This is a genomic window from Thiomicrorhabdus sp. (genome assembly GCF_041583835.1).
Taxonomy (GTDB): Bacteria; Pseudomonadota; Gammaproteobacteria; order Thiomicrospirales; family Thiomicrospiraceae; genus Thiomicrorhabdus.
Window position 1 is genome coordinate 1 of sequence record NZ_JBFHFC010000020.1, and the last position, 45,543, is coordinate 45,543.

Genomic DNA, 45,543 nt, shown 5'->3' on the forward strand with positions numbered 1-45,543 from the left:
ATTGATCGTGATTGACGTAATGATTCGCTGTAACCGCTTAAAAAATATCTAAGTGGGTAGCTTGGATCTGCTTTTCGAATCACGGCATTCAAAGTTCCCTGAAACGGGGGTGTTTAGGCATTTCAGGTTTATAGTTAATTGAAATGTAAGCACTTTTTATGTATGCATGGTTGCTGGTTTGAACTGTGCGAGTCGTGGTTAATCTGACTTTAGTGTTAAAAAAGGGTATAATAACCATTCTACGCGTAGCGATTTAAATGCTTGAACTTGTTGCGTTTTATTTTTAACGCAATCCAAGGTTTAATTTATGGCATTACCGCGTGTTCGCTACCAGACAATCGAATTCGATGAATTTGATATCCATCTCCGAAGTTTAAAAGACAAACAACAATTCCATGATCCATTTGGCGAAGCCGAACGCTTGGGTATCTCATCAGCGCAATGGTCGTTGTTTGGTGTGCTTTGGCAGTCCAGCCGCGTTCTTGCTGAAAAAATGCAGGATTTCAATATCGAGGGAAAACGCATTTTGGAAATCGGGTGCGGTTTAGGTCTTTCCAGTCTGTTGTTGAATGCGCGCCATGCGGATATTACGGCCACCGATTATCATCCGGAAGCGGGAAAGTTCTTGGCTGAAAATGTTCGTCTTAATCAGGGGGACGTGATTCCTTTTTTAAGAACCGACTGGAAAGACGAACACTCGGGGATCGGGCATTTCGATTTGATTATCGGTTCGGATCTGCTTTATGAAAGTAATCATATTGAATTGTTGTCGCAATTCATCGAGCGTCACGCCAACCCCGGTGCAGAGGTGATCCTAGTTGATCCCGGCCGTGGTAATCATGCTAAATTCAGCAAGGAAATGGTCAAGATGGATTTTGATCATAACCAGTACAAACCCGAACTGGAAATCGAAGAAGGGGAAGCGCCCTTTAAAGGGGTTGTTTTATGCTACAAGCGCGAAGACGAGTCAGTCGACTGAAGCGCGGGCAGTTCGCTGCGCGCCCAAAACCCCGGATACAAAAAAAGCCTCTTACGAGGCTTTTTTATTGGGTAAGTTTTGTGGGTGGGGCCGGGTTTAGTCGTCCAGATCGCCACACTTAAGGTTACCCGGAACCGAAATGTCCAGACGTTTCGGATTCGGCAGGTTCAGGTTGTCCATGATCGTGCTGAAATCTTCATAGGATTTGCCCGATCCCACGCGCGTATTGAACTGTTTTTCTTCACCGATGGTGGATTGAGTCAAACCTTTGTAGTCGTGTGCAGGGAAGACCATAGTATCTTCCGGCAGTTTGAATAGCTTCTCTGTCAACGAGTGATACATCTGCTCGTTGCTGCCCAGTTGGAAGTCGGTACGACCGCAATCACGGACAAATAACGTGTCTCCGGTGAAGGCCGCACCGTCGATCAGGTAAGTGATGTCATTGTTGGTGTGACCCGGTGTGTGCATAACGCGGATTTCCTGTTCACCTAATTTGAATACATCGCCTTCATCGGCCAAAATGTCCGCACATTCCGAACCGGAGTTTTTGTGAACGACGATTTTTCCGTTAGTGCGTTTGCGGATCGGTCCGGCACCGGTGATGTGGTCGGCGTGAATGTGAGTTTCCAGCAGGTATTTAACTTTAAGTCCTAACTCGTCGATGTGTTGCATGTCGCGATCCACTTGTTCCAGTACCGAATCGATAACCGCGGCTTCCTTGGTGGCTTCATCCCACAGCAAGTAAGTGTATGTCCAGGTGTCGTAATCGAATAGCTGGCGGATTTTCATATGCAAAGACCTTTCGCGTAGTTTGTTATAATAGGTTTGTCTTATATCAGTTATAGATAAAATTTATATCAATATAAGTGTTTTCTAATTAAAGACCATTATGCAGATTTGAGTTGCCCCGTCAATATGAACTTCCCTATAAATAAGAATCAGTTAACTTCACTAATTGAACAATGTTTGATCAAAGATCGACACCGTTTGAGACGTGAATTGCAGTCTATAAATCTTGACGAAGTTAGTGGGTTATTACTCGAAAATTCGGCATCTGAGAGTGAAAAGTCACAAAAAGAAGAGAACTCGAAAAGTCAGAAGGCTTGGTTAAAGTGGTCTGAGAAGCTACAAATTTCGATGGAAATGGCACAAAAAAACCGTCTTGCCGTACCTAAGCAGATTTATTTTGATCCGGCGTTACCGGTTGCGTCCAAAAAAGACGATCTAATCGAGCTGGTTAAAAACAATCAGGTCGTGGTGATTGCGGGGGAAACCGGTTCCGGTAAGACCACTCAGATTCCGAAAATCTGTCTGGAAGCGGGGCAAGGCGTGTTCGGGCGCATAGGCTGTACTCAGCCGCGTCGTATTGCCGCCAGAAGTGTGGCTGAACGTATCGCCGAAGAGCTGGGTTCGACTATTGGCGAGCTGGTCGGTTATCAGGTTCGATTTCAGGATCAGGTTCATCAACAGAGCCTAATCAAAGTGATGACCGACGGAATTCTGCTGGCGGAAATCCAGAATGACCGTTTTCTAAGCCAATACGACACCATCATCATCGACGAGGCGCACGAGCGCAGCATCAACATCGACTTCCTGTTGGGGATTCTGAAGCAGCTGCTACCGAAACGTCCCGATCTGAAAGTCATTATTACCTCAGCCACCATCGACACTCAGCGTTTTGCCGAACACTTCGCCATGAACGGCGTCAAACCGCCTGTGGTGGAAGTGTCCGGCCGTACCTATCCGGTAGAGGTGCGTTACAACCCATTGGTCAGTTATGAAGATGACGCAGGTAACGAGATCGAACAGGATATGCCGACGGCTATTCTGGATGCGTTGGAGGAGTTGTCGCATGAAGACCCGTTTGGCGATGTGTTGGTGTTTCAGGTTGGGGAACGCGACATTAAAGAGACCGCCGAGGCGATCCGCAAGCGTAATCTAAAGAATACCGAAGTGGTGCCTCTGTATGCGCGTCTGTCAATGGCCGAGCAGAACAAGGTATTCCAGCTTTCACAGAAGCGCCGCATCATTCTCAGTACCAACGTGGCCGAAACCTCCTTGACCGTTCCGGGTATCAAATATGTAATCGATCCCGGTCAGGTTCGTATGAGCCGTTACAGCGTGCGCAACAAGGTTCAACGCCTTCCGGTGGAGAAGATTTCCCAGGCCTCGGCCAACCAGCGTAAAGGGCGTTGCGGACGTGTCAGCGAAGGGATCTGTATCCGTCTCTATTCGGAAGACGATTTCAAGGCACGTCCGGAGTTCACTGACCCGGAAATCCACCGTACTTCGTTGGCGTCGATCATCCTGACCATGGCGCAGTTGAAACTCGGTGAGGTCAAGCACTTCCCGTTCATCGAAGCGCCGAGCGACAAATCGGTAAACGACGGTTTCCGTCAGTTGCACGAACTTGGCGCTTTGGACGACAAACGCCGTTTGACCGAAGAAGGTCGCCAGATCGCCAAGCTTCCGGTTGATCCGAGTATCGCCAAGATGGTGATACAGGCGGACAAGAACGGCGTTTTGGGTGAAGTGCTGGTGATTGCCGCGGCCCTGAGTATTCAAGACCCGCGTGACATCAACGAAGCCAATATGCAGGCGGCGCGAACCGCGCACAAACCGTTTGAGGACGAACGTTCGGATTTTCTGTTTTTCCTCAACCTGTGGCATTTCTACGAGCATCAACGCCGTCATCTGACACAGAACAAACTGCGCAAGCTGTGCAAGACCAATTTCCTGTCTTATATGCGCATGAAAGAGTGGCACGAACTTTACGTTCAGTTGGAGCAAAGTCTGAAGCGTACCGGCATCAAGGTGTCGCCGTTGCATCTGTTCGAAGAGGTCAAACAGGGTAAGGAAGTCAAAGAGCGTTTGAGCGATATGCACAGTATTGCGGTTCATCAGTCGTTACTGGCAGGCCTGCTCGGAAATGTGTCGATGCGAGAAGACGACAAATCTTATCTGGGCGCACGCAATACCAAATTGTATATCCATCCGAGTTCTAGCCTGTTCAAGCAAAAGCCGAAGTGGATGCTGTCCGGCGAACTGGTCGAGACCAGTAAGCTGTATGCGCGCAACAACGCGACGATTGATATTCGCTGGGTTGAACCGCTTGCCAAGCACCTGATCAAACACAGCTACAACGACCCGCACTGGCAGAAGAAGTCGGGGCAGGTCGGTGCTTATGAATCGGTAACTTTGTACGGTCTGCCGATCGTCAATAACCGCCGTTGTAACTACGGGCCGATCAATCCTAAGGAATCGCACAAGATTTTCATCCGTCATGCTCTGGTTCAGGGCGAGATGAATACCCGCGCTAAATTCTTCCGTCACAACCAGAAGCTGATCGGCGATATCGAGAAGCTGGAGAGCAAACTGCGTCGCCCGGACTATCTGGTGGACGACGAGGTGTTGTATCGTTTCTACGACGAGCGGATTCCGTCGCATATCTATAATCAGCCGGCGTTCGAGACCTGGTTGAAGAAAGTTGATCCGGAAACCGAGAAATCGCTTTATCTGACCGAAGCTCAATTGTTGAAGCAGTCGGTGGACGAGGATTTGAGCAAGGCGTTCCCTGACAAAATCCAGCTCAAGAACCAGTTGCCGCTTAAGGTCGATTACAAGTTTGAACCCGGCAAGGCGCAGGACGGTGTGGTGTTCAAGATTCCGTTGCACGGCTTGAATCTGTTGGAATCGAAACAGTTCGAATGGCTGACGCCCGGATTCTTGAAAGAAAAGATTGCTTTCTATATCAAATCGTTACCGAAACAACTTAGAAAACAGTTTGTTCCGGTTCCTCCGGTTGCCGATGCGGTGATCGATTGGATGGAACAGAATAACAGCCGGGAAAAGGGACGCTTTGAATCGCAGTTGGTCTTGGGGCTGAACCGCCGCGCCAACCAGAAAGTCAGTGAAGCCGATTTCGGCGAAGTGGATTTGCCGTCTTATCTGAAACCGTATTTCATCCTGCTGGACGAGAAGGGCCACAAGATTGCAGAGAGCGACGAGCTCGACAGTCTGAAAGCGAAATACCAGCATCTGGTGGACGAGAAAATCCAACAGCAGAGCCGTGAACAGACAAGCGGTTTCGAGAAGCGTCGCGTGACCGATTGGGATTTTGGCGACTTGCCGGATCAGCAGTCACTTAAAGCCAACGGCAACCAGTTGGTGGCCTATCCGTGTCTGGAATTGCAGAAAGGGAGCGAACTGTTCCTGACGTTGATGTCCGATCCGGAACAGGCGGACGAAAGTCACAGTCATGCGGTGGTCTACTTGCTCAAGCAGATCTTGAACGACAAGGTCAAATACTTGAAGAAGCAGTTGCCATTGCAAAAGGCCTGTTTGATTTACGCCCCATACGGCACCTGCGAGCATTTGAAAGAGCAGATCATCGACCGGGCGTTGAACCAACTGTTGCCGGAGCCGCAGAAGATTAGAACCCAACAGAGCTTCGAGGAGGCTTCGGCTTTGCTGAAATCGGAATGGGTGGCCGAAGCACAGAAGCTTTCCAAACTCGTGAACGAGATTCTGACCGCGCATCAAAAGATCGCCAAACAGGTGAACGGCAAGGTCAATCCACGCTGGCTGGCGTCGATCAGCGACATCAAAACCCAGTTGTCCGGTTTGATTACTCCCGATTTTGTGGCCGATACGCCGCCGCAGTGGTTGGCGCAGCTACCGCGTTATCTAACCGCGTTGGAGAAGCGGCTTGAAAAGATTGATCAGGATCCGAGCAAGGATCAGGTGGCGATCCGTCAGATCCAACCGTTGTTGGACCGTTATGCGGAGTTTGCAGACAACGAAGCCTATCATAACCATCCGGGCTTGATTGAGGTCCGTTGGTTGATCGAAGAGCTGCGGATATCGATGTTCGCCCAGCCGCTTAAAACCCTGAAGCCGGTTTCGATTCAGCGCCTTGAAAAGCAGTTGAAAGCTTTGTAGCGTTATAAAAATGTGATCTAAGACTTTGTCACCCATGAACAATCTACCCATTTCACCACTTCTGTCCGAAATCGTCTCCACCGTGGCGTCGTCGTCCAACGTGGTGTTGCAGGCCGATCCCGGTGCCGGGAAATCGACCGCCGTTCCGTTGGCGGTTTTGCTGTCGGACTGGTTCCAGTCCGAACAGAATGCCGACAAGAAAATCATCATGCTTGAACCGCGTCGTCTGGCTGTGCGTTCGATCGCCCGTTATTTAGCCAAGCAGTTGGGCGAAAAAGTCGGTGAGCGTGTCGGTTATCAAGTGCGTAACGAAAAAGTGGTTTCCGAAAAGACCCGATTGGAAATCGTCACCGAAGGAATTCTGACCCGTCGCCTTCAATCCGATCCGGAACTTGGTGACGTCGCTCTGGTCATCTTCGACGAGTTTCATGAACGTTCGATCCACGCCGATCTAGCATTGACTTTATGTCTGGACAGTCAGTCCGCCTTGAATGAAGAACTGAAAATGCTGGTGATGTCGGCCACCATCGACACCGAAGCGGTCAGCAAATTTCTGGACGGTGCGCCGGTCATCCGTTCCGAAGGGCGGGCGTATCCGGTGGCGACGCATTACCTGCCGCAAACCTTACCAAGCAATGCGAAATTCAAATGGGATGTACTGCCTCTATTGAAGGGTTCGGTGATGCAGGCGCTTCAACAGTCCGAAAAAGATATGCTGGTGTTTCTGGCAGGCCAGGGGGAAATCAAACAAACCCAGCAGGCCTTGCAAGAATCTCTAAACGAAAACGAATTTTCGGTTCTGCCGTTGTACGGCGGCTTGAAACCCGAACAGCAGGATCAGGCGATTCAACCCGATCCGCAAGGGCGTCGTAAAATCGTACTCACCACCAATATAGCCGAAACCAGTTTGACCATCGAAGGCATCGACTGCGTGGTCGATTCCGGATTCGCCCGCAAGTTGTTCTATGACGTCAACAGCGGCATGAGCCGTTTGCAGATACAGCGTATTTCGGCGGCTTCGGCCGAACAGCGAAAAGGCCGTGCCGGCCGTCTTTATGCCGGTGTTTGTTACCGTCTTTGGAGCGAATCCCAGCAAGCTCAACTGTCACCTTTCGAAGTCGAAGAGATATTGGTCACGGACCTGTCCGACTTGTGCCTGGAGCTGGCTCAATGGGGCGTGCAAGATGTTAAGTCGTTGCGTTGGCTGACGGAACCGCCTGCGGCACACTTCCAGCAGGCGCAACAGTTGTTGGCACAGTTGGATCTGTTGAACGATAAAGGCCAAATCACTCGTCTGGGTGAACAGGCAATGACGTTTGCCTGTTCACCGCGATTGGCGAAACTTTTGTTGGCTGACAAGAAGACGCAATCCGAACAGATAACACGTTTGGCGTGCGATGTCGCCGCATTGCTTTCGGAGCGGGACGTATTGCAAGACCGGGATTCCGGAGCCGACCTGACCATCCGAGTTTTGGCGTTGCAGGCTTACAGACAGGATCGTAACCGCGCCAAACGCGACTATCCGATACTGATATCCGCCATGGAGCAGGCCTTGTTGAACAGCCGTAACTGGCAAAGACAGTTGGGCTTGAATGGCAAGACAGAAGAATACGATTCGGCGTTCCTGCAAAACGAAGTTGGAAAATTGGTGGCGCAAGCGTTTCCGGATCGCGTGGCGTTGCAGCGTAAGGGCGGGCATCGTTATCTGCTCGCTAACGGACGAGGCGCTACTCTGGAAGAGTCCGATCCGTTGAGTCGCGAATCGTGTTTGGCGGTCGCCAATATCGACGGTCAGGCACGTGAAGGGCGGGTGTTTCTGGCGGCACCACTTGATAAGAATGAGATTGAAACGCTGTTCGCAGGGCACATCGACGAGGGAGCGGTGTACCAGTATGACGAAGCACGTAATGAGGTCATCGGTTCCGTGCAGCGTCGTTATCAGGCGTTGGTGCTGGCGGAAGAGCGGTTACAGGAAAAAGACGAAGCGGCTCTTCAGCAATGTTTGTTGGAAACGGTTAAAGCCAAAAAGCTTTCACTTTTGCCGTGGAACGAAACCAACCAGGCCTGGTTGAACCGTGTGCGTTGGCTGGCTTCACAGGACGGAGCGAGTGAGAAAGGGTTGCCGGATTTCTCGGATGTATGGTTGCTCGACAACCTTGAGGAATGGTTGGGACCTTATCTGGCGGGTGTGGGCAGTGTCAAGGCGTTGAAGAAGATCGATCTGCTACCGATTCTGCAAGCGCAGTTGCCTTATGAAATGCAGCAGGCGTTGGAACAGGAGGCACCAAAATATTATGTCGCACCTTCGGGCAAGAAGGTGGCGGTTCGTTATGCAGTCGGCCAGAATCCGACGGTGTCGGTGCAGTTGCAGGAACTCTTCGGTGAATTGGCGTCGCCGAGACTGGCTTGGGGTTCTGTACCACTGACGTTTGAATTGTTGTCTCCGGCTAGAAGACCGATTCAAGTGACTTCCGATTTGGAGAATTTCTGGAAAAGTTCCTATTTCGAGGTCGCCAAGGAGATGCGCGGCCGGTACCCGAAACATCGTTGGCCGGAAGAGCCTTTGCTGGAAAAAGCGGGGCGTTCAATCAAACCGAGAAACTAAAAACCCGGCAGGTTAGCCGGGTTTTCTGGTTAAACCCGCCCGGCTATTCGGAAGCCGGCGGTTGTTGGATAGGGCGTTCCCGGTAAGGGTAGTTCTTCAATGGAATGTCGCCTCTCTTATGAGGTGAAACGATCACTTTCTTGGGATCTATCCAGTCTTCCCATTTGAAGTTTTTGATGACTTTGGCCTGGTAGCTGTCTTCTAGAGGATGGCTCAATACGTCGTTGACGTGAGCCCACTGGTAATACCGCAACTGGTCGACCTGATAAGGGTCGGGTTTACCGCCGGCTTTTTTGACCGATTTTTTCAGATCGATCACCTTTTGCATGTCTATTTTAGGCTTCCAATTAATTTTTCCCGGCAGCACGACGGGTTCGTCCGGAATGTTATTGATGCCTTCCTTCCAGGTAGCCAGAACTGCCATATCGGTATCTTCCCGATAGAGCAGGATGGCATGACCGTAATCCTTGTTCTTGAAATACCCCAGATTGCCGTATTGAAGTCGCGCACCGGTCAAAAACGCCACCGCATCTGACCAGCAGGGCGAAGTGCCGCTGATTCCCCAGAGTACGCTACGGTCGATGATACCGTCGGGAAACAGGATTCCGAACGCGACCTTAGCGGCTGCTGCGGCATGGGAAGTGCCTTCGCAGTCGTGACCGTGCCATTTGACCATGTCTTTGATCGTGACGGCGTAGGTATAAGAATTATATCGGCCGCGAGTTCCCCGAGTGGCCAGCATTTCAAATACCGGAGCGTAGGGTTGTGCGACCATCGGGGCGTACCAGGTCGGTGTGCGGTCTGGCTGGGTGACGCCGGTTTCAATGAAGATCGATTCGCCTTGGATGTAGGTCGGTTCTCCTGCATTCGCGTTTTGAAAGCCGAGAGGTAAAAATAGAATAAAAGTAAAAGCCAAAAACAATGGGGTGAACTTTTTCATGATAAGCCTCCTGGGCTCAAGTCAATTCCATTAATCAAGTGGTTGCTTAGTTGAAACGGGGAAGAGAATAAGCATTTTGTTCAGTTACCAATCCCATGCTAGTTCAGTGGAATTTTGGTGTCAATTTTCTAGAGATGAAGTTTTTTATGGGTCGCATTATTTAATTCAAAAATTCTATTTTTCTATTTTGAATTAAATATGCCGTGCTTAATTTTTTGTTTCACCTGTTTAGTTTGTTGTTTTTGTAGTGTTTATTAATTTTTTTCTTCATGTGACTTTTTCAATTTTGTAATGCCTCGATAAATTTTAAAGATATACACAGGTAAAGAATGTGGTAATATTGCGTACGTTTATACTAAATAGTCGTAGTGTTTGATGTTTGATCTGTTAAGAATTTTTATTATTTTGTCAGTTTTATTCGGAGTAAGCGCCGAAGCATCCGGTGTGGCTATCGATATTTCAAAGCCGCAATATAAAATTGGTAAATCAATCGATTGCCTGGAAGACGCCGATAACGAATGGAATTTAGATGAGGTGTCTAGATTGCCTAAGGAATTTTTTAGGCCTATAGGTAGCGACGTTTTTGAACACAGCTTTACCTCGTCTACTTTTTATTTTCGTTTTGAGGTGGTCAATAAAGAGCTGACGGAAGTCAATCGGCTTTTGGTATTTGGCGTGCCTTGGCTGGATAAGATCAAGGTGCGAATTGAATCGCCCTCTAAAAAAGTGGATGACTATTTAACCGGCGACGAGTTCCCTTTTGATATGCGCGAAATTGAATATCGCTATCCGAACGTTGAACACCGGTTTGAACATGGTGTATCAACCGTTTATGTCGAGGTTAAAACCCGTGATCCTTTTATTGTGCCGGTTTCGATTATGGATCGCGAAACTTTATTTAATGAGCAGATTTTTGACTTAGCTTTTACCGCATTCATTTACGGTATGGTATTGGTCATGGCACTTTATCATTTAGTCCTGTTTATTAGTATTAGATTTCGCTATTACGGATACTATGTACTGTATTTGCTCACGTTTTTATTGATGAACGCATCTTATAACGGTTATACGTTTCATCTTTTTACGGGGAATTACCCGGAAACTCAGAATTGGTTGGTTTCTTCAACGATATATCTTTTCTCGATAGCCGGTCTGCTATTTTATAAAGCGTTTCTGAATCTTAAAAAGACGATACCGTGGGCGCATCACGGTATTAATATTCTGCTTATTTTGTTTATAGCGATTGCCATTATTTCGGCCTTTTTCGGCTACCGTTATCATATGTTTATTGCGATTATGCTGACAATGGTCTTTGGAACTTACGGATTTATTATCTCTTTGTTGTCCTATCTGAAAGGGAATTATTTTGCCCGTTTTTTTATGTTTGGAAAGGTATGGGCATTGATTGGCGGGATTATCACCGTACTGTCGGTTATGGCGGTTATTCCTTATACGGATCTTGGTCTGCGTGCGCTTGAGTTCGGTATGGTCCTGGATTCGACGCTTTTGGCATTTGCGATGATCGACCGGGTTAAAGAAAATGAAAGAGAGCGCGAAGCAGCGGAAATATTGGCGAGAACCGATTTGTTGACGGGTTTGGCGAACCGTCGTGCTTATGAGGAAATTGGACTTGAATTGGTCGAGACAATGAAACGCCAGCCTAATGCGGCTATGACCGCTATGATGATCGATATCGATTTTTTCAAAAAAGTAAACGATACTTATGGTCATAGTGCAGGAGATATCGTTTTGAAACGAGTGGCTAGAGCGCTTCAAAATTCGCTCAAGGAGAGCGATTATATTTTTCGTCTTGGGGGCGAAGAGTTTCTTGTTTTGTTGCCTAAAACCGCAAAAAAACAAGCGGAATTACTCGCCGAACGCATTCGGACTACAGTGGAAGAAATGCAGATTGAACTTGAGGATAGTTTGATACAAGTCAGTATCAGTATTGGTGTTTGTGAATATCATCCAGATCACGATACCATTAGCCAGACCGAGAAAATTGCTGATAAGGCGCTGTATGTCGCCAAGCAATTGGGCAGAAACCGAGTGATTGTCGCTCCGTAAATCTTTTTCAATATATTCCCACAATCAAGTTACGGTAGAAAGCAGATGGTAGAATTAATCACTGTCTGCTTAAAATCGATGCCTCGTTTTTAAGAAGAAAACGAAATGCTTGTAAAAATTAGATCGGGATTCAATGTAATGTTACAGAAGAGAAGTGGGTTGGCGTTAGTACTTGCCTGGTTGATGGGATTGATCGGTTTTGTGTTTGGTTTGGTTTTTGATCCGATTTGGTTTGCTCGGTTCGGTAGTGTGGTCGTGTTGTTTGCAGTCATGAGCGAATATGCGCTGCTGCATGGAGAGTTGAATATCCTGTATCAGAGACTTGAAAAGGTTCAGGCCGAGGATGATATGCCGGATTTGACGCCTTCCAAATGGCACCGCAAAAAAGTATGGCTTTCACATCTTACGGTTGTGTTGGGAACCTTGATATGGGGCTTCGGTGATCTGTTGCTATAGGGTGCAGAGATTTTGATATAGGCGCAACCATATGAAATAAAACTGGATTTTGAGTGGCAGAATCGATTAATATATTCGCTTAAACAAATATTATAACGAAGAGATCATGATTTCTTCTCAAACGGCCTCTTGTGGTGAAGGGTTTGACGATGTTTGAAATGTTCGGAAATTGGCTTGCCTATCAAGTAATAGGATTGGACTCTGCCTCTCAATTGGGGCAGGCGGTGCAGTTCTTTATTATGGACGTGTTTAAGATTTTTGTGCTGCTGGTGGCGATCATTTATGTGATGGGGTTGTTGCGCGCCATGGTGTCGCCTGAAAAGGTGCGCGACATCGTCAAAGGTAAGCCGAAGTGGATGTCAAAAAGTTTGGCGATTGCATTGGGTGGGGTGACGCCGTTCTGTTCCTGTTCATCGGTTCCTTTATTTATCGGTTTTGTGGAGGCGGGTATTCCGCTGAGTACGACGTTTGCCTTTTTAATTGCCAGCCCGATGATTAACGAAGTCGCCGTGGTCATTCTGGCGAGCATTCTCGGTTGGGAAGTTGCGTTGATGTATGTATTGGCCGGAGTGATTGTGGCATTTGTCGGTTCATGGATAATGGATTGGTTCAAACTTGAGCGTTATGTGGAGTCCTATGTCTGGAATATTCAAAGTCGTAATGCCGTAGATAATGGACAGGCCGTTACGAAAATGACGTTGGTACAGCGGCATCAATTTGCGTTTTCGGAAGTGAAAGTGATCGTTAAACGCATTTGGAAATGGGTGTTGCTTGGGATTGCGGTCGGTGCCTGGTTTCATGGTTATGTACCGGAGGAATGGATTGTTGCGACTTTATCGTCGGCGGAGAGTTGGTGGACGGTACCGGCTGCCGTCGTGATCGGGGTTCCTTTGTATTCAAACGCCACCGGGGTCATTCCGGTGATCGAGGCGATGTTGAACAAAGGTGTACCGATTGGAACCAGTTTGGCTTTGATGATGAGTATCGCCGCTTTATCTTTACCGGAATTATTGATCCTTCGTAAAGTGATTCGTTGGCCGGCACTGGCTATTTTTGTGGGTATTTTGGCCGTGGCGTTTACGCTGGTCGGTTGGTTGTTTAATTTTTATTTAGCTTGATCGTTTAAATTGGAGTAGAAAATGAAAGGTAATGTAATGATGCGTTTGATTGCGCTGATGATCTTGGTACCAATGGCATTGGCGCATTTTACCGGGCAGGTGGATCTGACCCAACCGAGTTGGTTGTGGTTAACTTTATTGGCGGGAGCAAATGCGTTGCAGTCGACGTTTACCGGCTGGTGTCCTCCTGCTAAATTCTTTGGAAATTCATCGTCAACAGGATCGTGTTGTACGCCTAAGAGTGATTGTTGCGCTGACGAAAAGCAGAGTTCCTGCTGTTCTACAGAAACCAAAAACAGCTGTTGTGAATGGGAAAGTAAAAGCAAGGAGAGTTGCTGTTCGGATAAAAGTGACGAGAGCTGTTGTAACGGCGAAAGTAAAAAAGAGGCTTGTTGTTCTTCTGAGGCGGAGAATAGCGGTTCTTCATGCTGCAGTGGAGATAACGCCACGGGTATTTCAGGAAGCGGTTGTTGCGGTTCGGATAAGACCAACGTGGATTCGTCATCTTTAACGTCTATCGTTGTGAAAGTGTTGGGCAGCGGGTGTGCAAACTGTGATGCCACCGCTAAGTTGATCACGCAAGTAGCTGACGAGTTGGGAATTGATATTGAAGTAGTGAAGGTTGAAGACTTTGCGGAAATTGCCGCTTATGGGGTAATGTCGACGCCTGCGGTGGTGATTGGCGAGCAAGTCGTGCATTTTGGTTCGGTTCCGAGTAAAGAAGCCATTGTGAAGTGGTTTCAGTAAGACTGGAATGGACTTTTTGACGGGATACGACGTTTCCTGTTGATTAAGAAACCGATAAACGAATGTATTAACGAGCGTATTAACGAACGGATTCATTCGTTATCTGCATTAATGAATGCAGTGACATAAGAATTATTCGTTTCATATTATGAATGTTTTCTGCATAATGTTTTAAAGTTAGTGTTTTATACTTAGTCTTAAACTTAGCTTGTTAAACGTGCTTACATAAAGAAACAGAGAAGGAAAAAGAACATGAAACAATTAAATTCGTTATTCACGCGTTCGTCATATCCGGCAATCAAACCTGTTTGTTTGGCTCTGGGGTTGGTTTCCGCGTTGGCGTTGGCGGGATGCTCAAGTGATGAAGATACCAATTATTCATCCGAAAGCAGCGAAGGCGTGAGCGCTCCAACTCCGAGTCAGCCAAACGCTGCGGACGTCAAGCAACCGGCTCCGGCTGCAATGCCTGAACCGGAAGCGGTTCCGGAACCTGCGGCTCCGGTAGTCGATCAGGTTGAAGAAAAAGTTGAGGAAGTGAAGCAGGAAGCACAGGCAGCGGCTACCGAAGCGGTCAGTGCAGCGAAAAGCGGTTCAAGCATCTACGGAACTTGTGTCGGCTGCCACGGTCCTAATGGTGAAGGCGGAGTCGGACCTAAGTTGGCGGGTCAAAGCCAAGCGGATATTGCGGCAAAACTGGCTAGATATAAAGCCGGTGAGCAAGTCGGTGCGATGACTGCGATGATGGCGCCAATGGCCTCCGGTCTAAGCGACGCTGATATTCAAGCGGTTGCAGAGTATATCTCGACGCTGTAAATTGAGTGTTTGACACTGAACCGTTGTTGATAAGACGGTGAAGGTGTTACGGATGTAAAAAAAAGGGAGTCGGTTTGTTAGCCGACTCCCTTTTTTATTGTTTATTTTTATTGTTTGTTTATTCGGTTTTACCGATATGACTTGTCAGCGGATCTAGCGTTAGCGAATTTTTTAATGGTTATTTTTTATTGTATTTCCCCCAGTTTTGACTGGCTTGGAGGTAGAGTTCTTCAACCTTTTCGCGTGCCCATGGGGTTTTGCGTAAAAACGTCAGGCTGGATTTGATGCTGGGGTTGTTTTGAAAACAACGAACCGGAATGCGCTCGGCCAGTTCTTCCCAACCGTAATGTTCGTATAGTTGAGTGACAATCTCTTTTAGGGTGATACCGTGCAGCGGATTGTTAGGCTGAGGTCTCGTCTCGGCATTATTTTCGTTTTTGGCATTTTCTGTCATATGTTTATTCTGGTCGTCTATTTTTGGCTTCAATCCATTGTGCCATATATTGCGTGCTTTTATGTTGGTGATGACGAAGCATTGCACCGATAAAGTTTTGTCTGCGTCGGCTTTGCAGGTTTGTCGTTAAGTGTTCGATTTCGGTGATTAAATCTTCTCCCAGTTGCTGATTGCAATATTGCTTTTCGCCGACGGCATCGCCTTTTGCTTGAGATTCATGCCACAGGACTTGGTTTTGATAGAGTTCGATTGCCGCTTGAATGATTTCGTTTTCGTTGTTTCCAATACGGCCGGGCCACTCTTGTTGTCCGGAATTGTTCGGCAACATCGCTTCAAAACCGATCGGAGTGGTCACACTTGGCGTGCCGCACAGCATCGCTTCGGCCAGTTTTCCTTTGATTCCGGCTCCGAATCTGAGGGGGGCGAGACATACTTTGGCTTGGCTGATGACTTCTAAAGCGTCATCGGCCCAACCTTTGACGATGAATCCTTGTTGGAGGTTGTGTAAGTCGGTTACCTTTTTGGCCGGGTAAGCTCCGTAAACATGCAGTTCCGCTTGCGGCAGGGCTTGACGGATTTTCGGCCAGATGGTGGTTTTCAGCCAGAGTACGGCATCCCAATTGGGAGCGTGGCGGAAATTACCAATGAAAACGAAATGGTCGCGCTGTGTATAATCCGGGCATTTTGGGAATTGGCTTTTCGAATACAAAAACGGCAGTGTGTATAACAGCGAAGACGAAACTTGAAATGCCTGTTGCAGCAGTCGGGTTTCGAATTCGGAAATCATCAGGGTCAGATCGCTACGGAAAATAGAAGCGACTTCGCGCTGCGCCAGATCACTGTCCGCCATGAGTTCAAATAAGGTCTCCGGCTGGTTGTTCCATAAAGGATCAAGATTTTGATCGTGGTTTTTGGTTAACGATTTCAATAATTGTTGGCGGGCGTCTCGAAGGCTGTGAAGGTCTTCGGTATTCAGGATTCTCAGTGCATCGGGGCAATGTTTTTCGACACGCCAGCCGAATTGTTCTTCCATCATGAAACGGTCGAAAATGACCGCATCCGGTCGGTATTCCAAAATAAAATCGTCAAAACAGCTGCTGTTAAGTTCGATTGGCTGTTCGGCAATGTCCAAAGCGCTTAAGTCTTGGCGGTGATCGCCCAGTGCTGCCGGGCTGGAAAAGGTGATCTGCCAGTCGTGCATTTGAAACAATTGAATCAATTGCATCATTCGAGTGCCGGCGGCTGAAGATTTAGGTTCAGGCCAGACATAGCCGATAATCAATAATTTCTTTTTCATCAGTTTTGGGTGTGGGGATTTTGCATAGTATAGCGTTTTTGGTTTTAGGTCGGCGTGTTAAACTGTGCCGTAATTTGTTGAACCGGCGAGAGCCTTTTAAAACGGGTAGAAAACGATGGCTGTTATGGTTACGGACGAAAAGCATAATAAAATCATGAAACGCCGCAAAGCCTACATGGATAGCCGAATATCGGCATCCAATCAGGATTGCGGCGTATTGGTGGTCAATACCGGCGACGGCAAGGGTAAGAGCAGCTCGGCATTCGGCATGGTGGCCCGTGCTTTAGGTCATGGCATGAAAGTCGCGGTTATCCAGTTTATTAAAGGGGCGATGACGACCGGAGAAGAGCAGTTTTTCAAGCGTTTTCCCGACGAGGTGGTGTTTAAGGCCATGGGGGAAGGCTTTACCTGGGATACTCAGGATCGCAGTCGGGATATCGAGATATGCGGAATCGCCTGGGAGGAAGCTCGCAAGTATTTGCAGGACGAAACTTTTGAACTGGTGGTGTTGGATGAATTGAATATCGCTCTCAGTTACGGTTATTTGCATTGGGACGATATCGAAGAGGATGTCTTGAATCGACCGGCTCGTCAGCATGTGGTGATCACCGGAAGGGGGGCGCCGGCCGAATTGATTGAGGTGGCGGATACCGTCACTGAAATGAAGTTGGTCAAACATGCTTTTGAAAAGGGAATCAAAGCCCAGAACGGCATAGAGATGTGATGCCGCCTTGCAGCCTGTAGAAGGGGTGTAGGCTTGATATTTTAGATTTTGACCATATTTAACAGTAAACATAAAACAATCAAAATCAACAATCCGTGAGGATGGGAGAAAAATATGCAGATTAAGTTGATCGGTTTGGTTTTAAGCGGATTGGTTTTGGCTCAAACGGCGACGGTCGCTCAAGCCGGTGTTTGGGAAAATATCAAGGCAGATGCGGCTGAGGCGTGGCAGTCGACTAAAGAAACGGCATCCAGCATGGCGGGTGATATCTCCGAAAGCAGCAAAGAAGGTTATGAGAACGCTAAAAAACTGGGCGATAAGGAAACTTACAGCAATGCATGGGCGGATATTAAGAATTCAGTAAAGAACCCGTCAAGTGAGACCGTCGACGAAGCCGGTATTCCGGAAAAATAAGCTTAAAAGCAGGAAAACAGATGAAATTAATGACCACCATCAAAATCGCCGGACTGGTTGCTGCCGTATCTGCATTGACACTGGGAACCACCGGTTGCGAAAGAGTGACCAACAGCGCCAAGAATATTCAATCGGATTGGATCGGCCTGAACCGTACCGTCGAAGTGTATAGCTGTATGAGCGGCAAGCTGCTAAAAGTTTATAAGGGTGATATTCGTTTGAACCCGGAAGATAATTACGGTGCATCTTTGTTGGTGAACGGTAAAAAGTTACATACTAATATGTGTTATATTATTGCCGAAAAAGGCATTAAGGAAGAACCTTTGCCAACGACTTTGCCGTCAGCCGGAATGCAATGATCTTGGTTGGTTTTGCGGCCTTTAACGAAAACACCCTAATAAAACGGTAGATTGTCTTGATGATGAAACCATTTTTTAAAATGACGGGTCTGGTTGCCGCTGCTGCAACCGTTTTGACTTTGTCGGCCTGTTCTACGGTAAAAACCCAAGAGATTGATAAAGAGACTTATTACCTTACCGAGTTTTACCACGAGCCTTTTACTACCTTCGAAAGTTGGTCGTTAAGACGTAAAGCCAAAGAGTTTTGTCCGATCGGATATAAATACCTTTTGCGTAAAGCGGGTAAATCTTCCGAGTTTGCCAAGCAGCATTTTGAATGTTTCGGCGGTAAGGATTGCGAATATGCGTTGGAGTGGCGTATTCAATGCACGGATCAGCCGGAAGAGAAGTTTTCGTTCTTCGGTAAAAGCTGATTCTTGATTGTATTTGCATCAATGCCGCAGTTATTTATCGGTGATGCTTACTTAAAATTTATCGCAAAACTTGGAACGTAAATGCATTGCGTTTTGAATCCGACAGGCCCGGTAGGAACCATTTCTACCGGGCCTGTCGGCTATTAACGGATCGTATTTTGATCTCCTTTTTCTAATTGCGGAATTTTTGCCGTCAAACCTTAGCGAAACCCCTTCAGAAATGTTAAAGTTCGGCTTTAATTATTAATTCAAAAAAGGTGTTTGGTTTGGTTCGACACTACATTTGGTTGTTCCTATTAAGCGGCTTTGCAGTTTGGCAAGCTTTTAATATTCAATCCTGGCCTTTGGGCTGGCAGTCGTTACTCTTTTACGCACCTTATGTCATCGCCGGTATCGGTGCCTTTATCAGCCTGTTTCTCAATCGTATGCAGGCGGTGCTGTTATTGGTCAGTTTAAGTATTACCGTTGTGGTTTTAAGTTATTGGGTTCCCACGGAACTGGCCGATCCATCTGTTCAAGTTATTTATCCCTTATTGTGTGTCTTGCTGCCGTTAAACCTGTTGCTTTGGGTGTTAGTGCCGGAGAAAGGGGTTAAACACAGCGTTTACAACCTGGTTTTATTCGGTTTATTTGCCCTACAGGCCGCAGGTGTTTATTGGGTGATGCAGACGATGCCGTTGGAATTCGTTACGCATCTATCAACGCCGGTCAGTACCGATCCGACTTTCCCGATAAAAATTCCGATGGTGGGGAGTGTTGTGATCTTGTTAATCGCGAATATTTTGGTGATTCGCGTGGCGATGATGCATAAGCCTAAAGTGCTGGATGTGGTTGTGCTGTTCGTTCTGGCGTTGATGGCGTACGGCTTGAATCAGCCGGGTGCATACGGGCAGTTGGAGTGGATGGCATCGATTTCCGCTTTGATGATTTTATTGTCGCTGGTGTTTGATGCGCATCAAATTGCCTATACCGATGAATTGACCGGGATGGCTGGGCGACGCGCCTTGTTTGAATCCTTTATGGGATTGACGCGTAAGTATACGGTGGTCATGATCGATATTGATCACTTTAAAAAATTCAACGATACCTATGGGCATGATGTTGGAGATTTGGTTTTGCGTACCGTCAGCCGTGTATTGAATAGCGTCGGTTCCGGCGGCAAAGCGTATCGTTTTGGGGGGGAAGAGTTTACCGTGTTGTTTATCGGTAAGACGCCGGAACAAGTGCGACCGGTAATGGATGCGTTACGTAAGCAGGTCGAAGAAACCGATTTGAGCTTTAAACACAACGGCAAGGAGACTTCGACCAAGGTCACTGTGAGCATGGGTGTGGCTCAGAAAACCAAAGAGATGAAAACGCCGGAGGAAGTCATTAAAGCAGCCGATCAGGCGCTTTATCAAGCCAAAGAGTTGGGGCGAAACCGTGTAGTGGTTTCAGGCGATCCGGGTGAGCAAGCGATAAAGAAAGGACAGAAAAGTGCAAGAATCCGCAAACGAAACATTAAATCAGCCTAACGAAGAAAATACGCCTCCTTTGGTGCAAGAAAACAGCGATGTCGAAATCAGTTTTCAACTTTCCATGTTAAACGGCGTGGTGGTTGAAGAGACCGAAGAGGGCGAGAGTTTTCGCTTTACGATTGGCGACGGAACTTTTTTGAACAAGTTGGACGAATTGCTGATCGGTTTGGAAATCGGTACCACAGGAACGTTTACATTGCCGCCGGAGCAAGCCTTCGGTCAAGCGAGTCCGGCTAATTTACAAACCATGTCGCGCGCCGACTTTCCTGCGGATATGCCATTGGAAGAGGGGCATGTGATTGGCTTCAATACCCCTACCGGAGAGGAGATTCCCGGAAAAGTGCATGAAGTGGACGGCGATAAAGTTGTTATTGATTTCAATCATCCGTTAGCCGGACAGACCGTGGTCTTCAAAGCCAAGATCCTGGCGATTCATTCATAAACTATTATCCGGCGTACCGATTGACGCCTCAGTCAGAGTCGTCGTCACTGTAAGAGGTGTCTGTGGCGTGCTTTTTGTGGAAATCGCGCATGTGGCCCTCACTACAGAATGTGTCCTTGCCGTCGTAATAGGCTTCGGATTGCGGTAGGTGAACCCCGCACTCAGCACACCGAACCATGGTTTGTGCTTCCAAATCGGATGTCTTTTTTTCAGAGGTGTTTTGTTCCGTTTCACGATTACGCTGACGGATTTGGATGATTCGGTTTAGTGTGAATTTCAGAATTAGGAATACCAAAATCACAAACAGTAGAAAAACAATGGCTCTCACAGGCGCTCTCAATCAAATGTTGGTGCAATCATTGTCTAAAAATCATACAATAAAAGCAATTTTTATCTTGCTATAAACCTTTGCAAAAACGGCGTGCGACGATCTCGCAATTTGGTAAAGGTTCATTACTAGTTATCGTTCAAAAAGCCTGTCCGTTGCGGTAAGGATGAGACGGGAAATCGGAGACGTTTTTTTACATGAATTTACATGAATATCAATCCAAGTCTTTATTTAAAGAGTATGGCATCGGAGTGCCGCAGGGTCAACTGATTACCCAGTTGAGTGAACTGGATTCGGCGTTGGATGCTTTGCAAGGCGAAGCTTGGGTCGTCAAAGCGCAAATTCATGCCGGTGCTCGTGGTAAAGCCGGTGGAGTACAATTGGTAAAAAGCCGTGATCAGGCGCATGAAGTGGCTTCGCAGTTGTTGGGCAGTTCATTGGCGACGATTCAGACGGCCGGTAAGAAGTTACCGATCAACAGCCTGTTGATTGAAGAAACGCTTTCGATTGAAGAAGAGTTGTATTTAAGTCTGGTTGTAGATCGTGTTACCCGTACCCATACTTTCATCATTTCAGCCGCGGGTGGAATGGACATTGAAGAGGTTGCCGAAAGTAACCCTGAAAAGATTTTAAGCGTCCATATCGATCCGACCGTCGGTGTCATGCCGTACCAGTGTCGCGAAGTCGGTTTTGCGTTAGGTTTGACCGGAACCGCTTTCAAACAGATTGGCCAGTTGATGCAACAGTTTTATAAGTTGGCCTTGGATAAGGATGTTTCCCAACTTGAGATCAACCCGTTGATTCGTACGGCTGACAATGAATTGATCGCTTTGGATGCTAAAGTGAATATCGATTCCAACGCGTTGTACCGTCAACCAGGCTTAGTGGAAATGCGTGATTTCTCTCAGGAAGACGAACGCGAAGCGAAAGCGTCCGAGTTCCAATTGAACTACATTGCTTTGGACGGCAACATCGGTTGTATGGTGAACGGTGCCGGTCTGGCGATGGCGACCATGGATTTGATTAAGCTAAACGGCGGTGAACCGGCCAACTTCCTGGATGTGGGCGGCGGAGCGACACCTGAACGTGTTGCGGAAGCCTTCAAGTTGATCCTGTCCTCTTCCGAAGTGAAGTCTATTTTGGTGAACATTTTCGGTGGTATTGTGCGTTGCGACTTGATTGCAGACGGTATTATCCAAGCGGTGCATGAAGTCGGCTTGACCATTCCGGTCGTTGTTCGTCTGGAAGGTACTAACGTTGAGTTGGGTAAAGAAAAATTGGCACAAAGTGATTTAAGTATTATTACCGCAGATGGATTGGCAGATGCTGCAAAGAAAGTGGTGGAAGCAGCAGGAGTATCGGCATAATGAGCATTTTAATTAATAAAGACACCAAAGTAATTTGTCAGGGATTCACCGGTAAGCAGGGGACATTCCATTCAGAACAGGCAATCGCCTACGGAACCAAAATGGTCGGCGGAGTGACGCCGGGTAAAGGCGGACAAACCCATCTTGGATTGCCGGTTTTCAATACGGTACGTGAAGCGGTTGAACAAACCGGTGCGGAAGCGTCTATGATTTACGTTCCTCCTGCGTTTGCAGCCGACTCGATTATCGAAGCGATTGCAGCGGGCATTAAAGTCATAACTTGTATCACCGAAGGGATTCCGGTAGCGGATATGTTGAAAGTGCGTGCGGTATTGGAAAAATCCGAAGCCTATCTGATCGGGCCTAACTGCCCTGGCTTGATTACTCCGGGCAATGACGGCAACGGTTGTAAAATCGGGATTATGCCGGGGCACATTCATTTGCCGGGTAAAATCGGCGTGGTTTCGCGTTCTGGAACGTTGACTTATGAAGCGGTGCATCAAACCACGCAAAACGGTTTGGGGCAGTCGACTTGTGTCGGTATTGGCGGTGACCCGATTCAAGGGATGAACTTCATCGATTGTTTGGCGCTTTTCCAGGAAGATCCGCAAACCGAAGGAATTATTATGGTCGGTGAAATCGGTGGTCAGGCCGAAGAAGATGCGGCCTTGTTTATCAAAGCACATGTGACCAAGCCGGTTGTTGCTTACATTGCCGGTGTGACCGCACCTCCGGGCAAACGCATGGGACATGCCGGTGCGATTGTCAGCGGCGGTAAAGGAACGGCTGAAGCCAAGTTTGCGGCGTTGGAATCGGCGGGCGTGACCGTTGTGCGTTCTCCGGCCGATTTGGGCGCGGCCATGTTGAAACAGCTAGCTTAAAACGTGACGGTTCTATTATTAACACCACGCTATTTAACTGAAATGGCTTGAGAAGAGGCAGGTATGACGCAAAATGTAACCGTCGTAATGGCGCAGATCAATCCAATTGTCGGTGATATTTCCGGGAATGTTGAGAAAATTGTCGAGTCGGCTCAGCAAGCCAAGCGCGAGTTGAATGCCGATATCGTTGTGTTCCCGGAAATGACCTTGACCGGTTATCCTCCCGAAGATCTACTGTTGCGTGAAGGTTTGTATCTTCAGGTTAACCAGGCCTTGTTGTCGCTTTGCGAACGTATACAGGATACGGTTTTGGTGGTGGGTTATCCAATGATGGATGATCTGGGTGAGCGTTTTAATATGGCGGCGTGGATCGAAGACGGTTCGATTCAGGCAAGTTATATCAAGCAGAACTTACCTAATTACAGCGTGTTTGACGAACAGCGCTACTTTTCCGCCGGTAAGCAGCCTTGCGTTGTTGAGTTTAAAGGCATCAAGTTCGGTGTATTGATCTGTGAAGATATTTGGAAAATTTCTCCGGCTACGCAGTCTGTGGATGCAGGTGCCGAGATTATTCTTAATCTCAATGCGTCTCCGTTTTCGGAAGAAAAACATCAGGATCGAATTGATGTCGTGACCCGTCGTGTCGATGAGGTTAAAAGACCGGTGATTTACGTCAACCAAGTCGGCGGTCAGGACGAGTTGGTGTTCGACGGCGGTTCCTTTGCTATGTCTGCGAAAGGCGAAGTGATGGTTCAGGCCGAAGAGTTTGAAGAATCTTTGACCGTGGTTGAAGTGGTGAAAGAGGAAGGTTCGGAAACGGCGGACTTATTGCCGGGTAAACAGGTTTCCTTGTATGAAAACGATGCGCGTGTCTATCAAGCTTTGATTCTAGGGGTGCAGGATTATGTACGTAAGAACGGCTTTCCGGGTGTACTGCTGGGATTGTCCGGAGGAATCGATTCGGCACTGACTTTGGCTCTAGCCGTAGACGCGTTGGGTGCGGACAAGGTCGAAGCGGTGATGATGCCGTTCCGTTATACCGCTGCAATCAGTATCGAAGATGCGCATAAGCAAGCGGATACCATGGGCGTGAAATATAGCGTTATGCCGATTGAACCTATGTACAACGCATTTGAAGCGACATTGGCGGAAGCGTTTGCGGGTTACGACGAAGATGTGACCGAGGAGAACCTTCAGGCAAGAATTCGCGGTACTTTATTGATGGCCTTGTCCAACAAGACCGGCAAGATGGTGCTGGCCACCAGTAATAAAAGTGAAGTAGCGGTCGGCTATTCCACTTTGTACGGTGATATGGTCGGCGGCTTCTCGCCGTTGAAGGATGTTCCTAAAACGGCTGTGTATCGTTTAGCATGCTACCGCAATAGTTTATCGGAAGTGATTCCGGAACGGGTGATAACCCGTGAACCGTCTGCCGAGTTGCGCCCCGATCAGAAAGATCAGGATTCGTTGCCGGATTATGAGGTTTTGGATGCGATTATCAAAGCCTACGTCAAGCAGGATAAAACGCCTCAGGAGATCGTTCAGCTTGGCTATGACGAAGCTGAAGTACGTCGTGTTATCCGTATGATTGACCGTAACGAGTATAAGCGTCGTCAGGCCGCTCCGGGCATTAAAATCACGCAGCGCGCATTCGGGCGCGACCGGCGCTATCCGATTACCAGTCGCTATTCGGAATAATGGCGTTGCCGCTTAATCTGAATATTCTGGTGCTTTTCAGATAAACGGATTGATAAAGAGAAACTCAGGGCAATAAAAAAGGGAAACTCGTTTAAATCGAGTTTCCCTTTTTTTATATCGGGACGTTTAGTTTTTCGTGATCGTCTTTTGATCAGTCAAACATTTGATTGTACGTCTCGCCGATTTTATCCCATAGGGATTTTTTCTTGCTAGGCGGGGCAGCGATTTCAGCAGCCTTTTCTTCGGCTTCTTGTTGGATTTTCTGGTTAAATTCTTGCACCTTCTGAACATCGGCATAGTTCTGTTCCATGCCAAGAGCCGCGTAGCTTTCTTTCATCAATTCCAGAGCCTGAAGGTTAACGACCGTGCGAGGGTAATCCTCGATGATAACACGGCAACGGTTGGCCGCGGCAAGGTAAGCTTCCCTGGCATAGTAAAATTTGGCAACTTGCAGTTCGTGTCTGGCCATGCGGTTGCGGATGATGATCATACGCTGTTTGGCGTTTTCCGCATACTGGGTGTCAGGGAAGCGTTTCACCAACTCTTCGTAGTAACTAAAGGCGCGCGCGCTGGATTTCATATCGCGGTGAGCAGGGTCGGTGACGAACGGATCCAGCCAGCTTTTGACGATGGAATCCGCTGCTACGGCTCTCAGATAATAAGCGTAAGCCAAGCTTTTATGTTTTGGGTAGAGTTTAATGAACTCCTCTAATTCACGAATCGCCGATTCCGGCTCGCTGTACTTGTAATAAGCATAGGCCAGTTCCAAATAGGACTGTTCTGCGTAGCTGCCGTAAGGGAAATAGGCTTTCAGCTTTTCGTAGTATTGGATGGCCGTATCCCAGCTACCGTCTGCAAACGCTGTTGTGGCTTCAGTGTAAAATTCTTCAACGGTCATTTCCGAATCGGGTTTTTCAAGAAGGGAAGAACAACCTTGTAAAGAAAATGTTAGGGCTAGCGCAATGGATAACAGCGATTTTTTCATGTTTATTAGGTACAATACATAAATTGAATAAGATCAAAATTGTATCATAATTTAACCGCTTCACAGTATTTTAAGGTCTTCAATTGAGTACGCAAATATTAAACTCTCAAATCCCCCAATCTTGTATGGGACAGCGCTTGGATGTCGCGATTTCTCCTTTATTTTCCGACTATTCCAGAAGTCGCATCCAGCAGTGGATTAAAGAAGGCAAAGTAAGTGTAGACGGCGAGGTGTGGACTAAGCCGCGCCAAGCAGTTTTGGGCGGCGAAAAAGTTGAGCTGACCGCCGAACTGGAAGAAGAGACCTCATTAGAGGCTCAAGATATTCCGTTGGATATCGTTTACGAAGACGATGCGATCTTGGTGATTAATAAACCGGCCGGTCTGGTGGTTCATCCTGGAGCCGGTAATCCGGATCAAACCTTGATGAATGCGTTGTTATTCCACGATAAACGTTTGCGTGAAGTTCCGAGAGCGGGGATTGTGCATCGTTTGGATAAGGAAACTTCCGGTTTAATGGTTGTTGCCAAAACCGTACCGGCACAAACCCACTTGGTCGAACAGTTGCAGCGTCATGCGGTAGAACGTATCTATGATGCGGTTGTCGTAGGACGCATGATTTCCGGCGGTACGGTCGATAAACCGATCGGACGAAGCTCGCAGGATCGCAAGAAAATGGCGATTCGCTTGATGGGCGGTAAACATGCCGTCAGTCATTACCGTGTTTTGGAACACTTCAGAGAACATACCCGTGTACGCGTCAAGTTGGAAACCGGCCGTACTCATCAGATTCGCGTTCATATGGCCTCCATCGGTTTTCCGTTGGTGGGCGATCCGGTTTACGGCAAGCGTCTGCGAATTCCGAGACAAATGTTGGAAGAATTTGTCGAAACCCTGAGAGATTTCAAACGTCAGGCATTGCATGCGGGGGCACTGAGCCTGACGCACCCTGTAACCGGCAAAACCATGAAGTGGAAGGCCGATATGCCGGAAGACATGCTTAATCTGATCGATATGCTGCGTGACGATATGGATGAATTCGAATCCCAATATTCCGGTTACGACGAATTCGATTACGATTATGGCGTTGAAGTGGAGTGGGTAACCGATGACGATATCCCAGATTGAGAATCGGGATTCCGAGTTATCCGTTCTAATCGTCCTTTCTAACGTTTAAGGCCGTTTTTGGTGTCTATGTTTATCCATCCCGACTGGCCTGCTCCTAAACAAATTAAAGCGATGTGCACCACCCGAGAGGGTGGCGTCAGCCAACCTCCTTTCGATAGTTTCAATCTTGCTACTCACGTAAATGACGATCCGCTCTCGGTATTACAAAACCGTGAACTTTTACGGCAAAGCGCGGTTTTACCGTCTGCCCCTTTCTGGTTGGATCAACGGCATACGCAAGACATGGTCTGTTTGAATGATGTCGATTCCGAGTCTTGGCAGCCTATCGTGGCGGATGCCGCTTGGACGAACCAAAAGCAACAGGTGGCGGTGGTCATGACGGCCGACTGTTTACCGATTTTGGTTACGAATAAACAAGGCAGTTTGGTCGCGGCGATTCATGCCGGTTGGAAAGGGGCTGCAGAGGGAATTGTCACTAAGAGTATTGTGGCGTTGCCGGATCGACCCGAGAATTTATTGGTGTGGATCGGTCCCGCTATTCGCCAAAGTCATTTTGAGGTTGGAGAAGACGTATTCGAGGCTTTCCTCTCTTTAAAGGCGGAAAATGCCTCTTTTTTTCAGCCATTATCGGTTCAGTCCGAACTCAAATATCTGGCCGATTTGCCGGGTTTGGTGAAATCGGAGTTGCAGGATTTGGGTGTCCGGAACATCTACGACAGTGGGCTTTGTTCGTATGAAAACGAAGCGCAGTTTTATTCTTATCGTCGTGACGGCCAAACAGGTCGAATGGCCTCTCTAATCTGGATAACGGACTGAATCCGAAGATCCGATCCCGTTACAGTCCTTTACCCGTTTTCAATAAATAGTCGGCGCGTTCGACATCTTCGGGCAGGCCGGAGATGACCAGTCTATCTTCGGCACGGATGCGAGTATTGACGTCTGGATTTTCACCTCTGACATGCCCGCGGGTAATCGCATCGATTTTGACGTTTAACTCATCGAACGGCAGTTGTTTAATCGTTTTTCCTACCGCATAGTCCCGGTCAACAATAAGCACCGTATGAATTACCCGGTTCATGATTTGATGTTCGTCCGAAGGGTAGTCGTACTGACCCGGATAGAATTTTTCCAACAGTTTATAGCGGTTCTTTCTAACCTCGCGAGTCTCGCGCAGCACTTTGCTCGGAGGTTGGCCAACCATCAGCAGCAAGTGGGATGACAGCATGATGCTGGACTCGAACGTATCGGGTACCACTTCAGTCGCGCCGGCTTCAAGTAATTCGTTAAGGTGCGAGTCGTCAATGGTACGAACCAATACCGGAATATTGGGGTCGATACGGCGAATCGTGTTCAATATCTTAATTGACGCGTGGTAGTCGCTGAAAGTGATGATGACCGCCTTGGCTTTATCGATTCCGGCCGCGTGTAAAATCCGTTCTTTGGATGCATCGCCGTAATAGACGCGCTCACCGGCATTATGGGCTTCGTTGACGCGACGAATATCCATATCCAGCGCCACGAAGTTTTCCGGTGCTTTGTGCAAGAATCGGCTGACTGTTTGACCGACACGCCCAAACCCGCAGAGGATGATGTGGTTGGAAAGATAGACGTTGTCTTGTGCAATGGTGTTTTCGATATTGCTGTGATTTTGCGTGTAGCTGCCTTTGTGCAGAAAACGGGTGATCTTACCGTTGAACTTCACTAAAAACGGTGCCACGGCCATACTGATGACAGCGGCCGTTAAGAGAATGTTTCCTTCCTCTTCAGGAAGTAGGCGATAAGTGAAGGCGATGGTCATCAGAACCAGTCCGAATTCACCTACTTGCGCCAGTGATATGGCCGTCCGCAAAGCCACGCCGGGTTCTTTGTTGAATATGCGTGCGACGCCATAGATGATCATGCCTTTGACACTGATAATCGCAATCGTCACGGCGATGATCGCCCAAAAATGTTCGATCAAACGTTCAACGGAAATAAGCATACCGACGGTAACGAAGAATAGACCTAGCAAGATGTCTTGAAAAGGGCGGATGTCGGATTCGATCTGGTGGCGAAATTCGGTTTCTCCAAGCATCATACCGGCCAGGAAAGCACCTAAGGTCATGGAAAGCCCCATCTCTTCGGTTAGTGCCGCCGAACTCAAAGCAACCAAGAGTACGGTCAGGGTAAACAATTCCGAAGATTTGGCGCTGGCAACTTCATGAAACAGCGGGCGTAATAAATAACGGCCGACGGCATGCATGACAACAACAATTAAAATCCCTTTTACAAAGGCGGTGACAAGCGAGATGGTCAACGCGTTCTCACTTCCGCCGCTCATCGCTAATGCCGGAATCAGGATCAAGAGCGGAATCGCCATGATGTCCTGGAAAATCAATATCCCGACCGCCGAACGGCCGTGACGCGATTGGATTTCAGCCTGTTCGGTCAGCTGCTTAATGACGATGGCGGTGGATGAAAGCGCAAAGGCGCAGGCCACGACGATGTTGGTGTTTGTATCCAACCCGGCAACCCAACCGATCACGAATATCGTGAAACCGGTGAACAGAACTTGGGCGCTTCCCAGACCGAACACCAGTTTACGCATAGCCATCATTTGCGTCAGGGAGAATTCCAGGCCGATAGAGAACAGCAGGAAAACGATTCCGAGTTCGGCCAGCAACTTGATATTTTCTTCTTCTTGGATCCAGCCGAAACCGAATGGTCCGACGATGATACCGACGATAATATAGCTAAGAATCGGCGGAAAGTGTAAGCGACGCGAGAGCGAAACAGTGATGACCGCAATTCCTAAAAGTAAAACGATGTGTAGCAGCAGGTGGTCGTTCACAGGGGTCCTTGAATTTCTGTGTTAATAGCTTGTATTAGTTGGGGTTTTTAAGCTGGATTAGTGATATTTACTATAAAGTATTTTTACCCCCTAGAGTAGAGGGAAACCATAAAAAATCAGAGGTTTTGAAAACGCATCGACAAATCGATTGCCTGAATGTGTTTGGTGATCGCTCCGGTTGAGATGAAATCGACTTGAGTGGTCGCTAATCGATCCAGTTGATCGATTTCAACATTGCCGGAAACTTCCAGTTTGGCTCGGCCGCCAACCAGCTTAACCGCTTGATGCATCATCTCGAGAGTGAAGTTGTCGAGCATGATGATATCGGCACCGGCTTCGACGGCTTGCTGGACTTCATCCAAGTTTTCCGTTTCGACTTCAACCGTGATCTGAGGATGGTTGGTTTTTGCCGTGGTCACCGCATTAGCAATTCCTCCGGCCGCCATAATGTGATTTTCCTTAATCAGGATAGCGTCGAAGAGGCCGATGCGGTGATTCGTGCCGCCACCGCAGACGACGGCGTATTTTTGCGCCAGTCTTAAGCCCGGTAGGGTTTTGCGAGTGTCCAACAGTTTTGTATGGGTGTTTTTTAGTTTGGCGACATAACGCGCCGTTACCGTCGCCGTTGCCGATAAGGTTTGCAAAAAGTTTAAGGCGGTACGTTCGGCGGTTAAGATCGAGCGGGCGGAACCTTCTAATGTGCATAGCAGTTGGTCGGCTTCAACCGTTTCGCCTTCTTCGACTTTCCAGTTAACGACGATGGTTGGGTCGACTTGTTTGAATACTTCGTCAAACCACGGACGACCGCAAATCACCGCCGGTTCGCGGCTGATGATGTTTGCCACGGCACGATTACTCGCGGGAATCAGTTCTGCCGTCAGGTCGCCTTCGCGAATATCCTCGTTAAGGGCGGTTTGAACGGTTTCGGTCAGCTTGTGGAAGTAATCGATGTTATGCATAAGTCGTCTGTAAAATTTTAGGAGTATTGAAAATCGGATAATTTTTGTATTATACCTCAACGCGACGGGATGATAGTCCTAAGCTTTTACGAGTTTAAGGGAGAGTTGAGTGTATCGAGTGGATGAAAAATCGGGTCTGTGCAAACAGGCTGAATTTATTGAAAGTCCGAATTACGACGAGCGTCCCGAGGGAGCCCGTCCCGAGCTAATCGTGATTCACGGCATCAGTCTGCCGCCCAAACAATTCGGCGGCGAGGCGATTACCCAACTCTTCACCAATACCCTCAATCCGGCGGACGATCCTTATTTTTCCGGTATTCAGAACTTGAAAGTGTCCGCGCATGCCTTAATTCGCCGTAACGGCCATCTGATCCAGTATGTGCCATTCCATTGTCGTGCTTGGCATGCCGGTCTTTCCGCGTTTGACGGTCGGGAACGTTGTAATGATTTCTCAATCGGCATTGAGTTGGAAGGCACCGATGAAACCTGTTACACAGCGACGCAATATCATGTCTTGGCGGATTTAATCAAAGGTTTGTGGAAAGCCTATCCCGAACTGAAATCCAATCCCGTTGTCGGTCACAGTGACATTGCACCGGGCAGGAAAACCGATCCGGGTGCGTATTTTCAGTGGGCTTCTTTAGAGCGAATGTTGGAAATGTCAGCACTCGAGGCCTAGAATTATATGAGCCATACGTTTTAAATGGCTTTTAAGATTTGATGGGATTAAGCGATCCAACCGGTTTTAGGCGGCTTTTTAGGCGGTTCTTCCTTGGGCGAGAACTTCATGCAGGGCTCTCCCGAACTTTCCAGTACGACTTGGCTCGGCAACCGTTTGGTTTTGAAGCCGAACGCTTTGCAACCGCGGGGCTGGTTTGCATCCCAGGTAATGTAAAAGTGACGGCACTTAAAGCAATCGACCGAATTAGTATTTTTCATAAAGCACTATAAAATTTAGTGAATTAACAATCAAAGAGGTTGTGCTATTATGCGCACTATTATTAATATGAGTTATAGCGCATAAGATTATTGATTGGTCTTATGGTTTCAGCTACAGAATTCATTTTACTTTCATTTGATTTAAAAGGGTATAGACATGAGTAAAGTTGGCCTATTCTATGGAACGGATACAGGTAACACTGAGCGAGTTGCGGACATGATTATGGAAAAAATGGGTGCAGACCTAGTCGAAGTCCATGATATTGCATCAGCCAGTGCCGACGATTTTGCCAAGTACGATAAGATTATTTTAGGCCAACCAACTTGGTATTACGGTGAGTTACAAAGTAGTTGGGACGATTTCTGGGAAGATTTTAAAGGTATCGATTTCACCGGTAAAACCGTTGCTTGTTTCGGTTTGGGAGATCAGGCGGATTACGCTGAATACTTCCTGGATGCGATGGGATTGATGCATGACGTTGCCGTTGAGAACGGTGCGATTCCTGCCGGTTATACCTCTACGGACGGTTTCGAGTTTGACGAGTCGAAAGCGGTTACGGAAGACGGCGAGTTTTTTGTCGGTTTGGGTATCGATGAAGACCAGCAGCCTGAATTGACCGAGCAGCGTGTAGCTGACTGGGTTGAGCAAGTTAAGGAAGAGTTCGAACTTTAAGCCTATACTTGTACGCGTTTAAATAAACGCCTTTGAAAAAAAACCGCCTCAATGGCGGTTTTTTTATGTCTGCTTAAAAAGGTTGACCGGGCTAGGTTAAGCGGCGTTTTAACGAGCCCTCTGTTAACGCAAACTGATTGACGGCCAGCCTTTTTGTTGTGCAATCGTTTTCAAAGTGTCGTCGGCATCGACGATAACCGGGTGATCCACAATTTCAAGCAACGGCAGGTCGTTGTGAGAATCCGAATAGAAGTAACTGCCTTCCAAAGTTTCGTTTTCTTGTTGAAGCCATTCGTTCAATCGGGTGACTTTGCCTTTTTGAAAGGTCGGGATGCCCGCCACTTCACCGGTATATCGGTCGTCGACGATTTCACCTTCCGTGCCCAATAATTCGGTAATGCCGTAACGAACGCCGATAGGGCGGGTAACGAAAGTGTTGGTGGCGGTAATAATGATAACGCGGTCGCCTTTGGCTTTGTGTTCGTCCACCAGAGCTTGGGCTTTAGGCAAAATGATCGGTTCGATGAAGGTTTCCATAAACTGGTCATGCCACTTCGCCAGCGTTTCCATGCTTTGTTCGCTTAGCGGTTTAAGTGCAAAACGCTGGTAAGCCATAATGTCGAGCGAACCGCTTTTGTAGTCTTCGTAAAAACGGTCGTTCTGTTTGGCAAAATCTTCACCGTCGACATAACCGTTTTCAACCAAAAACGCCCCCCACAGGTAATCGCTGTCACCTGCAATTAGGGTGTTGTCCAAGTCAAAAATCGCTAATGCCATGTCGTTTACATCCGAATATTAAATTGAGGCACAATCCTAAACGATTGAGTGCCTTGCGACAAGTATCGCCGGGTTAAATTTGTTTTCCGCAGACTATATGGGCAGAATCAGAAATTTAAGATTGAAAAATAAACAAAATTCAGGCAATAATAAAGGATATTTGTATAAAAAGATTTTAAGGTTTTTTGTGATAGATGAAGATGGGTATCGGCCGAATGTCGGTATTATTATTGTAAATAAGGAAGGTAAGCTTTTTTGGGGGAAGCGCATTCAACAAGATGCGTGGCAGTTTCCTCAAGGCGGAATCCGAGAAAACGAAACTCCCCAGCAGGCCGTATTCAGAGAGCTAAGAGAAGAGGTTGGTCTGGAGCCTTCGGACGTTCGGGTGCTTGGTCGTACTCAGGATTGGCTGACATATGACTTACCTAAACACCTCATTCGCCACTACAGTCAACCTGTTTGCATCGGTCAGAAGCAGATTTGGTTCATGCTGGGTTTGGAGGGTGATGTTGAAAGAATTAACTTGAGTCTGCACGAAAGTCCGGAGTTTGAAGATTGGACTTGGGTGGATTACTGGCGACCCGTTCAAGAAGTGGTCTCTTTTAAGCAGGCGGTTTATCATCAGGCATTAACCGAACTTGAAGAAACGCTGGAGAAATTCTGGTTGCCAAGATGACGTTTTAGCGAGTTTGGTTCTTCGATACAGATTTATATATAAAGCCCCTTTAGGGGTTTTTTTATACCTAAATAGTCGCATTTTTTTTGGGCGTAATTGCAATTGTTTCAAATGTTTAGCTTGTCGAACGCGTCTGAACAGGCCGGTTGAGGCCGCTTTATATGCAAATATGCCATAAAAAATGTTATTATGCTTCGAATTTATTGAACCCACGGTTTGGTATTTGAGCCTTATATAAAGCGGTTTGAAGTCTTTTAATAAGACGGAAAATGTTCGATTTCGGTCGCGTTTTATATAAGCCAATCGGATCGCGGGTTCAGCGTCTTGGAATACTAAGTAGCTGGAACCCTAGACGTTTAATTTTTGTTGGCGGTACGGATATGACCTATTTGTACTGACTTTTCTTCAGGCATACCCAGCTCCTGAAGGTTAAATGATCCAACCCATGAGGTACGCACATCATGAGCGAAAATTTTGTAGACCAAGATCCACTAGAAACACAAGAGTGGATCGATGCGTTAGAAGCCGTCGTCGATTTTGAAGGCACGGACAAAGCGCAACACATTATCGCAACTCTAATCGAAAAAGCCCGTGTTCACGGCATCGACATTCCTTATTCGGCAAACACGCCTTATATCAATACCATTTCTGAAGAAGAACAAGTCAACTATCCGGGCGATATGGGACTCGAGCAGAAATTACGCGCTATTTTGCGCTGGAATGCGATGGCAACCGTGTCGGGTGCAAACAAAAATACCAGTGTGGGTGGTCACATCGCCTCTTATGCTTCTAGTTGTACCTTGTACGAAGTGGGGATGAACCACTTCTTTAAAGGTCCTAAGCACGAGCAGGGTGCCGACATGGTTTTCTTCCAGGGGCACACCGCTCCGGGGATGTATGCGCGTTCATTCGTGGAAGGTCGTTTAACCGAAGAACAATTAAGAAATTATCGTCAGGAAGTAGACGGCAACGGTCTGTCTTCTTATCCACATCCGTGGTTGATGAACGATTACTGGCAGTTCCCGACGGTATCGATGGGTCTTGGGCCGCTTATGGCAATCTACCAGGCTCGTTTCATGAAATATATGGAAGCGCGCGGTTTGGCGCAAACCGCCGGACGTAAAGTTTGGGCTTTCCTGGGTGACGGTGAGATGGACGAACCGGAATCTCGTGGTGCGATCCAGTTGGCTAAACGCGAAAAGCTGGATAACCTGATTTTCGTCATCAACTGTAACTTGCAACGTCTTGACGGTCCGGTTCGTGGTAACGACAGTATCATCGACGAGTTGGAAGGAGTTTTCCGTGGTGCGGGTTGGTCTGTCACCAAAGTTATTTGGGGTTCCGGTTGGGATCGCCTGTTGGCAAAAGACAAAACCGGTAAGCTGATCGAGCGTATGGGCGAAGTTGTGGACGGTGAATACCAGTCCTATAAAGCGAAAGACGGTGCTTTCGTACGTAAGCACTTCTTCGGCAAGTACCCTGAAACCGCTGCGTTGGTCGAAGATATGACCGACGACGAAATCTTCAAGCTAAGCCGAGGCGGACACTCTCCACGTAAGATTTACAACGCCTACAAGCGTGCGACCGAGACCGTTGGTAAGCCGACAGTCATCCTGGCTAAGACCGTTAAAGGTTATGGTATGGGTGCTTATGGTGAAGCGGCTAACACGGCTCACCAGCAGAAGAAGCTGGACGTTGAAGGTTATAAATATTTCCGTGACCGTTTCTCGATTCCGATTTCCGATGACGAATTGGAAAAAGGGCCGGTTCCTTTCTACCGTCCGGATGAAGATTCGGATGTGATGAAGTACATGCGCGAGCGCCGTGAAGTTTTGGGTGGGTCTTTACCTGCACGTCACGATAACTCAGAACCGTTACCGGTTCCGGCATTGGATACGTTCAAAATGCTGACCGACGGTACTGGTGAGCGTGAAATGTCGACCACCATGGCATTCGTTCGAATCATCTCTATCTTATTACGTGACAAGACGCTTGGACCGCGTGTCGTGCCGATCATCCCTGATGAAGCGCGTACTTTCGGTATGGAAGGCCTGTTCCGTCAGGTCGGTATCTACGATCCGGCCGGACAGTTATACGAGCCGATGGATGCCGATCAGCTGATGTGGTACAAAGAATCCGCCAGCGGTCAGGTATTTGAAGAAGGTATCAACGAAGCCGGCGCCATGTCTAACTGGGTGGCTGCGGCAACCGCTTACGCCAACTACGGCGTGAGCATGATTCCGTTTTACATCTACTACTCCATGTTCGGTTTCCAACGTATCGGTGACTTGGCATGGGCGGCGGGTGACTCGCGTGCCCGCGGTTTCTTGATGGGTGGTACGGCAGGTCGTACGACTCTTGAAGGTGAAGGTCTTCAGCACCAGGACGGTCATAACTTGCTACAGTTCGACCACATTCCTAACTGTCAGTCTTACGATCCGACGTTCGCTTACGAAATGGCGGTTATCATTCGTGACGGTATTAAACGCATGTTCAATGAAAAAGAAGATGTGTTCTATTACATCACGGCGATGAACGAAAACTACTCGCATCCTGAGATGCCGGAAGGTTCTGAAGAGGGCATTCTGAAAGGATTGTATTCGTTCAAGAAATCGGAAGCCAAGCATAAGAATAAAGTTCAGCTGATGGGATCGGGAACAATCTTCCGCGAAGTCATCGCTGCGGCTGAAATGCTGGAAAATGAATGGGATGTCGCGGCCGATATCTGGGGTGCGCCAAGTTTCAACCTATTGCGTCGTGACGGTATCGAAACCACACGTTGGAATATGTTGAATCCGACGGAAGCCCCAAAACAGCCTTATGTCACTGAAACTCTTTCGGGTGCAGAAGGTCCGTTTATTGCGGCAACGGATTACATCCGTGACTATCCAGAGCGTATTCGCCAATACGTTCCTGGTGAATACTATGTATTGGGTACGGACGGCTTCGGTCGTTCCGATACTCGTGAACAACTGCGTAAGTTCTTTGAAGTGAATCGCTACTATGTGGTGGTACAGGCACTTAAAGCACTGGCTGATGCTGGTAGCATCAAAGCAGAAGTGGTTGCTCAAGCTATCGAGAAATATGGTATCGATAGCGGGAAACCGTATCCGATTCACGCTTAATGTCCGAAGCCGTTGTCTCATCGAGGAGACAGCGGCTTTTTTACACTGACTTTATTACAGACTAAGTCGACATTAAATCGGAAATATTCGGTAAATATCCGATACATAGAATTTACAAAGGAAGTTCGAACAATGGCTATACAGCAAATTACTATTCCTGATATCGGTGATTTTGATTCGGTTGAAATCATCGAAATCCTTGTGTCTGCGGGTGATACGGTCGCCGTAGACGATTCTCTTTTAACGTTGGAATCCGACAAAGCCACTATGGAGATTCCGTCTCCGGTAGCCGGTACGGTCACTAAAGTGGCGGTATCGATCGGTGATTCGGTTTCCGAAGGCGATTACGTTTTAGACATTGAAGTGTCCGGTGACTCGGCAGCACCTGCTCCGGCAGAAGAAAAGCCAGCTCCAGCGCCTGCACCGACTCCTGCGCCAGCGGTTGAAGCCGCTAAGCCTGAACCGGTTCCGCAAGCGGCGCCTCCGGTTCCGGTTGCTCCAATGGCTAACAAATTGGTTAATGCCCAATCTATGGGGGCGAAATCTCACGCCTCTCCATCCGTACGTTCGTTTGCACGTAAGTTGGGTGTGGACCTTTCGACTGTAAGCGGTACCGGACCTAAAGGCCGTATTCAGCAGAACGATGTCGAAGCGGCGATTAAAGCGGTTATGTCCGGTCAAAAAGCGGCGCCTGGTCAAGCAACCGGCGGTGCGGGCATTCCTCCGATTCCGGCTGTTGATTTCAGTCAGTTCGGTGAAATCGAAACCGAAGAGTTGGGTCGCATCAAGAAGATTTCCGGTAAGTTCCTGCACGCCAGCTGGTTGAACGTGCCTCACGTCACTCAGTTTGACGAGTGTGACATCACCGAGATGGATCAGTTCCGTAAAGATCAGAAAGCGGCCGCCGAGAAGCAGGGCATCAAGTTGACTCCGCTTGTTTTCGTCATGAAAGCCGTGGTCAAAGCATTGCAGGAATTCCCGAGCTTCAACGCTTCATTGTCTGAAGACGCTCAATCGATCATCAAGAAAGGCTACTACAACATCGGTATTGCGGTGGATACACCGAACGGTTTAATGGTGCCAGTGGTGAAAGACGTCGATAAGAAAGGAATTTACGAATTGTCGCGTGACTTGATGGAAATTTCCGCCAAAGCGCGTGACGGTAAGTTGGGGCCTAAGGACATGTCCGGCGGTACGTTCACGATTTCTAGCTTGGGCGGTATCGGGGGTACTCAGTTCACGCCGATCGTCAACGCGCCTGAAGTGGCGATCATGGGTCTGTCTAAAGCGAAAATGCAGCCGGTTTGGAACGGTTCGGAATTCGTACCACGTTTGATCATGCCGTTTAGCGTCTCTTATGACCATCGCGCGATCGACGGTGCCGAAGGTGTCCGTTTCACAACCGCGGTCGGCCAATACCTGTCTGACCTACGTCAATTGATTCTTTAATAGGAGTTTGGGATGAGCAAGATTGTAGACATCAAAATTCCTGATATCGGTGATTTCGCAGAAGTCGAAGTCATTGAAGTCTTAGTTGCCGCAGGTGAAGAGGTTGCACAGGACGATTCACTACTGACATTGGAATCCGACAAAGCGACCATGGAAATCCCGGCGCCTTTCGCCGGTAAATTGGTTTCTTTCACGGCCGAAGTGGGTGACAAGGTTTCCGAAGGTTCGATTATCGGTACCATGGAAATCGCAGACAGCGACACCGTTGCCGCCAACGTTGAAGAAAGCGTTGCTGCAACTGCGGCACCTGCTGAAGAAGCGAAAGCCGAACAGCCTGCACCGCAAGCCGTTTCAGCCGCCGATCTTCCACCTGCGGACATGCAGTGCGAAGTGTTGGTGCTTGGTTCCGGTCCTGGCGGATATACCGCCGCATTCCGTGCCGCCGACCTTGGCAAGAAAGTGGTCATGATCGAACGTTACGAGAACATCGGTGGTGTGTGTTTGAACGTGGGTTGTATCCCGTCTAAAGCGTTGTTGCACATGTCTGTCGTGTTGAACGAAACCCGTGAAATGGGTGCGCACGGTATCACGTTTGCCGAGCCTCAAATTGACACCAATAAAATGCGTGAATACAAAGATTCCGTTATCGGTAAATTGACCGGTGGTTTGGCAGGTCTTGCCAAGGCGCGTAAGGTTGAAGTCGTTCAGGGTTACGGCAAGTTCAGCTCCGCCAACACCGTGACGGTTGAAATGGCAGACGGTTCCACCAAAACTATTGCATTCGAAAACGCCATCATCGCGGCCGGTTCACGCGTTGTGAAACTGCCGTTTATTCCGCATGACGATCCTCGTGTAATGGATTCGACCGACGCATTGGAATTGGAAGAAGTTCCAAACCGTATGTTGGTCATCGGTGGCGGTATCATCGGTCTGGAAATGGCGCAGGTTTACGATTCACTGGGTGCGAACATCACCGTAGTTGAATTGGGCGACACCATTATTCCGGGTGCGGATAAAGATATCTCCAAGCCGTTGCTTAAGAAGATCAAAAAGAAATACGAAAACATTTACCTGAAATCGAAAGTGACTAACGTCGAAGCCAAAGAAGAAGGCTTGGTGGTCACGTTTGAAGGTAAAGATTGTCCTGAAACCGATACCTTCGACCGTATCTTGGTTGCGGTAGGCCGTGCGCCTAACGGTAAACTGATCGATGCCGAGAAAGCTGGTGTTGTCGTTAACGATTGGGGCTTCATCGAAGTCGACGAACGTCAGAAAACCAACGTTGATCACATCTACGCGATCGGTGACATCGTCGGTCAGCCAATGTTGGCGCACAAAGCGGTTCACGAAGGTAAAGTGGCGGCGGAAGTCATTTCCGGTATGCCGAGCGCCTTCACGCCAATGGGTATTCCTTCTGTGGCCTATACCGATCCTGAAGTGGCTTGGGCTGGTAAGACAGAAGACCAGCTTAAGGCGGAAGGTATCGAATACGAGAAGGGCGCTTTCCCATGGGCGGCTTCCGGACGTAGCTTGAGTTTGGGACGTGACGAAGGGATGACCAAAGCGTTGTTCTGTTCTGAAACCCATCGCCTGCTTGGTTGCGGTATCGTCGGTCCTAACGCCGGTGAACTAATTGCCGAAGCGATGCTGGCGATCGAAATGGGTGCGGACATGCAGGACATTGGCCTGACCATCCATCCACACCCAACGCTATCGGAAACCATCTGCTTCGCGGCTGAGATGGCAGAAGGAACCATTACGGATCTGATGCCTCCGAAGAAGAAAAAATAAACAGGCCTGTTTATTTTAGTTTTTGAAAAAAAACCCGTAAAAAGCGGGTTTTTTTATGCCTGAATAACAGAACTCTTCATTTCCTCTAAGTTAATTTTCTTAAGGAAGTAGTGGGATTGCTAGGCAAATAAAAATAATGAAAAGTCCCATTAAAACAAGTGATTAGAAACAATGTGGAACAGAGGTTTAGCTCCATTGTTTTTGAGTAAAATAGTGATCGTATCAAGGAAGGTATGAATTATGTATAAAAATAAAAAGATGAATAGCATTCGAATTAAAAGTTCGATTCCTACCGTGACATTAGCGGTTTCAATGATCGTTTTGTTAGGAGTCGCTTATTGGATGTTAAAAATGCAGGAGCATTCTATAAAGCTACAGGCGGATAAATTTATTCAGTCCATTTCATTGACGCTCAATGCGGATCGAGACCTTTATCAGGCGAAAGTAGCCGAGTTAAATTTATTGGCCAACTATGGCTCGGCAGAGAAAAATGAGGGTTCGCGGCTTGAGAATGCTCAACAGGTTTCTGATCGTTACGCCAAATATACGGAGCATATGAAAGATTATCCCGATGTATTGGCTAAATCGGATGGTTTTAAATCTGACTTTGAGGCCTGGAAAAATCAATCGGACAAACTGGTTGCCGCCATCGGTCAAGCGGATGAAGCGGCAATCATGGCGCTGCGTAAGGACGAAGATAAGAAATTTTCTGCATTACGAGACAATCTTGATGTAGCGGGTGAGGCCGCATTATTAAAGTCTGTTGAGATGCGTGAACAGCTCGAGAAACAACTTACTCAATTCAAAACGATTGCCATTGTCATATTGGGTTTGATTCTGCTTGGCGCTCTGTGGATTGGTTATTCCATTCCTAAAAACATTTCCAGACAGCTACAAAAAACCATCGACGCCGCAAATGCCATTGCAGCAGGTGATCTATCCAACACCATCGAAACGAATGCGACGGATGAGACAGGCCAGTTATTGAATTCGATGAAGCGCATGCAGGATACCATTCAATTGCTTTTGCACGATATGAACCGTATGTCCGAAGAACATGATGCCGGTGACATCGATGTTGTGGTAGACGAAAGTAAATTCCAAGGCGACTATAAAAAAATGGCTGCAGCGATCAATGCGATGGTCAGCGACCATATCAGCATGAATAAAAAATCCATGGCCGTATTCAAGTCTTTCGGCAATGGTGACTTTGATGCCGATATGGAGAAATTGCCGGGTAAAAAAGCCTTTATCAACGAAAGCATCGAGACGGTTCGAAGTAACCTCAAAGCCATTACCGACGATACCGATATGCTGATCCAGGCCGTGGCTGATGGCGAGCTTGATAAGTTGGCCAATTCCGATAAGTTCCAGGGTGACTGGAAACGAATGATTGAAGGCGTCAATCAGATTTTGGCCGGTATGGTGAAACCGCTCAATGAAGCCATTGGTGTGTTGGTGGAAATCGAGCAGGGGAATCTAACTAAGACGGTGGCCGGCGATTACAAAGGCCAACTGGGCGAGTTTAAACAAACGGTCAACAATACGGTTGCTAAACTGTCGAGTGTCATTAACCAGACAGTTGAAGCTTCGCAGATTGTTTCTCAGGGTGCACAAGAAGTTGCGCAGGGAGCCATGGATTTAAGTTCACGCGTACAGGAGCAGGCTGCGGCCATTGAGCAAACATCCGCCACCATGGAAGAAATCACGTCCAGCGTCCAGCACAATGCACAGCATGCCAAAGACGCTTCGGATGTGGTGCGTACGGTGCAACGTCAGTCCAATACCGGTTCCAAGGTAATGGGGCAAACCATCGAAGCCATGAATGCCATTCAGGAATCCAGTCATAAGATTTCCGACATTGTCACTTTGATTGACGGCATTGCTTTCCAAACTAACCTATTGGCGCTTAATGCCGCCGTTGAAGCCGCGCGAGCCGGTGAGCACGGACGTGGTTTTGCAGTGGTGGCCAGTGAAGTCCGTTCTTTGTCTCAAAAATCTGCCGATGCTGCCAGAGAAATTACAACCTTGATTTCTGAAAGTGTCGACCGTATCGATCAAGGAACGAAACTGGCATCCGAATCAAGTGAAGTGCTTTCTGCTATTAACAAGTCAATTGATGACGTTGTGGAAGTGGTAGAGCAGATCGAACTGGCATCCAGTCAACAGATGGAAGGAATCGAGCAGGTTCATAAAGCGGTCGGTCAAATTGATGGTGTAACACAACAAAATGCAGCTCTGATAGAAGAGACCGCCGCAGCCGCCGACAGCATGAGTGAGCAGGCCGAACGTCTGAATCGTGACATGGCTTTCTTCAAAATACAATCAGCCGAGACTGAAGTGAGACAGTTGCCGGTCTGAAGTCATTGAAATAAAAAAGTAATTGTAATAATTACTAGTTCTGTTATAACTAAAACCCGCGCCTAAGTCGCGGGTTTTTTTATACCTTAATTTTATGTCGTTGTATCCAGTACGGAATATTGGCTGAGGCGGCTATATGAACACTATTTTGACAGGTTGAATTGAATAAACGTGAAAACAGATTCTGCTCTACAGTTGAGTAGGGAATTTAATTTTCCCTGTATCCGAATATTCTTAAAGGAATAAGAATGTACGACTTCCGACATTTTCGAATAGGCAGAACGCTGCGGTTTATGTTCCTTTTAATAAGCCTCGTCTTTTCAGCTAACGCTTATGCACAAATCGAAAATACTGGTTGGAAGCTGTATAGCATTGATAAGTTTCAATCATTTGATCCTCATCAACCGGAGTCTCGATATAACCTGCAAGAAGTAGAAGGCATTTCTTTGGTTGGCGGACATTACCTTTATTCCGGCGAGGTGAGCATCGATCATGCCGACGATTATGTGATCGACTTCAAAAACACCTCCGCCATAGACCGCTTTTCCTTTTATATTTACGATCAACAAAACAAACTGATTGCCACCGCATCGGGTGGTATCGGCAGTACGGAACCCAATCCGTTTTTTCTTCGTCACGGTCGTCCTTTTCATCTAGAACCCGGGCAGTATAAGTTGCTAGCGGAAGTTTCTTCTCCTTACTTCATTGCCCAGCCGGTTCCTTACGTCAACACGCTCGCCAAATACCGGCAGGAGATCAAACTGGGTAATGCGATCGTGTTGATCGGCCTTGGTATCTTTCTCTCCATGGGGATTTATTACGGTGCGCTGTCTTTTGCCCGCTCGCGTAATACCGAGGTGCTTTACGCCATATTCATATTTTCAAATTTGATGTTTAATGCCGGCGCACATCAGGTTTTAGCCCAATTGTTTGATCTGCATAATTTTTATCTGATTTCCTTTCCCATCCTTATTTCCAATTTTGTGTATGTACTCTTTGTTATGAAACTTTTGGAAATACAGTCTGGTAAAAATAAGAAACTGTTCTTTATCGGCGTCGTGGCTCTTGTCGTATTGGCTGTATTTGCATTGTTTGGCATGTTGTCTCCGAATTGGGTCAATGAGATGGCGCGTTTCGGTGTATGGGTGTTCCTGCTATATGGGCTGATTGCGGGGGTTGCCCGATCATTTCAGGGGAGCGTTGCGGCACGTTTGTATCTGTTTGCTCTGATGGTGTTCATCGGGCTTGCCAGTATGGCCACACTGCCGACACAATTGAGTTCGGATACCATCTACGTCGAACACTATGGACTGGCCGCTATCGCGATGGAAGTTATCCTGCTCGCGTTGGTGCTGACTTATCAGGTCGGCGAACTTTACCGTGAACGCATGAAAATGCTGCTTCGTCTCGATCACAGTAAGAAATTGGCGCATACCGATGCCGTCACCCAAATTCCGAACCGTTACGCGCTGGAAGTCGAACTGACCTCAATCGGACCGGATTCCTCTTTAACCTACATCGATATGGACAACCTTAAGTTCTACAACGACCGTTACGGCCATGCAAAGGGTGACGAACTGCTGACGACGTTTGCCACATTGATGCAACAAGGTATGGATGAGGAAGGGTGTATTTACCGTGTGGGCGGTGACGAATTTGCGGTCATTTGCCGAGACGGTAATGAGAAAAAGGTGCAGGCGCTTATAAATAGGGTTGTTGATGAAATGAGAGAAGCCGGTTTTGAAAACGTCGGCGTCAGTGCTGGTGTGGCCTTTGTGCGTGAAGCGGAAAATACGTCGGAGTTGAAGCACCTGGCCGATATGCGAATGTACCAAAATAAAATGAAACGAAAAACAGAAAATCATCACATGGCCGATATGGAGAGATAACCATGTATTCACCGAAAAAAGGTTTGCTAGTACCGATATTTATCTTAACGATCGTACCGCTAATCGCTTCATGGTTTGCCTATGCCGACCACTTGCCACCGGGATTTGGCGTATTTCCTCCCTTGCAGATAACCGATCCGCCGACGCCCGGCTTCAATATCTGGGTATTTCTTGTATTGTTGGTCGTCGAGATTTTTCTGACCGCTTTTCTACTGTTTCCGCAAAAATTCGGTTTCAAACCCGTTCCGGCACCAGCACCTTATGACCGCAAGGCTTTGCCTTGGTGGTTTTGGTTGGGAGCGGCGGTCATGCTGGTTTTCTGGTATCTCATGTGGGCACGCCCGGAACCGTTAATGGAACTGGTTTATTTTGCCTTCACGCCGCTCTGGTGGGGATTTATTACCGTGATCGACGGGTTGGTGTATTCGAGAAGCGGCGGTTACTCGCTCATGAGCAAGAAACCGAAACTGTTTCTAATCACTATAGTCGTGTCGTTGTTCGCCTGGTACTACTTCGAGTATTTCGACTACTTCGCATTGGGCAATTGGTACTACCCGAATTCGGTGTTGATTCCGGAACTGTCACACACAACCGTCGTGATACTGTTTCTGGTTGCTTACACCACTGTCTGGCCTGCCGTGTTTGAGTGGTACACCTTGTTGCATACTTTCCCGAAACTGGCCGTCAAATACTCGGACGGACCTAAAATCAGCCTGCCGGGCTACCCGATGTTAATTATCGGCTTGGCACTGATGGCGATTATGGTGTTCTACCCATATCCATTCTTCTGGGCGCTTTGGATCGGTATCATGCTGGCCTTTGCCGGAGTATTGGTCATCATGAATATTCCGTCACCCATCAGTGAACTTGCAAAGGGGAACTGGAGCCCGATGATACTGATTGCTTTGTCTTCCTTGTTCAACGGCTTCTTTTGGGAAATGTGGAACTACGGCAGCGCCCACCCGACAGACCCGGTTTCAAATCCCAACTACTGGGTGTATGACGTGCCTTACGTGAATGTCATTCACATCTTCTCGGAAATGCCGCTGGAAGGCTACTTCGGTTACCTGGCGTTCGGCTTACTCGTATGGCTGATGTTCATATGGGCAGGAAAGGTGTTTGGCTTTGAGACCTACTTGCTGAAAGAAGGTGAGCGCAAGTATGACAGTGAGGTTTGAAAAAGTAGTTTACATGCTCACCTGGAAGTGAGCTGGAAAATAGGTTTGAATGAAATGCTTAAAATTAACCTGTTTATTGTGAGCGTGATATGCCTGAACTAAATTCTTCACATCTCTATGATGAAATCAGAACTTTTCGAAAGTTGTCGGGTTCTATTGGTGAGCTTTCCGTGAATGCATTTGAAGCTGTTTACGGCTCTGAGGATGCCGCCAATGCTAAAGGG

Annotated in this window: 38 protein-coding genes; 28 read left to right on the top strand and 10 right to left on the bottom strand. The window is 47.7% G+C overall.

Annotation, left to right across the window (positions count from 1 at the left end; genetic code table 11):
• Nucleotides 1-307 precede the first annotated feature (307 nt).
• The gene (locus ABY044_RS09495; RefSeq protein ID WP_373020189.1) at nucleotides 308-979 is read left to right on the top strand and encodes a methyltransferase; all 672 of its coding nucleotides are present in this window, start codon (nucleotides 308-310) and stop codon (nucleotides 977-979) included.
• A gap of 96 nt (nucleotides 980-1,075) precedes the next feature.
• Here ABY044_RS09495 and ABY044_RS09500 read toward each other — a convergent pair whose 3' ends face one another.
• Nucleotides 1,076-1,768: an MBL fold metallo-hydrolase gene (locus ABY044_RS09500; RefSeq protein WP_373020191.1), complete on the bottom strand. Its 693-nt coding sequence runs from the start codon at nucleotides 1,766-1,768 to the stop codon at nucleotides 1,076-1,078.
• Nucleotides 1,769-1,894: 126 nt separating this feature from the next.
• On the opposite strand from ABY044_RS09500, the gene hrpA reads away from it, so the two are divergent.
• Nucleotides 1,895-5,920 (top strand): ATP-dependent RNA helicase HrpA, encoded by a 4,026-nt coding sequence (hrpA, locus tag ABY044_RS09505; protein WP_373020192.1) that lies wholly within the window; start codon nucleotides 1,895-1,897, stop codon nucleotides 5,918-5,920.
• A 34-nt stretch (nucleotides 5,921-5,954) separates the two neighbouring features.
• The gene (hrpB, locus tag ABY044_RS09510; protein ID WP_373020194.1) at nucleotides 5,955-8,525 is read left to right on the top strand and encodes an ATP-dependent helicase HrpB; all 2,571 of its coding nucleotides are present in this window, start codon (nucleotides 5,955-5,957) and stop codon (nucleotides 8,523-8,525) included.
• Nucleotides 8,526-8,568: 43 nt separating this feature from the next.
• Here hrpB and ABY044_RS09515 read toward each other — a convergent pair whose 3' ends face one another.
• The gene (locus ABY044_RS09515; RefSeq protein WP_373020196.1) at nucleotides 8,569-9,465 is read right to left on the bottom strand and encodes an FmdE family protein; all 897 of its coding nucleotides are present in this window, start codon (nucleotides 9,463-9,465) and stop codon (nucleotides 8,569-8,571) included.
• A 405-nt stretch (nucleotides 9,466-9,870) separates the two neighbouring features.
• Between ABY044_RS09515 and ABY044_RS09520 the strand changes: the two genes are divergently transcribed.
• The 5 genes from ABY044_RS09520 (at nucleotide 9,871) to ABY044_RS09540 (ending at nucleotide 14,666) form a co-directional block, all read left to right on the top strand.
• Nucleotides 9,871-11,532 carry a diguanylate cyclase gene (locus tag ABY044_RS09520; RefSeq protein WP_373020198.1) on the top strand — a complete coding sequence of 554 codons (1,662 nt, stop codon included), beginning with the start codon at nucleotides 9,871-9,873 and terminating at the stop codon, nucleotides 11,530-11,532.
• Nucleotides 11,533-11,670: 138 nt separating this feature from the next.
• Nucleotides 11,671-11,988 (top strand): hypothetical protein, encoded by a 318-nt coding sequence (locus ABY044_RS09525; RefSeq protein WP_373020200.1) that lies wholly within the window; start codon nucleotides 11,671-11,673, stop codon nucleotides 11,986-11,988.
• Nucleotides 11,989-12,137: 149 nt separating this feature from the next.
• A complete protein-coding gene (locus ABY044_RS09530) occupies nucleotides 12,138-13,106 on the top strand; it encodes a permease (RefSeq protein ID WP_373020252.1) in 969 nt (322 codons plus the stop codon).
• Nucleotides 13,107-13,127: 21 nt separating this feature from the next.
• Nucleotides 13,128-13,853, top strand: coding sequence for an MTH895/ArsE family thioredoxin-like protein (locus ABY044_RS09535; protein WP_373020201.1), 726 nt, complete (start codon nucleotides 13,128-13,130; stop codon nucleotides 13,851-13,853).
• Between the two features lie 252 nt (nucleotides 13,854-14,105).
• Complete coding sequence (locus ABY044_RS09540; RefSeq protein ID WP_373020202.1) at nucleotides 14,106-14,666, top strand: cytochrome c; 561 nt, start codon at nucleotides 14,106-14,108, stop codon at nucleotides 14,664-14,666.
• A gap of 178 nt (nucleotides 14,667-14,844) precedes the next feature.
• Here the strand turns inward: ABY044_RS09540 and ABY044_RS09545 are convergent, their stop codons facing one another.
• Both ABY044_RS09545 and ABY044_RS09550 read right to left on the bottom strand, forming a co-directional pair.
• Entirely contained in the window at nucleotides 14,845-15,120 is a 276-nt protein-coding gene (locus ABY044_RS09545; RefSeq protein ID WP_373020203.1) for a VF530 family DNA-binding protein, read from the bottom strand.
• A gap of 4 nt (nucleotides 15,121-15,124) precedes the next feature.
• Complete coding sequence (locus tag ABY044_RS09550) at nucleotides 15,125-16,417, bottom strand: glycosyltransferase (RefSeq protein WP_373020205.1); 1,293 nt, start codon at nucleotides 16,415-16,417, stop codon at nucleotides 15,125-15,127.
• Nucleotides 16,418-16,532: 115 nt separating this feature from the next.
• On the opposite strand from ABY044_RS09550, the gene cobO reads away from it, so the two are divergent.
• From cobO to ABY044_RS09580, 6 genes are all read left to right on the top strand, one after another.
• On the top strand, nucleotides 16,533-17,141 hold the full coding sequence (gene cobO, locus ABY044_RS09555) for a cob(I)yrinic acid a,c-diamide adenosyltransferase (protein ID WP_373020207.1): 609 nt from the start codon (nucleotides 16,533-16,535) through the stop codon (nucleotides 17,139-17,141).
• A gap of 114 nt (nucleotides 17,142-17,255) precedes the next feature.
• Nucleotides 17,256-17,555, top strand: a complete 300-nt coding sequence (locus ABY044_RS09560; protein WP_373020209.1) for a hypothetical protein — start codon at nucleotides 17,256-17,258, stop codon at nucleotides 17,553-17,555.
• A gap of 20 nt (nucleotides 17,556-17,575) precedes the next feature.
• Nucleotides 17,576-17,914, top strand: coding sequence for a hypothetical protein (locus tag ABY044_RS09565; RefSeq protein ID WP_373020211.1), 339 nt, complete (start codon nucleotides 17,576-17,578; stop codon nucleotides 17,912-17,914).
• A gap of 59 nt (nucleotides 17,915-17,973) precedes the next feature.
• On the top strand, nucleotides 17,974-18,327 hold the full coding sequence (locus ABY044_RS09570; RefSeq protein WP_373020213.1) for a hypothetical protein: 354 nt from the start codon (nucleotides 17,974-17,976) through the stop codon (nucleotides 18,325-18,327).
• 266 nt (nucleotides 18,328-18,593) lie between these two features.
• Nucleotides 18,594-19,841: a GGDEF domain-containing protein gene (locus ABY044_RS09575; RefSeq protein ID WP_373020215.1), complete on the top strand. Its 1,248-nt coding sequence runs from the start codon at nucleotides 18,594-18,596 to the stop codon at nucleotides 19,839-19,841.
• Nucleotides 19,804-20,286, top strand: a complete 483-nt coding sequence (locus ABY044_RS09580) for a peptidylprolyl isomerase (RefSeq protein WP_373020217.1) — start codon at nucleotides 19,804-19,806, stop codon at nucleotides 20,284-20,286. The genes ABY044_RS09575 and ABY044_RS09580 overlap by 38 nt, the downstream gene beginning before the upstream one ends.
• Nucleotides 20,287-20,314: 28 nt before the next feature.
• Here the strand turns inward: ABY044_RS09580 and ABY044_RS09585 are convergent, their stop codons facing one another.
• On the bottom strand, nucleotides 20,315-20,614 hold the full coding sequence (locus tag ABY044_RS09585; RefSeq protein ID WP_373020219.1) for a PP0621 family protein: 300 nt from the start codon (nucleotides 20,612-20,614) through the stop codon (nucleotides 20,315-20,317).
• Between the two features lie 197 nt (nucleotides 20,615-20,811).
• Between ABY044_RS09585 and sucC the strand changes: the two genes are divergently transcribed.
• The 3 genes from sucC (at nucleotide 20,812) to ABY044_RS09600 (ending at nucleotide 24,560) form a co-directional block, all read left to right on the top strand.
• Nucleotides 20,812-21,981: an ADP-forming succinate--CoA ligase subunit beta gene (gene sucC, locus ABY044_RS09590; RefSeq protein WP_373020221.1), complete on the top strand. Its 1,170-nt coding sequence runs from the start codon at nucleotides 20,812-20,814 to the stop codon at nucleotides 21,979-21,981.
• The gene (gene sucD, locus ABY044_RS09595; RefSeq protein WP_373020222.1) at nucleotides 21,981-22,862 is read left to right on the top strand and encodes a succinate--CoA ligase subunit alpha; all 882 of its coding nucleotides are present in this window, start codon (nucleotides 21,981-21,983) and stop codon (nucleotides 22,860-22,862) included. The genes sucC and sucD overlap by 1 nt, the downstream gene beginning before the upstream one ends.
• A gap of 63 nt (nucleotides 22,863-22,925) precedes the next feature.
• Nucleotides 22,926-24,560 carry an NAD+ synthase gene (locus ABY044_RS09600; RefSeq protein WP_373020223.1) on the top strand — a complete coding sequence of 545 codons (1,635 nt, stop codon included), beginning with the start codon at nucleotides 22,926-22,928 and terminating at the stop codon, nucleotides 24,558-24,560.
• Between the two features lie 151 nt (nucleotides 24,561-24,711).
• On the opposite strand, the gene ABY044_RS09605 is transcribed toward ABY044_RS09600, so the two are convergent.
• Nucleotides 24,712-25,545, bottom strand: a complete 834-nt coding sequence (locus ABY044_RS09605) for an outer membrane protein assembly factor BamD (protein ID WP_373020224.1) — start codon at nucleotides 25,543-25,545, stop codon at nucleotides 24,712-24,714.
• Between the two features lie 83 nt (nucleotides 25,546-25,628).
• Between ABY044_RS09605 and rluD the strand changes: the two genes are divergently transcribed.
• A complete protein-coding gene (rluD, locus tag ABY044_RS09610) occupies nucleotides 25,629-26,672 on the top strand; it encodes a 23S rRNA pseudouridine(1911/1915/1917) synthase RluD (protein WP_373020226.1) in 1,044 nt (347 codons plus the stop codon).
• A 66-nt stretch (nucleotides 26,673-26,738) separates the two neighbouring features.
• Nucleotides 26,739-27,488, top strand: coding sequence for a peptidoglycan editing factor PgeF (gene pgeF, locus ABY044_RS09615; protein WP_373020254.1), 750 nt, complete (start codon nucleotides 26,739-26,741; stop codon nucleotides 27,486-27,488).
• 19 nt (nucleotides 27,489-27,507) lie between these two features.
• On the opposite strand, the gene ABY044_RS09620 is transcribed toward pgeF, so the two are convergent.
• Nucleotides 27,508-29,502, bottom strand: coding sequence for a monovalent cation:proton antiporter-2 (CPA2) family protein (locus ABY044_RS09620; RefSeq protein ID WP_373020228.1), 1,995 nt, complete (start codon nucleotides 29,500-29,502; stop codon nucleotides 27,508-27,510).
• A 116-nt stretch (nucleotides 29,503-29,618) separates the two neighbouring features.
• Entirely contained in the window at nucleotides 29,619-30,461 is an 843-nt protein-coding gene (nadC, locus tag ABY044_RS09625; protein WP_373020230.1) for a carboxylating nicotinate-nucleotide diphosphorylase, read from the bottom strand.
• Between the two features lie 109 nt (nucleotides 30,462-30,570).
• Here nadC and ampD point away from each other — a divergent pair, with 109 nt between their 5' ends.
• Nucleotides 30,571-31,140 carry a 1,6-anhydro-N-acetylmuramyl-L-alanine amidase AmpD gene (ampD, locus tag ABY044_RS09630; protein WP_373020232.1) on the top strand — a complete coding sequence of 190 codons (570 nt, stop codon included), beginning with the start codon at nucleotides 30,571-30,573 and terminating at the stop codon, nucleotides 31,138-31,140.
• A 47-nt stretch (nucleotides 31,141-31,187) separates the two neighbouring features.
• On the opposite strand, the gene ABY044_RS09635 is transcribed toward ampD, so the two are convergent.
• Entirely contained in the window at nucleotides 31,188-31,400 is a 213-nt protein-coding gene (locus tag ABY044_RS09635; protein WP_373020234.1) for a uracil-DNA glycosylase, read from the bottom strand.
• A gap of 157 nt (nucleotides 31,401-31,557) precedes the next feature.
• Between ABY044_RS09635 and ABY044_RS09640 the strand changes: the two genes are divergently transcribed.
• On the top strand, nucleotides 31,558-32,073 hold the full coding sequence (locus ABY044_RS09640; protein ID WP_373020236.1) for a flavodoxin: 516 nt from the start codon (nucleotides 31,558-31,560) through the stop codon (nucleotides 32,071-32,073).
• A gap of 123 nt (nucleotides 32,074-32,196) precedes the next feature.
• Here the strand turns inward: ABY044_RS09640 and ABY044_RS09645 are convergent, their stop codons facing one another.
• The gene (locus ABY044_RS09645; RefSeq protein WP_373020238.1) at nucleotides 32,197-32,850 is read right to left on the bottom strand and encodes an HAD family hydrolase; all 654 of its coding nucleotides are present in this window, start codon (nucleotides 32,848-32,850) and stop codon (nucleotides 32,197-32,199) included.
• A gap of 187 nt (nucleotides 32,851-33,037) precedes the next feature.
• On the opposite strand from ABY044_RS09645, the gene ABY044_RS09650 reads away from it, so the two are divergent.
• The 7 genes from ABY044_RS09650 to ABY044_RS09680 all read left to right on the top strand — a co-directional run bounded on the left by ABY044_RS09650 (nucleotide 33,038) and on the right by ABY044_RS09680 (nucleotide 45,319).
• The gene (locus ABY044_RS09650; RefSeq protein ID WP_373020240.1) at nucleotides 33,038-33,526 is read left to right on the top strand and encodes an RNA pyrophosphohydrolase; all 489 of its coding nucleotides are present in this window, start codon (nucleotides 33,038-33,040) and stop codon (nucleotides 33,524-33,526) included.
• A gap of 461 nt (nucleotides 33,527-33,987) precedes the next feature.
• A complete protein-coding gene (gene aceE / locus ABY044_RS09655; RefSeq protein ID WP_373020242.1) occupies nucleotides 33,988-36,651 on the top strand; it encodes a pyruvate dehydrogenase (acetyl-transferring), homodimeric type in 2,664 nt (887 codons plus the stop codon).
• 12 nt (nucleotides 36,652-36,663) lie between these two features.
• Nucleotides 36,664-38,100: a dihydrolipoyllysine-residue acetyltransferase gene (gene aceF / locus ABY044_RS09660; RefSeq protein WP_373020244.1), complete on the top strand. Its 1,437-nt coding sequence runs from the start codon at nucleotides 36,664-36,666 to the stop codon at nucleotides 38,098-38,100.
• A 12-nt stretch (nucleotides 38,101-38,112) separates the two neighbouring features.
• On the top strand, nucleotides 38,113-39,891 hold the full coding sequence (gene lpdA / locus ABY044_RS09665; RefSeq protein ID WP_373020246.1) for a dihydrolipoyl dehydrogenase: 1,779 nt from the start codon (nucleotides 38,113-38,115) through the stop codon (nucleotides 39,889-39,891).
• 240 nt (nucleotides 39,892-40,131) lie between these two features.
• Nucleotides 40,132-42,252 (top strand): methyl-accepting chemotaxis protein, encoded by a 2,121-nt coding sequence (locus ABY044_RS09670; RefSeq protein ID WP_373020247.1) that lies wholly within the window; start codon nucleotides 40,132-40,134, stop codon nucleotides 42,250-42,252.
• Between the two features lie 293 nt (nucleotides 42,253-42,545).
• Nucleotides 42,546-44,141 (top strand): diguanylate cyclase domain-containing protein, encoded by a 1,596-nt coding sequence (locus tag ABY044_RS09675; protein WP_373020248.1) that lies wholly within the window; start codon nucleotides 42,546-42,548, stop codon nucleotides 44,139-44,141.
• A gap of 2 nt (nucleotides 44,142-44,143) precedes the next feature.
• Nucleotides 44,144-45,319, top strand: coding sequence for a hypothetical protein (locus ABY044_RS09680; protein ID WP_373020250.1), 1,176 nt, complete (start codon nucleotides 44,144-44,146; stop codon nucleotides 45,317-45,319).
• Nucleotides 45,320-45,543: the final 224 nt, after the last annotated feature.

Excerpts from the sequence above, each read along its gene's own strand:
- ABY044_RS09670 (WP_373020247.1), top strand. The coding sequence starts at position 40,132 with ATGTATAAAAATAAAAAGATGAATAGCATTCGAATTAAAAGTTCGATT.
- nadC (WP_373020230.1), bottom strand. The coding sequence starts at position 30,461 with ATGCATAACATCGATTACTTCCACAAGCTGACCGAAACCGTTCAAACC.
- ABY044_RS09495 (WP_373020189.1), top strand. The coding sequence starts at position 308 with ATGGCATTACCGCGTGTTCGCTACCAGACAATCGAATTCGATGAATTT.
- ABY044_RS09550 (WP_373020205.1), bottom strand. The coding sequence starts at position 16,417 with ATGAAAAAGAAATTATTGATTATCGGCTATGTCTGGCCTGAACCTAAA.
- ABY044_RS09530 (WP_373020252.1), top strand. The coding sequence starts at position 12,138 with ATGTTTGAAATGTTCGGAAATTGGCTTGCCTATCAAGTAATAGGATTG.
- ABY044_RS09500 (WP_373020191.1), bottom strand. The coding sequence starts at position 1,768 with ATGAAAATCCGCCAGCTATTCGATTACGACACCTGGACATACACTTAC.
- cobO (WP_373020207.1), top strand. The coding sequence starts at position 16,533 with ATGGCTGTTATGGTTACGGACGAAAAGCATAATAAAATCATGAAACGC.
- ABY044_RS09640 (WP_373020236.1), top strand. The coding sequence starts at position 31,558 with ATGAGTAAAGTTGGCCTATTCTATGGAACGGATACAGGTAACACTGAG.
- ABY044_RS09570 (WP_373020213.1), top strand. The coding sequence starts at position 17,974 with ATGATGAAACCATTTTTTAAAATGACGGGTCTGGTTGCCGCTGCTGCA.
- ABY044_RS09600 (WP_373020223.1), top strand. The coding sequence starts at position 22,926 with ATGACGCAAAATGTAACCGTCGTAATGGCGCAGATCAATCCAATTGTC.
- sucC (WP_373020221.1), top strand. The coding sequence starts at position 20,812 with ATGAATTTACATGAATATCAATCCAAGTCTTTATTTAAAGAGTATGGC.
- ABY044_RS09540 (WP_373020202.1), top strand. The coding sequence starts at position 14,106 with ATGAAACAATTAAATTCGTTATTCACGCGTTCGTCATATCCGGCAATC.
- aceE (WP_373020242.1), top strand. The coding sequence starts at position 33,988 with ATGAGCGAAAATTTTGTAGACCAAGATCCACTAGAAACACAAGAGTGG.
- ABY044_RS09565 (WP_373020211.1), top strand. The coding sequence starts at position 17,576 with ATGAAATTAATGACCACCATCAAAATCGCCGGACTGGTTGCTGCCGTA.
- ABY044_RS09635 (WP_373020234.1), bottom strand. The coding sequence starts at position 31,400 with ATGAAAAATACTAATTCGGTCGATTGCTTTAAGTGCCGTCACTTTTAC.
- ABY044_RS09605 (WP_373020224.1), bottom strand. The coding sequence starts at position 25,545 with ATGAAAAAATCGCTGTTATCCATTGCGCTAGCCCTAACATTTTCTTTA.
- ABY044_RS09545 (WP_373020203.1), bottom strand. The coding sequence starts at position 15,120 with ATGACAGAAAATGCCAAAAACGAAAATAATGCCGAGACGAGACCTCAG.
- ABY044_RS09560 (WP_373020209.1), top strand. The coding sequence starts at position 17,256 with ATGCAGATTAAGTTGATCGGTTTGGTTTTAAGCGGATTGGTTTTGGCT.
- ABY044_RS09680 (WP_373020250.1), top strand. The coding sequence starts at position 44,144 with ATGTATTCACCGAAAAAAGGTTTGCTAGTACCGATATTTATCTTAACG.
- pgeF (WP_373020254.1), top strand. The coding sequence starts at position 26,739 with ATGTTTATCCATCCCGACTGGCCTGCTCCTAAACAAATTAAAGCGATG.
- hrpB (WP_373020194.1), top strand. The coding sequence starts at position 5,955 with ATGAACAATCTACCCATTTCACCACTTCTGTCCGAAATCGTCTCCACC.
- ABY044_RS09645 (WP_373020238.1), bottom strand. The coding sequence starts at position 32,850 with ATGGCATTAGCGATTTTTGACTTGGACAACACCCTAATTGCAGGTGAC.
- hrpA (WP_373020192.1), top strand. The coding sequence starts at position 1,895 with ATGAACTTCCCTATAAATAAGAATCAGTTAACTTCACTAATTGAACAA.
- ABY044_RS09675 (WP_373020248.1), top strand. The coding sequence starts at position 42,546 with ATGTTCCTTTTAATAAGCCTCGTCTTTTCAGCTAACGCTTATGCACAA.
- sucD (WP_373020222.1), top strand. The coding sequence starts at position 21,981 with ATGAGCATTTTAATTAATAAAGACACCAAAGTAATTTGTCAGGGATTC.
- ABY044_RS09515 (WP_373020196.1), bottom strand. The coding sequence starts at position 9,465 with ATGAAAAAGTTCACCCCATTGTTTTTGGCTTTTACTTTTATTCTATTT.
- ABY044_RS09535 (WP_373020201.1), top strand. The coding sequence starts at position 13,128 with ATGAAAGGTAATGTAATGATGCGTTTGATTGCGCTGATGATCTTGGTA.
- ABY044_RS09525 (WP_373020200.1), top strand. The coding sequence starts at position 11,671 with ATGTTACAGAAGAGAAGTGGGTTGGCGTTAGTACTTGCCTGGTTGATG.
- lpdA (WP_373020246.1), top strand. The coding sequence starts at position 38,113 with ATGAGCAAGATTGTAGACATCAAAATTCCTGATATCGGTGATTTCGCA.